Here is a 57,426-nt window from a genome sequence, read left to right as displayed (position 1 = left end):
TTGATAGCTTTAGATGTTCACCCAGAAGATCATCCTCCGGCCTAATTGACGCAACTTAAATACATGATTCAATGGGATGAGGGCGAAAATACTTGCTCTGCAAAATGGCATTCAGAACATGCCATCAGACCTCATCAAAAAGTGACTCTTGGTGATGACACATTAACAGCAGATGCGGCCTATCGATTGGCGTGTGAAGGTAGGGCAATACTCTATCGGGGCGACTTTCAGAATGCCAAGCAGCTCTTACAAGCTTTAGTGAGAAGGGTGGATAAACCCTCCAAGAAATCCACTAGAGCCGATAGAGTTGTAAAAGAGAAAACTAAAAGTTCTTTAGATACGTTCAATCTTCATCGCCTTGCTCAATCGCAACGGGCTCGCATCCTTGGGATGATTCTCATACAGATTAACGCTGACCATACAATCTCCTTAAGACGTGCGCCTGATGTTTACCAAGCCTGCCTTGAGGCTTATGGAGAGCAGATAGAGCCTTATGTCATTTCATTGCGGGAGTTGCTTGGTGTTATTAGCGCTCACGAGTGGCGTAAGAAGGGAGTACCAGTTCTAGCGAGGGATGATGAAGAAATTCGTATCCATCCGCACTACGGAGTATTTTCGCCCATACGTGGTGAATATATTGAATTACTTCTGAAGGTACCTCTGCCGATTTCCCTACAGAAAAATTCTATTGCCTTTGATATTGGGACGGGCACGGGTGTGTTGTCAGTTGTATTGGCGATGCGAGAGATCAAAAAAATTGTGGCAACAGATATTGACGATCGTGCTATTGCCTGCGCTCAAGAAAATATTGCACGCCTAGGTTTATCCTCCCAGATCGAAATTCTGAAAATAAACCTATTTCCAGAAGAAAAAGCAGCGCTGATTGTTTGTAATCCACCATGGCTGCCAGCAAGACCTAGCTCTTCACTTGAACAGGCTATATATGACCCTGAGAGTCAAATGTTAAAAGGATTTCTGGAAAATCTGAAAGATCACCTGTTGATTGGTGGTGAGGGATGGCTCATTCTTTCAGATTTAGCTGAGCACTTGGGTTTACGAACTCGAGAGGAGTTACTTGCTTGGATTGAGGATGCAGGGTTGAAGGTTCTTGGACGCCTAGATACTAAACCTACACATCAAAAGGTGTTTGATAAGGAAAATGCCCTGTACAAAGCCCGTTCCGCAGAACTGACCTCCTTATGGCGTTTGGCAGTAGCCTAAATAGCTATAAAATTAATCCAAAATAAACTTAAGTCTTCAAATGCTCCAAAAAGTCTTCGACGCTTTGCAGTCAAATAAATTAGGCGAGGCTGAACTTCTGCTAAAAGGGATTGTTCAGTTAGAGCCTCATAATCCAGAAGCTTTGCATTTGATGGGAATCGTTTATGGAATGCAAGGTCGTCCAGATGATGCCTTAATTTTTCTGAATCAGTGTTTGGAATTTACTCCAGACAACCCCCTGCTTCATTTCAATATTGCAAAAGCTTTTTCATCTCTACAAAGGGAGTCAGATGCTATTCAGCATCATCTCAAGGCAGTTGAATTAGACCCCGTAAATCAAGATGCTTGGCTTAACTATGGGAGAAGTCTTGACAACTTAAGACAACGTGAGGACGCTCTTGATTGCTATGAAAGAGCTATAGCACTCAAGCCGGATTTAATGGAGGCTTGGTTCAATAAGGGCAAGATTTTCGGTGAATTAAAGCGTTATGAAGAAGCTTTGCATGCCTACATCACAGCGTATCAGATGAGGCCATCCGAACCTTTTTTACTGGGAATTATTCTGCATTATAAAATGCTCATCTGTGATTGGCAGGATTTAGAAGGATTGTGTTTAAAAGTGCAGCAAGACTTACGCAATCATGAAAAGGTTGTTGAGCCATTTGGTTTCCAGGGGATATCTAGGTCAGAAAGTGATCTTTTATTGGCCGCAAAACTTTTTGTAGAGACGAGATTTCCTGCAGCTAAAACGACCTCTGTTAGAGCTATCGAATCAGGTGAGCGAAAAATTCGAATTGCTTATTTGTGTGGAGAGTTTAGGGATCAAGCCACATCTGTTTTGATGGCTGGTGTCTATGAGTCTCACGATCATCAGCGTTTCGATGTCTACGCCTTGGATAATGGCTGGAATGATGGCGGTAAGCTTCGCCCTAGAATGGAAAAGGCCTTTAAGGAAATCATCAATATCAGTCATATGACAGACCAATTAGTTATCCAGTTAATTCAGGATTTGAAAATTGATATTTTGGTTAACTTAAATGGATACTTTGGAGAAGCTCGGCAAAATATTTTTGCGCATCACGTTGCACCTATTCAGGTGAATTACCTTGGCTTTCCGGGGACGCTGGGAGCTGAGTATATGGATTACATCATTGCAGATTCATTTGTCATCCCTCCAGCGAGCCGCCAGTTTTATGTTGAAAAAGTGGCCTATCTTCCGAATACCTATCAAGCGAATGATTCAAAGCGAGTCATTGCAGATCAGAAACTCACAAGGAAGGAATTGGGTTTACCCGAATCAGGATTTATTTTTTGCTGCTTTAATAACAGTTACAAAATTACACCAGAAACTTTTGATGGTTGGATGAGAATTCTCAAAGCGGTGGATGCTAGTATCCTTTGGTTAATTGAAGATAATGCTCCCGCAGTCAGAAATCTCAAATCGGAGGCTTTGAAACGGGGTATTTCACCAGACAGAATTATTTTTGCCACTAGGTTGCCTCTTCCTGAACATCTTGCTAGACACCAAGTTGCAAATCTTTTCTTAGATACACTTCCTTACAATGCCCATACAACTGCAAGCGATGCTTTGTGGGCAGAGTTACCAGTAGTCACTTGTGTGGGTGATACTTTCCCAGGAAGAGTCGCCGCTAGCTTATTAAATGCGATTGGGCTTAATGAATTAATTACATACTCCCAAGAGCAGTATGAGAGCTTAGCTATTGAGTTGGCTACTCATCCCCAAAAATTGCAGCTGATAAAAAATCGCTTACATGCTAACCGCCTAACCAAGCCGCTCTTCAATACAGCGCTTTTTACTAAACATCTAGAGGCTGCCTACACCCAAATGTATCAGCGCTATCGGGAGCACTTGGTGCCGGACCACATTGCAATAGAGGCTGATTAGGTTAGGGTATCAACAAAAAACCTCTAAATCCAATTGGATGAAGAGGTTAGTTGCAGCCATTAAAAGAGATGGCTAGTGAATGGTGGAGTCGGCGGGAATCGAACCCGCGTCCGCAAATCCTCCACAACAAGTTCTACATACTTAGTCATATCGTTTGATTTAATCAGTTAGGCACGGATTGACACGTTCCTTATTGACGATTCACTAAATTTTCGAATCATTCCCCGTGACATGAAGTGATCTTATCTCTTGTAAATGACCCTGATGTAGCTTGCGCTACCTGACCCAAGAGAGAATCAGTTCAGGGGCAACCGCATTTAAGCGGCTAGTGCGAAACGTTCGTCGTTTGCAGTTATTACATTCCCATTGATTTACGAGATAACGGGTCCTCGGTATGCCCTTGATGCTTTGTAATCCACGTCGAAACCATGTCGACCCCAGAGTTCATGCATAAGAAACCTTATTTTAAAGCGTCCAGCCTGAAATTGCCCAATATCTTTTGGCTTATCCCTTATTGGGAAAGATGATTTGCAGCAAATCAAGGGGTTTATTAATGAGGAAATCAGCCCCCCAGGCCTCAGGATGCTCTTTGCAGCCACAGTAACCATAACTAGCTGCAACGGTTAGCATGCCTGCAGCTTTCCCTGCAACAATGTCTCTAAGGTCGTCACCTACGTAGATAGACTTCGTGGGATCGATATTGGCCACTCTGGCAGCATGCAAAAGGGGTTCTGGATGTGGCTTTGAGTGCGGTGTCGTGTCACCGGATACTGTAGAAATAGCCCTCTGACGCAGTCCCATGAGATCCGTCAGGGGGTTTGTAAAGCGCTCACTCTTATTGGTAATAATTCCCCAAGGGAGTTTGGCTTCATCCATTTGATTTAGTAGATGATCCATGCCATCAAATAGTTTGCTATTTACAAACAATGCTTTTTCATAATTACTGTAGAACTCATCCCGCAAAGGAATGAAATCCGGGTGATCGGTGCCGATACCAAACGCGCCTTCGAGTAAGCCACGCGCTCCTGCGGACGCATAAGGCCGCAGAAATTCATATGGCTTTGGAGATAAATTACGCGCTACAAGCAATTGATTGATTGCCGCTACTAAATCCGGTGCGGTATCGACTAATGTGCCATCTAAATCAAAAAAGATCCCGTGATAGGGGCTTGTTAAATTACTCATGCTTTGATTTGCGCTTTCACTTACTTGCGAACTGCAATCATGTAATTCACATCTACATCGGCGCTGAGGCTATAAACCTGAGTGAGGGGGTTATAACTTAAACCTTTCATACCCAACATCTCCAGTCCTGCATGGCGAGTAAAGGCAAGGAGTTCAGACGGTTTAATAAATTTAGCGTATTCGTGAGTGCCTTTTGGGAGTAGTTTAAGAATGTACTCTGCGCCAATAATGGCAAATAAGTAGGACTTAGGATTGCGATTCAAAGTGCTAAAAAAGAGTGTGCCACCAGGCTTGCAGAGTTTGGCGCAGGCCCTAACCACCGAAGCTGGATCAGGAACGTGCTCCAGCATCTCCATACAAGTCACTACGTCGTATTGTTCTGGCTGTTCATCGGCTAGCGCTTCAGCAGAGATCGCGCGGTAAGTGAGGCTAGCACCTACTTCTAAGGCATGTAACTCAGCAACTTTGAGTGCTTTCTCGGATAAATCAATGCCAGTGGTATCAGCGCCGGATTGCGCAATTGATTCAGCCAGAATGCCGCCACCACAGCCAATATCAAGCACTTTCTTGCCTTCTAGATTAACGAAGGTTTTGATCCAGTTCAGACGCAAGGGATTGATTGCATGTAGTGGTTTGAATTCACTATTGGGATCCCACCAGCGATGGGCTAGGGCGCTAAATTTGTCGATTTCAGATTGGTCTACGTTCATGGTCGCAAGGTTTTCAGGAGAGCTGATAAAGGAATCTACGAATATAGCGGAAATAAAAAAGCCCGCACGAGGCGGGCTTTTTTACAAGTAAGGTGAATTACTTAGCTGCTGTACCAACAACTTCGATGTCGGTACGGCGGTTCTTAGCGCGGCCTTCAGCAGTTGCATTGCTTGCAACTGGATTGCTCTTGCCTTTTGATTCTGTGTAGATACGGCTACCGTCAACACCTTTGCTTACTAAGTAAGCTTTAACGGACTGTGCACGACGCTGACCGAGGGCCATGTTGTATGCATCAGTACCAATGCTATCCGTGTTTCCAACAGCAATAATGACTTCTAACTTGATCTTGCTCAAATCTCTAGCGATCTTGTCCAAAGTAGCCATTCCTTCTGGCTTCAATGTAGCTTTGTCAAAGTCATAAAGTGTGTCAGCTTGCAAAGTGATCTTGCTTTGGCTAACGCCAGCAGCAGGAGCAGCAGCAGGAACTAAAGCACCATCACAACCCTTAGCGGCTGTTGCAGGTGTCCAGTTGTTATCACGCCAGCACAATGTGCCGTCGCCGTTTTTCCAGTTTAGGGCGCCGTCGCCGTTTTGCCAGTTATCAGAAGCCATCGCTGCAGAAGCAGAAACGGTAATAACAGAAGCGAGCAACACTTTCAGGGTTTTGTTCATTTTTCGTCCTCAAAAATCTCTTTTTTAATTAAAGTCAAACTTAAATGTAGTTCGCCCTACCTTGATGCAAAAAACTGCAAAGCGACACATCTCAATTTCGTACAAACTGACAGAATCTTAGCATAGGGGCCACCCGTCATCAAAATGATATTATTTCTAGATGGAACAAGCCGCTAAAGAAACACTACCAATATCCCTCGAAGACGAAATGCGGCGGTCCTATTTGGACTACGCAATGAGCGTCATCGTCGGCAGAGCCCTGCCAGACGTGCGTGACGGCCTCAAACCGGTTCACCGCCGGGTCTTATTCGCTATGTATGAATTAAACAACGATTGGAACCGAGCTTACAAAAAATCTGCCCGTATAGTTGGCGATGTAATCGGTAAATACCATCCGCACGGTGATTCTGCGGTGTATGACACGATCGTTCGTATGGCTCAGGATTTCTCCCTGCGCTATATGCTGGTTGACGGGCAGGGCAATTTTGGCTCTGTAGACGGCGATAACGCAGCTGCTATGCGCTATACCGAGATCCGCCTGCGCAAGATCGCCCATGAGCTTTTGGCTGATTTGGACAAGGAAACCGTTGATTTTGGGCCAAATTACGATGGTAGTGAGAAAGAACCCCTGATTCTTCCCGCAAAAGTGCCTAATTTGCTAATTAACGGTAGCTCAGGCATTGCGGTAGGCATGGCGACCAATATTCCCCCGCATAACCTGGATGAGGTGATTACGGCCTGTCTACATGTGCTCCACAACCCAGAATGTACGATTGACGAGCTGATTGAGATCATCCCAGCCCCGGATTTTCCTACCGCCGGCATTATTTACGGTGTTCAAGGGGTTCGTGAGGGCTATCGCACAGGTCGTGGCCGTGTGGTAATGAGAGCGAAGACTCACTTCGAAGATATCGATAAAGGCGCTCGTCAGGCCATCATCGTTGATGAATTGCCGTATCAAGTGAATAAAAAGAACTTGCTCGAGCGCATTGCCGAACTGGTGAATGAGAAAAAAGTCGAAGGTATTTCTGATTTACGGGATGAGTCGGATAAATCCGGTATGCGGGTTGTGATTGAGCTCAAACGTGGCGAAGTGCCTGAAGTGGTTCTCAATAATTTATATAAGAGTACTCAGCTACAAGATAACTTCGGCATGAATATGGTGGCATTGGTAGACAACCAGCCACGCTTGTTGAACTTGAAACAAATGCTGGAGTACTTCTTGCAGCATCGTCGCGAAGTAGTAACGCGTCGAACGATTTTTGAATTGCGCAAAGCGCGTGATCGTGGTCACGTATTAGAAGGCTTAGCAGTGGCATTAGCGAATATCGATGAATTCATTGCCACTATTAAAGCAGCAGCGAATCCAGTCATTGCAAAGCAAGAGTTGATGAGTAAAGCGTGGGACTCTTCAATGGTGCGCGAGATGTTGGCGCGCGCAGAGACCGATACGCCTGGCGGTCGTAATGCCTACCGTCCAGAAGGTTTGTTACCTGAATACGGTATGCAAACTTCCGGTTTGTATCGCCTATCAGATAGTCAAGCGCAAGAAATTTTGCAGATGCGTTTACAGCGCTTGACTGGTCTTGAGCAAGACAAGATTGTGAGTGAGTACAAAGAAGTGATGTCCGAAATTTCTGACTTGCTGGACTTATTAGCTAAGCCAGAGCGTGTGACCTCTGTGATTGAATCTGAGTTAAAAGAAGTTCAAGCTGAGTTTGGCGTTGCTGGTGGCGATTCTGGTCGACGTTCATTCATTGAGATGAATGCAACTGAACTCTTTACGGAAGACTTGATTACGCCACAAGATATGGTGGTGACTCTTTCCAATACGGGTTATATGAAGAGCCAGCCATTAAGTGAATATCGTGCGCAAAAGCGCGGTGGACGTGGCAAACAGGCAGCCGCAACGAAGAATGAAGATTGGTTTGACACACTCTTTGTAGCAAATACGCATGACATTATTTTGTGTTTCTCCGATCGTGGTCGCATGTATTGGCTCAAAGTATGGGAAGTTCCGCAAGGAAGTCGTACCTCACGCGGCAAGCCAATAGTCAATATGTTCCCGTTGATCGAAGGCGAAAAAATTACGGTCATTCTCCCAATTAAGGGCTATCAAGATGATCATTACGTCTTTATGGCAACTAGCCTTGGAACAGTGAAGAAAACGCGTTTATCAGACTTCTCTAACCCACGTAAGGCCGGCATTATTGCGGTGGACTTAAATGAGAGCGATTTCTTGGTAGGTGCAGCGATTACTGACGGCCAACATGATGTGATGTTGTTCTCCGACGCTGGTAAAGCAGTGCGCTTTGATGAGAATGATGTTCGCCCAATGGGTCGTACGGCACGTGGTGTACGTGGTATGAACTTGGGTGTAGGTCATCAAGTCATTGCGATGTTGGTAGCTCCAGCTGAGGCTGCAGAAGGTGCTGAAGCAGCAGTCGTCGATGAGAATGGTATGGCTGTTCCAAGCAGCGTTCTCACTGCGACTGAAAATGGTTTTGGTAAACGCACTCCAATCGCTGAATACACCCGTCATGGGCGTGGCACTAAGGGCATGATTGCCATTCAGACTACAGAACGCAACGGTAAAGTAGTCGCTGCTTCATTGGTCTCTCCTGAAGATCAAATTATGTTGATCACCACAGGTGGCATCTTGGTGCGCACGCGCGTTTCTGAAATTCGGGAGATGGGCCGCGCTACTCAAGGCGTGACTTTGATCAACGTAGATGAAGGTACTCGATTGTCAGGTCTACAGCGTATTGCTGAAAGTGATTCTGATGATGAGGGCACTGATGATGCTGAAGAGGGTGATGAATCTGCAGATCCAGCAACCGATTCTAATTCTGATGCGGCGGGTGACGCTTAAGGCGTCATCACTCGATTAGTTAACACGATGAGCTTCGACCGCCGCATCTTTAATTTCGCTGCGGGGCCTGCAACCTTACCTGAAGCTGTGTTGCAGCAGGCCGCCGATGAAATGCTGAACTGGCGCGGGCTTGGAACTAGCGTGATGGAAATCAGTCATCGCAGTAAAGACTTCATGGAAGTATATGAAGAGGTGATACAGGATTTACGCACCTTGATGAGCATCCCTGACACTTATGAAATTCTGCTCTTACAAGGTGGTGGCTTAGGGCAGAACGCAGCGATTCCAATGAATCTCATGCCACTGGCTAAGAATGGTCCTAAGGCGGATTACATCGTTACTGGAGTCTGGTCAGAAAAATCCTATAAAGAAGCGCAGAAATATGGCGCAGTCAACTTAGTAGCCTCGTCTGCTGCTGAAAAGTTTAATACCATTCCCGCGCGATCATCTTGGCAGTTATCAAATGATGCTGCCTATGTGCTCTACTGCGCGAATGAAACTATCGGTGGTGTTGAGTTTCCAGATATCCCCGATGTTGGTGATGTACCCTTGGTAGCAGATATTTCTAGCAATATTCTCTCTAAGGAGATGGATATCAATCAGTGTGGCGTTTGGTTCGGTGGCGCTCAGAAAAATCTCGGTCCATCGGGCGTGACGATTGTGATTGTGCGCAAGGATTTAATTGGCCACAGCATGGGCATTACGCCAACGATTTGGGACTGGTCTATACAGGCTGGAACCCAGTCCATGATCAATACACCCCCCACTTTCTCGATTTACATGGCCGGCTTAGGATTTAAGTGGTTACTCAAGCAAGGCGGCGTGAAGGTGATGGAACAGCGTAATCAAGAAAAGGCTGATTTACTCTATAACTTCTTAGATCAAAGTAGTTTGTATGAAAATCGCGTCACAAAAGCTTGCCGCTCACGCATGAACGTGACTTTCTTCCTAAAAGATGAGAACCTGAATGCAGAGTTTTTGACTCAATCGTCTGCGGCTGGCTTGGTTGCGCTACGGGGTCATAAAGCCGCGGGCGGCATGCGTGCAAGTATTTATAACGCGATGCCATTGGAAGGCGTTAAAGCCTTAGTTGAGTTTATGCGTGATTTTGAAAGGCGGGCTTAATGGGTACTGAAGAACAGCGCTTAGCCCCCCTGCGAGAAAAAATTGATGCATTGGACGCAGCAATGTTAGATTTGCTGACGCAGCGCGCTAAAGCGGCGCAAGAAGTAGGGCATGTCAAAGGCGGTTTCTCTTCCCCAGTCTTTCGTCCTGAGCGTGAGCGTCAGGTTGTTGCTCGCTTACAAGAAATCAATGAGGGTCCTTTATTGCCCGATGGTATTGCTGCTATCTGGCGCGAGGTGATGTCTGCCTGTAGAGCTTTAGAAGCTCGTCAAACAATTGCTTATCTCGGCCCAGCAGGCACTTTTTCTGAGCAAGCAGCACAAACTTTTTTTGGACATTCAATCTCCGGCTTAGCCTGCACCAGTATTGATGAAGTCTTTAAATCGGTAGAGAAGGGTGCTGCGCAATTTGGTGTGGTGCCGGTTGAGAATTCTAGCGAGGGCGCAATTTCTCGAACCTTAGATTTGTTATTGGATTCACCAATGCACATTAGTGGTGAAGTGGTGTTGCCGATACATCACCACCTCCTTACTAAGAGCGGTAGTCTAGAAGGCGTAACAACGGTTTGCGCGCATGCCCAAGCTTTAGCGCAGTGCCAGCAATGGTTAAGTGAGCACACACCACAGTTGCAGCGTCAAGCGGTTAGCAGTAATGCTGAAGCTGCTCGCTTAGCTGCAAGTGATCCTACCTTAGCTGCAATTGCTGGAGAGCCTGCACAAGAAACCTATGGCTTGCAAGCCGTAGCAGTACAGATTCATGATGACCCTCATAACCGTACGCGTTTTGTGATCGTTGGCAACTATGAATGTCAGTCAACTGGTAAAGATCAAACCTCCTTAGTCTTGTCGGTTGACAATCAGCCTGGTGCGGTACATCGCTTGCTTGCACCTTTAGCAAAACATGGTGTATCCATGAATCGTTTCGAATCTCGTCCTGCACGTAAGGGCACTTGGGAGTATCACTTCTATATTGATATTGCTGGTCATGCAGATGATCCTAAGGTAGTGCAGGCTTTAGAAGAGCTTAAAGAAACTGCAGCTTTCTATAAGAACCTGGGTTCTTATCCTCATTCAGCCTAGTAAGACTCGGAATGACTTCTAAGATTGGTTTAAAACACATTCATGCCATTGCACCTTATGTTGGGGGTCGTCCCATTAGTGAGGTAGCGCGCGAGTATGGCTTGGATGAAAGCAAAATTGTGAAGCTGGCTTCCAATGAGAACCCCCTTGGAATGCCGAAGTCCGCACAAGAGGCCATGCTTAAAGCGGCGAGTGATCTAGGTCGCTATCCAGATTCCAATGGCTTTGAATTAAAGAATGTCTTGTCTACCTCTTTGGGTGTACCAAGCGACTGGATTACTTTGGGTAACGGCAGTAATGACATCTTAGAGTTGGCAGCCCGCGCCGTGGCACAAGCAGGCGATGAAGTGATCTTCTCTAAACATGCTTTTGCTGTCTATCCACTTGCTACTCAAGCTGTTGGTGCTAAAGCGGTAGAAGTATCTGCAACTGCTGCTTATGGCCATGACTTGCCTGCAATGTTGGTTGCAGTTAAAGCCGCTGGCGATAAAGCCAAATTGGTTTTCGTAGCCAATCCGAATAACCCAACCGGTAGTTATTTGAGTGCAAAAGAGATTGAAGATTTCTTAATAGCAATCCCACCCCATGTGGTGGTCGTGCTGGATGAAGCCTATAACGAATACCTCACCCCTGCACAGCGTTATGACGCGATTGCTTGGGTTAAGCGCTTTCCGAATATGATCCTGTCGCGCAGCTTCTCTAAAGCCTATGGCCTGGCTGGACTGCGGATTGGGTATGGCGTTGCTCAACCCCACCTAACCGATTTACTGAATCGCATTCGTCAGCCCTTCAATGTCAATAGCTTGGCTCAAGCTGCAGCTATTGCGGCGTTTCAAGACAAAGTATTTTTGCAGCAAGGTTTTGATCTCAATCGTGCTGGATACGAACAGCTGACTAAAGCATTTGAACAATTTGGGCTGCAGTATTTACCATCTGCTGGAAACTTTGTCTTAGTCAAAGTGGGCGATGATGATCAAGCGGGTGTGCGGATTAATCTCGAGTTGCTCAAGCGCGGCATTATTGTTCGTCCAGTTGGCAATTATGGGTTGCCGCAGTGGCTGCGCATTTCTATTGGTTTGCCAGAAGAAAATGCTGCGTTCATTGCTGCTTTAAAAGAAATCTTGGTTCAACAATAAAAATAAACGTCGAAATAAACAACGAAATAAATAACGAAATAAACAGCAAAATTACTTATGACCATCATTAATCCTGCAAGCAATTATGGCACTGTCACTATCGTTGGTGTTGGCCTGATTGGTGCATCTTTAGGTTTAGCGCTCAAGCAGGCGGGCGTGGTAACTAAAGTCTTAGGTGTCGGTCGCAGCAAAGAAAATCTAGAGTTAGCGCAAAAGATCGGTGCGATTGATGGCGTGGTGGATTTAGTTGAGGCTGCTAAGCAGTCTGATGTGATCGTACTGTGCACGCCTGTAGCTCAAATGCGCACTGCCTTTGAAGTGATAGAGCCATATCTTGAACCCAAAACAATGATCACCGATGCGGGTAGTACCAAAGGTGATGTCATCTTGGCTGCCAAAGAAGTCTTAGGTAAAAAGGCATGTCAGTTTGTGCCCGCGCATCCAATTGCGGGTGGTGCTCAACATGGAGCCAGTGCTGCAAAGGCAGATTTATTTCAAGGAAAACAAACGATCGTTTGTCCTTTACAAGAAAATTCTCCTGAAGATACGGCCTTGATCATAGGCTTTTGGGAGTCAGTCGGTTCAACCGTGAAAAAGATTGGTAGTGTGCAACACGATGCGATTTATGCTGCTGTATCCCATCTACCCCATCTGCTTTCTTATGCATTGATGGCAAGTGTCGTGAATTCAGAAGATGCTGATCAAAAATTAGATCATGTGGGGGCTGGCTTTAAAGACTTCACCCGTATTGCTGCATCTAGTCCAGAGATGTGGCGTGATATTTGCTTGGGAAATCACACTGCCATTCTCAAAGAGTTAGACCGGTATTTATTAATCGTTAATCACATGCGTAAATTGATTGCAGAAAACGATGGCGCCGGTTTAGAGAAATTATTCAATAAGGCATCTAAAGCGCGTCAAGATTTGGATGTGATTTGATGAGTGGTTTGCCAGATATTACGATTGGACCATTCAAGCGAGCCCAGGGCTCGATTGTTTTACCGGGATCTAAAAGTATTTCTAATCGCGCGCTGTTACTGGCAGCACTTGCTTCTGGCACTACGATACTCAAGAACTTATTAGATGCTGATGACACTCAGATCATGCGTAATGCCCTGCGTCAATTGGGCTTATCAGTCACTGATCAGGCAAACCATATTTGCACAGTCGAAGGTTGCGGCGGCCAATTTCCAGTGCGTGAAGCAGATTTGTTGATGGGTAATGCTGGCACTGCTATACGCCCTTTAACTGCAGCGCTCGCCATGCAAGGTGGCAACTATCGTTTATCAGGTGTGCCACGCATGCATGAAAGACCCATACGAGATTTAGTAGATGGCTTGCGTCAAGTAGGTGCCAAGATTGATTACGAATTGCAAGATGGTTATCCCCCCATTAAGATCTCAGCGGCGGATATTCAAATTAAAGATGTTGTTAAGGTACGTGGTGATGTATCTAGCCAATTTTTAACCGCACTACTCATGGCTTTACCTTTAGTGGCAAGCGAACCTGTTCGAATTGAAGTACTTGGTGAACTGATTTCACGTCCGTACATTGATATCACCCTAAAACTCATGGCGCGCTTTGGTATTAATGTGACTTGTCCAGATTCACAATCATTTGTGATTCCCGCAAAAACAGTAGGTGCCGTTTACAAGAGTCCTGGCCAGCTATCTGTTGAAGGAGATGCATCTTCTGCCTCTTATTTCTTGGCTTTAGGTGCTATCGGTGGCGGCCCTGTGCGCGTGCTGGGTGTTGGTAGTGACAGCATTCAAGGCGATGTAGCATTCGCTGATGCACTTGCCTTGATGGGAGCCAACATTACTGCGGGTGAGGATTGGATTGAAGTAGCTGGTGTCAAAAATGCGAGCGGAAGATTAAATGGCATTACGATCGATTGCACTGAGATACCAGATGCAGCGATGACACTTGCAGTTGCTGCATTATTTGCAGAAGGCCCTACTCGTTTGAACAATATTGCGAGCTGGCGCGTTAAAGAAACCGATCGTATTGCTGCCATGGCAAGTGAATTAAGAAAAGTTGGCGCGACCGTTGAAGAGGGTGCCGACTACATTGTGGTGAATGCGCCAGCACAAGGGGATTGGAAATCACCAAGCGATGGTATTGATACTTACGATGACCATCGCATGGCAATGTGTTTCTCTCTGGCGGCTTTTGGTCCACATGCTTTAAAAATTAACGAACCGCATTGCGTAGCCAAAACTTTTCCAACTTACTTCGCTGAATTTGCGAAAGTAGTCAGTTAACTCACAATCCACTTCATGAGTCCATTTCCCGTCATTGCCATTGATGGTCCAACTGCCTCAGGCAAAGGTACGGTTGCATCTTTAGTGGCAGAAAAATTAGGTTTTCATTACTTGGATAGTGGGGCACTCTATCGTTTAGTGGCTCTGGCTAGTGAGAAACGTGGAATTGATGTCAAAAATGGCCATGAATTGGGTCTTTTAGTTCCTAAATTACTGATTTCATTCAAAAATAGTCAGGTTTTACTGGATGGAGAGGATGTCACAGAGGCGATCCGCACTGAAAACATTGGCCTGAGGGCCTCTACCTTGGCAGTGCATCCCGAGCTTCGATCCGCTTTAGTATGCCTACAACGCAGTTTTTGCCAATCTCCGGGTCTGGTTGCTGATGGTCGAGATATGGCCAGCATCATCTTTCCAGACGCAGTTTTGAAGGTTTTTTTGACCGCAACCGCTGCTGCCAGAGCAGAACGTCGCTATAAGCAATTGATAGCTAAGGGAATTTCTGCTAAACTTTCTGACTTATTGCAAGATTTGCAGGAGCGAGATGTCAGAGACAGTAGTCGAGGTACCGCGCCCCTCTTAATTGCAGATGGTGCAAAAGTGCTTGAAACATCAGATTTATCGATAGATCAAGCAGTAAAAACAGTTTTAGATTGGTATCAATCTGAGATTCTTTAGTTTTGTAAGTAGTAAGTAGTTAGTAGTAGAAGTACTTTTGGCGTCTTAAGAAACTCCACAACGCGATCATTTCATTAGCGTGTTTCTTTAAGGCTTTTTTAACCTAACCCGTCGGGCCTTCTGGCGGCACAAAGTGAATACACATGTCTGAATCATTTGCAGAATTATTTGAAGAATCATTAACCCGCTCGAATATGAAGACCGGCCAAGTTATTTCGGCTGAAGTTCTTCGCATCGACCATAACTTCGTCGTTGTTAACGCCGGCTTAAAGTCTGAAGCGTTTATTCCTGTTGAAGAATTCCATAACGACGCTGGCGAGATTGAAGTAGCGCCTGGCGATTTCGTTTCTGTTGCTATTGATGCTCTTGAGAACGGCTATGGTGACACCATCCTCTCCCGTGATAAAGCGAAACGCTTGGCATCATGGATGAACCTGGAAAAAGCACTCGAGCAAGCTGAGATCGTTACCGGTACTGTTACTGGTAAGGTTAAAGGTGGCTTGACTGTGATGGTGAACGGGATCCGCGCATTCTTGCCTGGATCACTCGTTGATACCCGTCCTATTAAAGACACTAGTCCTTACGAAGGTAAGACTATGGAGTTCAAGGTTATCAAGCTTGACCGTAAGCGTAACAACGTCGTGTTGTCACGTCGTGCGGTAGTTGAAGCTAGCCAAGGTGAAGAGCGTGCGAAGTTGATGTCTAACCTCAAAGAAGGTGCAGTTGTTACTGGCCTGGTTAAGAACATCACTGATTACGGCGCGTTCGTTGACCTCGGTGGTATCGATGGTCTCTTGCACATTACCGATTTGGCGTGGCGTCGTGTACGTCACCCAAGCGAGATGTTGACTGTTGGCCAAGAAGTTACCGCGAAGATTTTGAAGTTTGATCAAGAGAAGAACCGTGTTTCACTTGGCGTGAAACAGCTTGGTGATGATCCATGGGTTGGTATCGCACGTCGTTACCCACCAAACACCCGTTTATTCGGTAAGGTAACCAACTTGACTGACTACGGCGCTTTCGTTGAAATTGAGTCGGGTATCGAAGGTTTGGTTCACGTTTCCGAAATGGATTGGACTAACAAGAACGTTGCTCCAAGTAAAGCGACTGCATTGGGAACTGAAGTTGAAGTCATGGTTCTGGATATTGATGAAGACAAGCGCCGTATTAGCTTGGGCATCAAGCAGTGCAAAGCAAATCCATGGGAAGAATTTTCACGTTCACAACAAAAAGGCGACACACTTTCTGGCGCAATCAAGTCGATTACCGACTTTGGTGTGTTCATTGGTTTGCCTGGTGGCATCGACGGCTTAGTTCATCTCTCTGATATCTCTTGGAATGAACCAGGTGAAGAAGCTGTTAAGAAATACAAAAAAGGTGATGAGGTTGAAGCTACCGTTTTGGCAATTGACGTTGAGAAAGAGCGTATCTCTCTTGGTATCAAGCAATTGTCTGGTGACCCATTCAATAATTACACATCCGTAAGCGACAAGGGTAGCCTTGTAACCGGTACTGTGAAGAGTGTTGATGCTAAAGGTGCAACGATTCACTTGGCTGATGAAGTTGAAGCTTACTTGCGCGCTTCTGAAATCTCAACTGATCGGGTTGAAGATGCACGTAATGTATTAAAAGAAGGCGATAGCGTTACTGCAATGATCATTAATATCGATCGTAAGTCACGTGCCATCAATCTTTCAATTAAAGCAAAGGATAGTTCTGATCAACAAGATGCAATGAGCAAGCTCCAAGGTGATGCGCAGTCTGGCACTACCAATTTAGGCGCTTTGTTAAAAGCAAAAATGGACAATCAAGGCTAAATCAATATCGCCGCTTTCCATCTGGAGAGCGGCGGTTTTTATTGATAGATCATGACAGATCAAGAGCAACAAGCAATCACCCGCTCCGAACTAGTGGAGAGCCTCGCGGAACAGTTTCCGCAGCTTTTACCAAGGGACGTGGAGTTGGCGGTAAAAACTTTGCTGGACACCATGACTCAGGCATTAGCCGAGGGTAAGCGTATCGAGTTGCGTGGCGTAGGAAGTTTTGTACTTCATCATCGTCCTGCGCGTACCGGACGTAATCCAAAGTCAGGTGATAAGGTTTTGATTCCAGAAAAACGGGTGCCACACTTTAAACCCGGTAAAGAATTGCGTGAGCGCGTAGATTACAAGCCATTGAAGCAGGTGGGACCCAAAGAGGGTTCTGGTGCCTAGTATTCAGGCTCATCCTCAGTGGTCCATTCGGGCCATTTTTTTATTTAGACTCTGTAAGCGATGATTCAGATATCGACATCTTGGCTTTTGCTGATCCCCGTTATGTTTGGCATTGGGTGGTTGGCATCCCGTTGGGATTTGCGCCTTGAAAACCGGATGGATGAACGTGAGCGCATGCAGCAACAGCGGTCAACATTCAAAGGTTTAAGCCTCTTATTAAACGAGCAGCCAGATCAAGCCATTGAGACACTAGTCAAAATTGCGCAACTAGATCCAGAAACGATCGAACTTCATTTTTCATTAGGTAACTTATTCCGTCGGCGCGGTGAAACCGAGCGGGCTATTCGGGTGCATCAGCATTTAGCGAATCGTGATGATTTAAAGCCACGCGATCGTGATCACGCCGCTTATGAACTGGGCCGCGACTTTTTGCGTGCGGGATTATTGGATCGTGCCGAAGCTTCTTTGAATCGCGTAGGTGAAGGTAAGTATGCAGTTCCTGCCAAAGAAAGTCTGTTGGAGATGTATCAAGTCGAGCGTGACTGGAAAAAAGCCATTATTGCCGCCCGTGAGCTCGAGAGCTTACAAGGCAAGCCCCACCATACTGAGATTGCCCAATTTCATTGTGAGCTTGCTCAAGAGGCTTTGCGTCGCAAGGATTTAATTGAAGCAGAGCAATCGATTCAACGCGCCTTACAAGCAGTTCCCAATCACGCCCGCGCTTTAATTTTGCAGGGTGACTATTTGATGGCAATGGATCGCCCAGCTCAAGCAATTGAAGCCTGGTCTTTGATTGCCGTATCTCATCCAGCGTATATGCATCTTTTGGCCGATCGCTGGATGCTAGCTCATGCCGCAGTGAATAAATCAGATGAGGGATTAGATCGCCTGTACGCTTTATTGACAACCCAGGCATCTGGCGAATTACTCGACATCGTTCATAAACAGGTCATGAAAATTCGGGGCCCACAGGCCGCTAATATCATGTTGGCTGATGTGATGCAACACTCCCCTAGCTTAAGTGCTTTATCTAAATTGGCAGAAACACGACTGGCTTTGGAAGAGGGTAGCGCTAACCCAGAAAGACTTTCGGAGTTGCAATCTATTTTGCTGCTCTTGCGCCAACGAACTACCAGTTTAGCTCGATATACTTGTGGCAATTGTGGCTTCCGTGCTCGTCGGTTTTATTGGCAGTGTCCTGGATGTAATAATTGGGAGGCATACTCTCCCAGAAGAAGTGAGGGAGTGGCACCTAGCGGTCCCTCAATGTAAATTAATTAAATCGTCATCAAGCTATCGTGTAATGATGGTTTAGACAGAAATATAGTTTGGAGATAAATTGAAAGTCACTATTATTGGTAGCGGTTATGTAGGTTTAGTTACTGGGGCATGTCTTGCAGAGCAGGGTAATCATGTTTTTTGTTTAGACCTGGATCCTAAAAAAATTGAGATCCTCAATTCTGGTGGCGTTCCTATTTACGAACCAGGCTTAAAAGAAATGATCGAGCGCAATCGTGCCGCTGGTCGTTTGCAATTCTCTACTGATATTGCTGCTTCTGTAGCGCATGGCGATATTCAATTTATTGCGGTTGGTACTCCACCAGATGAAGATGGTTCAGCTGATTTGCAATATGTCGTTGCTGCTGCTCGCAATATTGGCCGCCATGCATCTACCCCTAAAGTCATTGTCGATAAATCTACGGTACCGGTAGGAACTGCAGATAGGGTATCTGCCGCCATTACTGAAGAGCTCCAAAAAAGAAATCTACCAACTGACTTATGTTCCGTGGTCTCTAATCCTGAGTTCTTAAAGGAGGGTGCAGCAGTTGAAGACTTTATGCGTCCAGATCGCATTGTGATTGGCACTGAAAGTACGCCAGCGGGTCTGCGTGCTAAAGAGCAAATGCGCAAACTCTATGCCCCATTTAATCGTCATCATGAGCGTACTTATTACATGGATGTCAAAAGTGCGGAGCTCACAAAATATGCGGCTAATGCAATGCTCGCGACCCGTATCTCCTTTATGAACGAACTAGCAAATCTTGCTGATTTGGTAGGTGCAGATATTGAAGCTGTTCGTCAAGGTATTGGTTCAGATTCTCGTATTGGTTTTGGCTTTTTATATCCAGGTACTGGCTATGGTGGCTCTTGCTTTCCGAAGGATGTTTCGGCTTTATCTAAAACTGCAATGGAGCACGGCAGAGATCTCAAGATCTTGAATGCTGTGGAAGCGGTAAATGAGCTACAAAAGTACATTCTGGTAGAAAAGATTGAAAAGCGCTTTGGTGCAGACTTATCGAATAAGAAATTTGCGCTGTGGGGTTTGGCATTTAAACCCAATACCGACGATATGCGGGAAGCCCCGAGCCGAGTCATTATTCAGGAACTAGTTAAGCGCGGTGCTAGTATCGTTGCCCATGATCCTGTAGCGATGACCGAAGCAAAGCATTGCCTTGAGCAGGACTTTTTAGCCAATCCAGAAGGCTTGAAAAAGGTATCCATGGTCGATGACCCTATGGCGGCCCTCAATGGATGTGATGCCTTGGTGATAGTGACCGAGTGGAAAGCGTTCCGTAGCCCAGACTTTGATCAAGTAATGCAAAAATTGACCCATCCAATCATTTTTGATGGCCGTAACCTCTATGAGCCAGGATCTATGAAAGAATTGGGAATTGAGTACTACGGTATTGGGCGACATAATTAAATCAATATAAAAATAGTCCTATGGAAAAAGCGAGCCGAGACCAGTTTTCTAAAACACGCCTACTAGTGGTTGGCGATGTCATGCTTGATCGCTATTGGTTTGGTGATACCCATCGGATTTCTCCAGAGGCACCAGTGCCGGTGGTTCAGGTGGGAAAGATTGATGAGCGTCTGGGCGGAGCAGCTAACGTTGCACGTAACGTTGCTGCATTAGGGGCTAATACAACTATTTTGGGTATTGTTGGCGACGATGAACCTGGGAAGCGGGTTATTGATCTCCTTAAATCTAGCGGCGTAGATAGTCAATTAGAAATTGATAGTGATGCGCCAACGATTGTGAAATTACGCGTCATTGCACGCCAACAGCAATTAATCCGTTTAGATTTCGAAGAGGCTCCCAGTGAAAAAGCCTTAGCCCATAAGTTAGAGCGTTTTGAGAAATTAGTTGGCAATGCTGACGTAGTCGTTCTGTCTGATTACGGCAAAGGCGCCTTAGGGCAAGTAGCTCATATGATTGAGCAAGCAAGAGCGCAGAATAAAGTGATCCTCGTTGACCCTAAAGGTGAAGATTATGAAAAGTATCGTGGTGCCACTGTCTTAACCCCCAACCGTAGCGAATTACGCCAAGTAGTCGGAAGTTGGACTAGTGAAGAAGACCTTACTAAGAGGGCCCAAGACCTTCGAAAATTATTAAATCTAGAAGCCCTCCTACTGACCCGCTCAGAAGAGGGGATGAGTCTTTATACCGAAGCGGGTGTAAGCCATGTTAAGGCCCAAGCTCGTGAAGTGTTTGATGTATCAGGTGCTGGTGATACGGTTATTGCGACATTGGCTGTAGCTTTGGCTGCGAAGTGGCCATTAGAAAAAGCCATGGCACTGGCCAACCGCGCAGGCGGCATTGTGGTTGGTAAACTGGGTACTGCAACTGTTACTTCAGAGGAGCTACAGTGACTATTATCGTAACTGGTGCTGCGGGTTTTATTGGTGCAAACATTGTGCAGGCACTCAATGCCCGTGGTGAGAAAAATATTATCGCTGTAGATGATTTACGTCCTGCAGATAAGTATCGCAATCTTGCCGACCTAGACATCATTGACTACCTCGATAAAGAAGAATTTCTGGAAGCCTTTAGAAGTGGCAAATTCGGTAAAGTAAAAGCAGTGTTCCATGAAGGTGCATGCTCAGACACAATGGAGACCGATGGTATTTTCATGATGGCGAACAACTATCGCTACACCATGGATTTGCTTGATATCTGTACAGCACAAAAAGTACAACTTCTCTATGCATCTTCTGCTGCTACCTATGGTGGTTCAGATGTATTTGTAGAGAGTCGTGAGCATGAGAAGCCGCTCAACATTTACGGCTACTCTAAGTTTCTATTTGATCAAGTGATGCGTCAGCGCTTTGCTGAAAAAGCCAATACTGCACAAGTTGTTGGTTTCCGTTACTTTAATGTGTATGGTCCACGCGAATCGCATAAAGGGCGTATGGCATCGGTTGCCTTTCACCAATATCACCAGTACAAGGCTAACGGCCATGTCAAATTATTTGGTGAATATGGTGGCTATGCTGCTGGCGAACAATGCCGTGACTTTGTCTCGATAGAGGATGTTGTCAAAGTAAATCTCTTTTTCTTAGACCATCCAGAAATCAGCGGCATCTTTAATTTAGGTAGTGGCCGTGCTCAGCCATTTAATGATGTGGCACATGCAGTTGCTAATGCAATGCGCAAACTTGATAAAGCGCAACCAGCCACCCTACAAGAATTGGTTAAAGAAAAAGCCATTGAGTACATTCCATTTCCAGAAGCGCTCAAAGGGAAGTATCAGTGCTTCACTCAAGCAGATCTCACCAAACTGCGTGCTGCAGGCTACACAGAACCCTTCCTGAATATTGAGCAGGGCGTAGGTCGTTATATTGAGTGGTTAGAGGCTAATTCTGGTTTCTTGGCCAATCCCTTTTAGGCTATCAATCAGCATCCTTTTCATGGGAGCTAATTTTTAAGACTTGGTAGCGTCTTTACCAATGATTGCCATAATCTTTATAGGCTACTATATTGCTTATAAAAACTAGGGGATTTCTATGCGCAAGCTTTCGTTAATTCCATTATTTATGCTGTGTTGCAGCATAACCTTGTTTACAAATTCATCATTCGCAGTGTCAGGTAAAGATGAGGTGGATTTTGAAAATGTTAAGGCGCCACCAAGAGATGTAAAGGATATTCTTAGGTTGGTTGAGCAAACGAAACCTGATCAAGCAGTTGTCGATCGAGCAAAAAAAATAGTATCTACCTCTGTGCCGCCATCACAGGATAATGAAGTCTTAAATCATTTTTATACCAGACGTTCGATAGCGTATGAGGATCTTGGAAATACTAGCGAGGCTCTTAAAAATCTAGAGATAGCAGTCAGTCAATACCCATCCACGAATCCACGACTGTATATTAATGACTTAATCAATCTAAGTGTATTAGAAAATTCTGTTGGGCAAGTATCAAAGGCGATCACTCTCATTCAGAAGGCTCAAGCTTATCAATTGTCAGCATTGCCTAATTTGGATGGAATTCAAATGACCATGGGCAGATTGCTAACTGGATATTATGTTAACTCAGGTAACTTTGAATCTGCCAAAAAATCCTTAGACATAATGGAGGACAAGTTAAGCTCCTTAAAAAGGTCTCGAGGTTATATGGAGTACGGCCCCATTTGGGAGGCTTCATATGAAAGTGCGCGAGGTATTTATTTTTCAGGTCAGGGGCTGTGGTTAGAGAGTGAGCGCTCCCTTAGAAAAACACTTTATTTGCTGGAAGCTCAATATCAAAAAGTTAAAAATAGCTCAGCTAAAATAGATGTTGCCGGGGATGAAGCTAGAACGGCTACGGATGCCACTAATAACCCTCGAGTTTATGTCACTCAGATTTCAAATAGAGAATTAAATTTAGCCAATGTTTTATTGCAGCAGCGAAAATTAACTGATGCAGAGTTTTATGCCCGGAAGTCTATTACGCTCTCGTTATCTAGTTTTGGCTCTAACTCTATTGAGGTTGCTCGTGGTCTCCGAAGCCTCGCTATTATTGTTAATGAGCAGGGACGGTATCCAGAAGCTGTTCTTCTCTCTAAGGCGGCACTAGCTACAGTAAAGGCGGCTGGTGCAACTGGAGCTAACAATACTTTAGCTTTAGTCCAAAAGTCGCTAGGTTCTGCCCTTGTAGCCGACGGAAAGTATGTTGAGGCAAATCAAGTTTTTGAGGAGATGGCTACCGCAATTAAAACTGATCCTGAGATGGCTAAAAGTTACCGGTTTGGAGATCTAGATTGGGTATTAGCTATGCTTAAGACTGGGAAAGCTAATCAGGCATTTGCAATGTCCAGCGAAATGCTTAATAGGCTTAATTTATCTGCTGATAAAAATTCTCCACGCATTGCAATGGTGCGGGCATTTGAGGCTGCCAGCTTACAGGCTGAGGGTAAATGGTCGGAGGCAGAGGTTGCATATAAAGCTTCTATACCTATTTTGATCGATCAAGCTCGAAATGATTCGGAGAATGACACCACTAGTATCAAACAACAGCAACGTATGACTTTTTTACTGGAAAGTTACCTTGCTTCCTTGGCACATTCGGCTAAGACCGATCCATCTCAAGCGGAATTAGCCGCAGCACAAGCCTTTCAGATTGCTGATATTGCAAGGGGGAGCGGTGTTCAAAGAGCGCTTACTGCGAGTGCAGCCCGTGCAAGTATTAAAGATCCCCAATTGGCAAGCCTTGCAAGGCAGGAGCAAGATTTGCAGCAACGAATTAATACGCTATCAGAGCTTTTAACAGGTTTATTATCTGCCCCGCCAGCGCAACAACTCCCTGCGGCTCAAGCTAAGATACGTACTGATATTGCTGCCTTTAAATCTCAACGTGAGGATCTTAAAAAAGAGATTGAGCGTAAGTATCCTGACTATGCGGAATTAGTCGAACCTAAACCTGCTTCTGTAGAGCGCACCCAAAAAGCGCTGAAGCCGGATGAGGTTCTCATCTCCTGGTATTTTGGAGATAATGTGGGTTATGTCTGGGCTATTACCAAAGATAAGCCTGTGCAATTTGCTCAATTATCTATTGGCCGTACTCAGGTTGCTAAAGAAGTGACGCAGTTACGAAAAGCTTTAGATCCAGGTGTGGCAACTATTGATGAGATTCCACCCTTTGATGTAGCGCTAGCAAATCAACTATATCAACAGGTACTTGCACCTGTGCAAAGTGCATTTGTAGGTAAAAAAGTGATGCTCACTGTTCCTCACGCTGAGCTTGGTCAGCTGCCTTTATCGCTGCTAGTAACTAAACCAACTGCTCAACCTGCAAAAGGTGGTGGCACCCCATTTAGTGGCTATAAAACAGTTCCATGGTTAACTAGAGATATTGCCGTTGCTCAATTACCATCCGTAATTTCATTAACGGCCTTGCGCTCTTTGCCAGCAGGTAATGCCAATCGTAAAAACTTTATTGGCTTTGGTGACCCATACTTTAGTAGTGAGCAAGAAAAATCTGCACAAAAGCAAGTAAAGACGACTCAACTTGCCACTAGAGGCATTCCATTATCTTTGCGGAACGCACCTAAGACTTCTGGGGTGAGTTCTGCGGAGCTAGCCTTACTTCCGCGCTTGCCTGATACCAGTCTTGAGCTAGAGGAAATTGGTAAAGCGATCGGTGCCGGTGATAGCGATATCTTCTTGCATAAACAAGCTTCGGTGAAGCAGGTAATGACTACTGATTTATCAAATCGCAAGGTAGTGATGTTTGCTACCCATGGTCTAGTGCCTGGAGAGCTCAATGGTTTGACTCAACCAGCGCTAGCACTATCTTCACCTGACGTGACTGGAGATAAGGATGATGGCCTTCTCACAATGGATAAAGTACTGACCTTAAAGTTAGATGCTGACTGGGTAGTTCTCTCTGCTTGTAATACGGCAGCCGGGGAGGGTGCTGGGTCTGAAGCAGTCTCTGGCTTGGGTAGGGCCTTCTTCTTTGCTGGTGCTAAGGCGCTCTTGGTATCCAACTGGCCAGTGGACTCAGTAGCCTCTAGAACGATGATGACGGATCTATTCAAGAATCAACAAAAGGCCCAAGGTACTAGTAAGGCAGAGCTTTTGAGACAGGCCATGCTAAATCAAATTGATCAAGGCGGTATGAAAGAGGGTGCCAATATGAAATACGCTTATGCACACCCCCTGTTCTGGGCTCCCTTTGTGGTTGTTGGAGATTGATTTAAGATCTATCTATGAAGCATTCTGAATTTTAATTATTTGAGGTTTTTATGAAATTAACCCATGTATTGTTTGCTGCATCATTAGTCGCTTCTACCCAACTGAGTTTAGCTGCCTCCCTGATCAGTGCAAAAGAAGCGGCCTTACCGCCAGCGGCCGGTACGCTCGCTACTCGTGGTATTTCCCGTGGGCCAGCGATTAAGTTGACTTCGCCTGAGGCTGATACGCCGGTGATGACCCCATTTGATTTTAAGGTGACTTTTGAGCCACGGGGCGATGCCAAGATTGATCCCGGTTCAGTCAAGGTGGTTTATATGAAATCACCTTTTGTAGATTTAACCCCGCGCCTCAAGAGTGCTATATCAGCTAACGGAATAGATTTTGCTAAAGCAGATGTTCCGCCTGGAACACATACCATTCGTGTGACCGTGAAAGATACTGAAGGTCGTGAAACAAACTCGGTATTAAATTTAGTAGTTAATAAATAATGAATTGTCCCTATTGTCTCTCGGAGGTGTCTGTAGATGCTTACGTCTGCAATATTTGTAGTCGTGATATTTATTTATTCAAGCCGATGATGCTTAAGGTAGCTGATTTAGAGGATAAATTGGCTGCCATTCCAAGTGCTGAAGTATATGAGCTCAGAATTGCAGAGCTTGAGAATTTGCTTGAAGAGCAAAACCATCAACTTGAAAAAAGATCTTTTTTTACCTGGATCTTTGACATCACTCTATATTTAATAGTACCTTTACTCTTATTGCTCTTGGCACATTGGTTGATAACCGTGGTATACGACACCAAGATGATTTACTTACGAATTATTTCTATAGTGTTGCCACTTCCTTTTGCATATTTCTTATTTAAGAGTCATGCTCATAGACTGTTACCTTGGTTTATGGGAGTTGTCTTTTTGGCTATCACTTCTGTAATTGGAATGAGTTGGATTACGAGTTTGGTTGATAAATCACCTGTATGGCCACAAAATTTATTTGAGTGGAAAGAGGTTTTAGAGTATTCGGTAAGTATTGCATTTAGTTTTTTAACGGGAATGCTACTTGGTAGAGTTGCTTATGCAAGCAAACAGAGACGTCGTCAAGCGGGCGTCATGAATGCCCTTATTCAATTAGCATCAACTCAATCTGCAGGTGGGGTGTCTATTCAAGGTGTGCATGGGCTTATGAAGAGCCTTCAAGAGTATGGTGGCACAGTTGTAGCATTAGGCACCACTGCGGTATCAATTTATACAGGCTTAAAGGGAATCGTTGGAGGCTAGATTTTTATTGGCATTGTGTTTATGTCAAGTCACCTTAGGCGTTCAAGGGCAGGTATTTGATGTTCCGCATCTACAAGATGCTCCTACACGGACACTTTTTGTTGGTGTACAAAATCCTAAAGCTCTGGTTTTATTATTCCCCGGCGGTGGTGGATTGCTCCACCTGAAGGATGATGGCTCAACCCGCAATCAACATACCTTTATTCGATCCCTTGATCAATGGGCCCAATATCAGATTGATGCCACGCTAGTTGACACCCCATATGACTTAGGTGATCTAAGAAGAGGTGATCGTAGAAATGAAGAGGATCATCTCAAGAGAGTAGGTGAAGTAGTTGATTTTTATAAAACAAAAACTGGCTTACCTATCTGGATTTTTGGCCATAGCATGGGCACATCTACGGCGACCTACTTTGTAAACCAGTTAAATGAAGATTCAAAAAAACTGTCAGGTATCGTTATTGCTGGCACTGTGAGAACCGCATCAATCAATGATGAAGTCAGTTTGCCCGTAGAGGCAATTCATCATCTGCAGGACCAATGCGGGGGTACCCCTCTTTCAGCCTCTAAAGATATTGTTGCTGGAAGACCTAAAAACTATATTTCTCAACTTGAGATAGTGGAGGGAGGCATCACTGAGGGAAATGTTTGTGATTCATTTGGGTACCATGGCTTTAATCAAACTGAGCCAGAGCTTGTTAAACGTGCTGCCCAATTCATTTTGACTCAGAAATAGAGTGCCTTATCAGAATTTACTGATTAATTTGTATCCCAAGCAAGTAAGTCAACACTATCCAATTCCATTCGTTGTAAATGATCCACGCGCACTTTGTGTTCGTGGATTTTTTATTAACTATTGGAGAATCTATGACTCGCTATTTGAATGTTGGTACCGCAAAAGAATTAATCAGAGCTGCGACTATTTCTGCTGTTTTAGCATTTGCCTCTATTGGCGGTGCGGTAGCTTCCCCCATTAATGTCAATACAGCTACTCAATCAGAATTAGAGAGTATTAAGGGTATTGGGCCTGCCAAGGCTAAAACAATCATTAATGAGCGTTTAGATGGGGGTCATTTTCAAGATGCCAATGATTTACAAAAACGGGTGCGCGGTATTGGCATGAGATCGGTAGAAAAAATGGTGGATAACGGCTTAACCATTGAAGCTCCGAGCTCTTTTCGGGAGCCGAATGGCCGGACAAAGCAGGAGGGTCGGACCTCTGGCAGACGTAATTCACGTACTCAGGCTAGTCCTCGTAATCAGTCGGAGCGTACGGGAGCAGATCGCAGAAATTAAACCCTTCCGCGTGTAGGTCTGCTTGTGGCTAAAATGGACTCATGAGCAAACCTTCTTACTTAACTATTGCACAAACCGTCGGTAATACGCCCTTGGTGCAGTTGCAACGTATCCCTGGTCTAGAAAATCAGACTCGCAATAATGTGATTTTAGGTAAGCTAGAAGGCAATAATCCAGCCGGGTCGGTGAAAGACCGACCTGCGCTGTCGATGATCATGCGCGCACAAGAGCGTGGTGAAATTAAACCTGGCGATACTCTCATTGAAGCAACGAGTGGTAATACCGGCATTGCATTGGCTATGACGGCAGCTATGCTGGGTTACAAAATGATTTTGGTAATGCCAGAAAATCAAAGTATTGAGCGACGTCAAAGTATGGCCGCCTATGGTGCCGAACTCATCTTGACAGCGGCATCTGGCGGTATGGAGTTTGCCAGAGATTATGCTTTGCAGCTCCAAAAAGAGGGGCGTGGCAGATTGCTAGATCAATTTGCGAATCCCGATAATCCACGGGCACATATTGAAACTACCGGCCCTGAGATTTGGCGTGATACCGATGGCCAGATTACCCATTTTGTTTCTTCAATGGGGACCACCGGAACTATTACGGGTGTTTCAACCTACTTAAAGTCGATGAATCCCGCCATTCAGATTATTGGCGTGCAGCCCGAAGAAGGCTCTCAAATTCCAGGAATCCGTAAATGGGCCCCAGAATATTTGCCGAAGATTTATCAAGGCGATAGGGTAGATCATATTGAATATGTAACGCAAGCAGATGCAGAAGACATGGCGCGTCGCTTGGCTGCAGAAGAAGGTATTTTTTGTGGTATCTCAGCGGGTGGCGCCCTAGTAGTGGCCTTGCGTATTGCACGTCAGGTTGAAAACGCTACTATCGTATTTATCGTCTGTGATCGTGGCGATCGCTATCTATCCACTGGTGTATTTCCGGCCTAAAGTAATTTAAGCGGGTTTACTCTTTTTCTTCGAGTGTGCTTTTTTACTGTTTACTTTTTCGCTAGTGCTCTTAGGACTGACTGATTTGGCGGGACTCTCTATTTTTTCTACTGGTACTACACTTTGATTTTTATAGCCTAGGGCTTCAGCAAACTCAGCAACGCTTTGTGCATAAAAGTAGCTACGGTTGTATTGAACAATGCTTAGAAAGTTATTTAAGCCTACAAAATATTGCACTTGATCTGAGCCGTCTTTATCGGGATAGGGTAGGTCCACAATCAATGCTTTGCTTTGGGGTTCTACCCCGCCAGCCTGGATATCACCTTGCTGCTGAGTCAAGATGCCTTTTTCAATCAGATCCTGCACGGTGTACTTGAGTTGAGGTTCGCCATCTGCCAATTCTTTTGCAGCTGGAATGGCATTTCCCTGAACGGGAAAGGAGACTGGCATCCCAGCTTGCCAGCCATGTTTTTTCATGAAGTTGCCAACGCTAGCAATCGCATCTTTGGGGCTCTGCCTCAAATCGATTCTTCCGTCTCCGTCGCCATCTACCGCATAGTTCCGTATGCTGCTGGGCATAAATTGGGGCAAGCCAATAGCACCCGCATAGGAACTGTTCTGGTTTAAGCAGCTATTAAAACGGGTGCCATTTACGCCTTGGGAACTATTTATAGCAGGCAGTTTGCCACCAGCCTCGGTCCAGCACATCAAGATTAGCTCCTTCAGTTGCTCTTTAAAAAGCTGCTCCCGAGCTGGCTTATTCGGTGTTTCTGGGTAACTAAAGGCTAAGGTGAATAAGACATCTTTCACTCGAAAATTACCAGTTTGGCGCCCATAGATGGTTTCGATACCAATAATGGCCACAATAATTTCCGCCGGAACCCCGGATTCTTGCTCAACTTGGCTTAAAAAGGCCTGATTTTCATCCCAAAATGCCTTGCCAGCCTTAAGGCGAACTGGCTCAATGAAGCGCTTGCGGTAAACCAGCCAATTTTTCTTAAAGGCACCCGATGGGGGTAATACCAATTTGCGTATTGAAGGAATCGTTTTAGCATCTACAAAGCCTGATTCTAGGACCGGCAGGGGGATTTCTTGGGATTGGGAGATTTGGGCTAACAGTGAATTCAGATTTTCAGTAAAACGGAGCTCAGTGGCTACATCGTCGGCTTGGTTTACGATGGACTGTTGTGAACTATTAGCTTGTATATTGGATTGTGGCGGGGTGCTAGAGCAAGCGCTAAGCACCAAGGCTAGTGGCAAGTAAAAGATACGAAAGTTCATGCGCAGAGCATAGGTTTTTTGAGAGATAAACACGTTTGATTGGATTATAAAAATAATAGTTTTGATATTAAGGATAAAGAGTAATGACAACAGGATACATAACTCATCCAGACTTTCTGAAACATGAGATGGGTAGCCATCATCCAGAGTGCCCTGAACGAATTCAGGCGATCAATGATCAGTTGATCCGCAGTGGCGTGGATCGTTTTCTCCATCATTTGGATGCCCCTTTAGCTTCTGAAGATCAGCTTGAGCTTGTGCATAGCTCAGATCACATCGCCTTCGTCAGAGAAAGATCGCCTGAAAGTGGCTACTTCATGCTGGACGGCGACACCATTATGAATCCCCACACTTATCGGGCGTCACTGCGTGCTGCTGGTGCTGCAATTGCTGGCGTGGATGCGGTCATGAAGGGTGAGGTCGAGAATGTATTTTGTGCGGTAAGACCACCAGGACACCATGCAGAACCAACCCGCTCAATGGGATTTTGTGTATTTGATAATGTCGCTATTGCTGCGCGCTATGCTATGGAGGCATACGGCATTCAACGTGTGGCTATTATCGATTTTGATGTGCATCATGGCAATGGTACGGAAGCCGCGTTCTTGAATGACCCAAGCGTCATGATGTGCAGTTTCTTCCAGCACCCCTTTTATCCCTATAGTGGCTTGGAGCCTTCTGACAATATGGTGAATGTGCCATTGCCTGCATCTACTCGGGGTGATGTTGTTCGTTCTATTGTGGAAGAGCGTTGGTTACCAGCTTTGCGAAACTTTGAGCCAGAGCTCATCATCATCTCTGCTGGATTTGATGCGCATCGTGAAGACGACTTGGGCCAAATGGGCTTGGTGGAAGACGATTATGTGTGGATGACAAAACGCCTTAAAGAAATCGCAAAAGATTATGCTCAAGGTCGTATCGTGAGCTGCTTAGAGGGTGGCTACAACCTCTCCGCATTAGGGCGCAGCGTTGTGGCACATGTAAAAGCTTTAGCCGACATTTAAATGATTTGGCTTAATCGAGTTGAAGTAAAACTGTTATTGAAAGTGCATGATGGCAAATATTTATGAGCAGGGTTTAGAGCGTAATGCCGCTAATTACACTCCAATTACCCCGCTGTTATTCTTGGAGCGTTCAGCTGAGACCTATCCCAATAAAACTGCTGTCATTCATGGAAAGCTGCGTCAAACTTGGCAGCAAACCTATGAGCGTTGCCGACGACTTGCAAGTGCTCTGCAAAAGCATGGCATTGGCCTAGGTGATACGGTAGCAGTGATGTTGCCAAATACTCCACCAATGGTGGAGGCCCATTTTGGTATTCCCATGGCGGGCGCAGTATTGAATGCCCTTAATACACGCTTGGATCCTGAGTCCATCGCCTTCATGCTAAATCATGGCGAAGCTAAGGTAGTGATTGTTGATCCAGAATTTTCAGGGGTGATGAAGAAAGCACTTGAAATCGCCCATAAAGAAAGTGGCCGTAACTTTTTAGTTATCGATGTGGAAGAAACAGAATTTGATGTGCCTGGTGAGAAGTTAGGCAAACTCACCTACGAAAAATTGCTCTCTGAGGGAGATCCGAATTTTGCCTGGCAAGTACCTGTAGATGAATGGCAAGCCATTTGCTTAAATTACACCTCTGGTACTACAGGCAATCCTAAAGGTGTTGTCTACCATCATCGTGGTGCCGCCATCAATGCGATTTCGAATGTGCTTGATTGGGATATGAATAAGCATCCCATCTATCTATGGACATTGCCGATGTTCCATTGCAACGGTTGGTGTTTCCCATGGACTATTGCTGCACGTGCCGGAGTCAATGTTTGTTTACGCCGCGTAGACGCACAACATATTTTTTCTGCTATTAAAGAGTATGGCGTAACCCACTATTGTGCTGCACCGATCGTTCATAACCTATTGGTAAATGCCCCTGATGAAATAAAGAAAGATGTTCCAGCTGGCGTGAAGGGTTTGATCGCTGGAGCTGCACCACCGGCCTCTATTATTGAAGGCATGGAAAAACTGGGCTTTGATTTAACCCATGTGTATGGTTTAACGGAGACTTATGGTCCTGCAGCAATTTGTGTGAAGCAAGATGAATGGGATGACCTGGATATTGGTGAGCGTGCCCGTTTGAATGCACGTCAAGGAGTACGTTACCACCTTCAACAAGCGATTACCGTTTTGAACCCAGAAACAATGGAGCCTGTTCCTGCTGATGGTGAAACCATGGGTGAGATTATGTTCAAAGGCAATATTGCAATGAAGGGCTATCTCAAGAATGAGAAAGCCACTAAGGAAGCTTTTGCAGGCGGCTGGTTTCATTCAGGTGACTTAGCAGTAATGAATCCGGATGGCTACGTGAAGATGAAGGATCGTAGCAAAGACATTATTATTTCTGGTGGAGAAAATATCTCTTCTGTGGAAGTGGAGGATGTTCTTTATCGCCACCCGGCAGTACTTGCTGCAGCAGTAGTTGCTAAGCCCGATCCTAAGTGGGGTGAGACGCCCTGTGCTTTTTTGGAAATCAAGCCTGGAGTGGAGGTAAGCCCAGCTGAGATCATTGCGCATTGCAAGCAGCATTTGGCTGGCTTTAAGGTGCCAAAAGCAATAGTTTTTGGTGAGCTTCCTAAGACCTCAACTGGCAAAATTCAGAAATTTGAGCTGCGCAAACAGGCTGGATCAGCGACTGCTATCGATGTTTAGAGTGGGTTTGCTAAGGCGGATAAAATAAGCAGTTACCTAATTTTTGTATTTAGATACAGTTTTAATCCATATTGAGAATTGCAGATGAAGATCTTAGTGGCAGTTAAGCGCGTTGTTGATTACAACGTCAAAATTCGAGTCAAGTCAGACGGTTCTGGCGTAGACCTGGCGAACGTCAAAATGAGCATGAACCCTTTTGATGAAATTGCTGTTGAAGAAGCGGTTCGCTTGAAAGAGGCAGGCATAGCTACTGAAGTGGTGGTGGTAAGTGCTGGTGCGACCCAATGTCAAGAAACGCTGCGTACTGCTTTAGCGATTGGTGCTGATCGTGCCATCCTAGTTGAAACCGATGCTGAATTACAACCCCTGGCAGTAGCGAAGATTCTGAAAGCCCTCTCTGATAAAGAGCAGGCGCAAATCATTATTTTAGGTAAGCAAGCCATTGATGATGACAGCAACCAAACCGGTCAGATGTTGGCAAGCTTACTGGATATCCCTCAGGCAACCTTTGCCTCTAAAGTGGTGATAGCTGATGGCAAAGCAACAGTGACACGCGAAGTTGATGGCGGCTTAGAAACTATTGCATTAACTCTGCCAGCAGTAATTACTACTGACTTGCGTCTCAATGAGCCACGTTATGTGACTTTGCCGAACATCATGAAGGCCAAGAAAAAGGTCATCGATATTGTGAAGCCAGAAGATCTGGGTGTGGATATCGCTCCGCGTCTGAAAACACTCAAAGTGGATGAGCCACCTAAGCGCTCAGCCGGTGTCATGGTTGCTGATGTGGCAGCTCTGGTAGAAAAACTGAAAAATGAAGCAAAGGTAATTTAAATGGCTGCTCTCGTCTCCCTGGTTATAGCTGAACACGATAATCAATCTTTAAAAGTGGCAACACTGAATGCCGTTGCAGCTGCTTTGCAGTGCGCACCAGAAGTGGATATTTTGGTGGCAGGTAGCAGTACTGATGGCGCTGCAGCAGCAGCTGCCCAAATTGCCGGTGTACGCAAAGTGATTCAAATCGATACTCCTGCTTTGGCTGATCAATTAGCCGAGCCTTTAGCGGCGCAGATTCTAAATCTGGCGAGTAGCTATAGTCACATCTTGGCTCCAGCTACTGCAAATGGCAAAAACGTTCTTCCCAGAGTGGCTGCTAAGTTAGATGTAGCTCAGTTATCTGACATTATTAAAGTAGTGTCGCCAGATACTTTTGAGCGTCCTATCTACGCTGGTAACGCGATTGCAACAGTACAAAGCATAGACCCTATCAAAGTCATTACAGTCCGCACTACAGGTTTTGATCCAGTAGCAGCAATCGGTGGTTCTGCTGCGATTGAAAAACAGACTGCTGTTGAAAGCACATCCTCCTCATCCTTTGTCGGGCGTGAGCTGACTAAGTCTGATCGCCCAGAACTGACCGCTGCCAAGATCATTGTGTCTGGTGGCCGTGGCTTAGGTTCTGGTGAGAAATATCAAGAGCTCATCGCTCCGCTTGCCGATAAGCTAGGTGCTGCATTAGGTGCTTCGCGTGCAGCAGTAGATGCAGGTTATGTACCGAATGATTATCAAGTTGGTCAAACGGGCAAGATTGTGGCTCCACAGCTCTATATCGCCGTTGGTATCTCTGGTGCGATTCAGCATTTGGCAGGCATGAAGGACTCTAAGGTGATCGTAGCGATCAATAAAGACCCGGAAGCCCCAATTTTTAGTGTGGCCGATTATGGCTTAGTAGCTGATTTAAATACAGCAGTTCCTGAGTTAATCAAGGCACTAGGCTAAAACATCTTCAGCTAAATAGAATTTATTTTGTTGCCTATAGTGGTTGAATTATCCGATTTGAATCAAGAGGAGTTGTAATGCCATACCTAGCCCCAGTGAAAGACATGCTGTTTGTGATGAATGAGTTAGCGGGGCTTGCGGATGTGGTTGCCTATCCTTCTTATACCGAGGCTGGTGCAGATGTCGATTTAGCGTCAGCGATCCTTGAAGAGTCAGCCAAGTTCAATCAGGATGTGATAGCGCCACTCAATTGGCCTGGCGATCAACATCCCAGCTCATGGAAAGACGGCGTCGTCACTACAAGCCCAGGATTTAAAGAGGCATTTCAACAGTTTGGAGCTGCTGGTTGGCAGGGTGTAGTTCATCCTGCTGAGTTTGGTGGCCAAGGATTACCCAAACTCATTGCTACAGCCTGTTTTGAAATGGCTCACTCCGCAAGTCTGTCATTTGCTTTATGCCCCATGCTGACAGACGGCGCTATTGAAGCCTTGCTGACCGCAGCAAGCCCAGAACTTCAGGAGCAATTTGTTCCAAACATGATTTCTGGGGATTGGACTGGTTCCATGTGCTTAACAGAACCCCAAGCGGGCTCTGATTTATCTATGGTGCGTGCACGAGCTGTGCCAGAGGGTGATGGTAGCTACAAGATCTTTGGTACCAAGATTTATATTACCTATGGTGAACACGATATGGCGCAGAATATTGTCCATTTAGTGTTGGCAAGAACGCCAGATGCACCTGAGGGCGTGAAAGGCATTTCATTATTTGTCGTGCCCAAGTTTTTAGTAAATGCAGATGGTTCATTGGGTGAGCGTAATGACGTTCATTGTGTATCGATAGAGCATAAGCTGGGTATTAAGGCGAGCCCAACAGCTGTCCTGCAGTTTGGCGATCATGGTGGTGCTATCGGCTACCTCGTGGGTGAAGAGAATCGCGGTCTGGAATACATGTTTGTGATGATGAATGCCGCACGCTTTGCAGTTGGCATGCAAGGGATTGCAGTTGCTGAGCGTGCGTATCAAAAGGCGGTGCACTACGCAAAAGATCGTGTGCAAAGCCGTGATCTCGCTGGTTCACCTGGCCCTGTTGCCATCATTCATCAGCCGGATGTCAAGCGCATGCTCATGACGATGCGCGCCTACACTGAAGCTTCTCGTGCTTTAGCTTATTACGCTGCTGCTGCTTATGATACGCAACATGCTGCACCAGATGAAGCAGAGCGTAAGGCCAATCAAGCGATATATGAGTTCTTAGTCCCGATTGTGAAAGGCTTCTCTACCGAGATGTCGATTGAGGTTGCTAGCCTAGGAATTCAGGTGCATGGTGGTATGGGCTTTATTGAGGAGACGGGTGCTGCGCAGCATTATCGTGATGCCCGCATCTTGACGATTTACGAAGGTACAACCGCTATCCAGGCGAATGACTTGGTTGGCAGAAAAACAGTACGGGATGGTGGTGCGATAGCAAAAGTGCTTTCAGCAAAAATAGTTGAAACAGAAAAAGCTTTAGCAGCAAGTGCTTCAGCTGATGCAAAGGCAGTACTGAAGCAATTAATTATTGGGCGTGCTGCGTTTGAAGAGTCAGTGGCTTATATCTTGGCCAATGCCAAAACGGATGTAAAGTCAGTTTATGCAGGTAGCTTCGCTTATCTACGTTTATCGGGTTTGGTGCTGGGTGCTTGGCAAATGGCTCGTGGGCTTTTGGCTGCTGAACGATTACTCGATGGTGATCCTGGTTTTTATAGCGCCAAAATTACTACAGCGCGTTTCTTTGCTGAGAACTTGTTGCCACAGGCGCAAGCCTTAGCAACATCCATTATCGAAAGTGGTCAATCCACTAATGCTCTAGAAGTAGAGCAGTTCTAAGGTAAGTACTTTAAAGTGCTGAAGAAAAGCTATCCGCACTTACTGGGATAGCTTTCTTGCTTCATGGATCTGAGAAATAAAGAACTGCTCAAAAGATACAGCTAAAAAAGTCATCATTACAGCAGCCCCAAGTACGAGCGAGAAAATCACCGTCAGTACTACTGGCCAGCCTGAGCGAGTACGCTGATCTTCTGCAATATTAGGATTAAATTGCGCATCCCACTTTTCATCAAGGCGAAGTCCAAAGGCAATCGTTGTTAACCAAGAGGCCTCTACGGCAATGAAACCAAAGGTAATGAGTACCCAGCCTGGAGCAGATTGAAAGTGGGCATTTTTGAGCATGGTCCAACCCGCAATGCCGCCGATTAAGGCAAATAATTGCACCCAAGCCCAAAAGGATTTCCAGCCCTGTAAGTAGAAGCAGTTCAAACCGCTTCCTGGAAAAAATAATCCGAGTGCGCAAAAAATGAGTTTTGAGTTTTTCATGAATCTTTCGGTAACTGTGTTTCTGATTTGATTACTTATTTAATAGGGCGCTGAGTGAAGCTAAGTACTTCACGATCCGTACCCACCATGAGCAATTGATCGCCATTGCGCACAATGCTGCGATAGTCATTTAATTCATAGAGAAAATCATTTTCTAGTTCCATGCGTTGTGGTGGGCATGCCATTTTGGTGCTGGCAATTTTGCTTAGGGTAAAACCGCGACTATCTTCTTCCAATTTCGCGGTGAAGCGATTGCAACCTGTCGATCCGCTTACCCGTTCACCGCTGGCATCAAATACGATTTGAATGGGGTTACTGGATTCACCTTGGGGAATTTGACGGGCCCGAACCTCACCATAAGCATTAGGGGGTAAATTCCAGCGGGTCAGTTCCCATTTGGTGTTGCGTAGCTCGCTACTGGGTGGACTAGTTTTTGCTCCGCAAGGGGGGATTACATTCGCACAGCCACATAAAAAAACAATCCCTAGGCATGAAAACATCAGAAATAGCCTGCTTGAACCGCTTCTGTTTTGTTGTTCTACGGGGGTGAAAATCGCTATTTTGAGGGGCATAATTATCTAAGTTATTGTTTTATATATATTTTTTATAAAACGCTGGATTCTATTCTAACGGCTTAGACGCTTAAATAGGTGGAAGAAGTAGGGGTTTTCGTCTAGAATATGAGGTTTTCCGCTTTACCGAACTTTTAGTTGGTGGACTGGAGTCCAAGATTTTTTGTAGAAATTTCATTGGCTTGTAATCAACCTGTTTTCATTTTAGATTTTAAGGAATAAGTATGGTCGTCATTCGACTGGCACGCGGCGGCTCTAAGAAGCGCCCTTTTTACAGCATCGTTGCTACTGATAAGCGCAACCGTCGCGACTCGAACTTTATCGAGCGTATTGGTTATTTTAATCCACAGGCAGCTGGATCTGAGCAAGCGATGCGCATTGCTCAAGATCGTTTGACTTACTGGACTGGTGTTGGAGCGCAAGTATCTCCAACTGTTGTTCGTTTGATCAAAAGCAATCCTGCTGTCTAAGATTTGTTTATCTAAAAACTTCATCTCGTCGATGGGGTTTTTAGTAGCAGGATTTTCAGTAGTGCTATTTTGGGAAAACAAGGTGTACTTCAGATGAGCGCGCCTTCCCTAAATGATTTAATTGAGCTTGGCGCCATCTCTGAGGCGCAAGGCTTGCAGGGTCAAGTGAAGGTTAGACCTCACGCATCCGAACCAGTAGCTCTCCTTTCTTCCAAAGCAGTTTGGTTATCGCTGATCCCTCGCAGGGATGCGGGTGTCTCTGCGTCGCATGAACAGGCCTCTCTCACGCAATACAAGGTGAAGAGCGCCAAGATCCATAGCGGTAATGTGGTGCTTTCTCTCGAAGGGGTATCTGATCGCGATCAAGCACTCGCCTTAAAAGGAGCGCGTATCTTGGTGGCACGCGATGCCTTTCCCAAAGCGGAAAGCGATTCCTATTACTGGATAGATTTGATTGGCTGCCAGGCGATTAATCTGCAAGGCGAAGCGCTTGGTGAAATCATTGATGTCACTGAGCATGGTGCGCATGGCGTCATCGTCATTGGTGATGCTGAAACTAAAACGACTAAACAGTTGGTGCCATTTGTAAAAGAAGTGGTGCAAAACGTAGACTTGCTAAATAAAACCATTACCCTCGATTGGCAGAGTGACTGGTAAAGGAAGTAGTTGAGAGATTTCAATATGCGCTTCGATGTAGTGACCTTATTCCCAGAAATGTTCTCTGCTTTAACGCAGTGGGGTGTTACTGGGCGCGCATGTGAGCAATCTCTAGCCAGTGTTCATTTGTGGAACCCAAGAGATTTTTGCTCTGATGCTCGTAAGACAGTCGACGATCGTGCTTATGGCGGCGGCCCAGGAATGGTGATGATGGCCAAACCTTTGGAAGATACCGTTGCTGGTATTCATGTTGCCCATCAAGCTGCTGGTATTAAAAGTGGTCCAGTGTGTTTATTAGCCCCTCAGGGCGAGCAGTTTTCTCAGAAAATGGCCGCAGATCTTCTTAATGTGGGAAATTTAAGCTTTGTTTGTGGCAGATATGAGGCAATTGATCAACGTTTTGTAGATCGAAATGTCGATTTACAGCTTTCGATTGGGGATTTTGTGCTTTCTGGGGGCGAAATACCCGCTATGGCAATGATGGACGCAATGATGAGGCTCATTCCAGGGGCGCTTGGGGATGGCGAATCTGCCGCTCAGGATAGCTTTATGAACGGGCTTTTGGACTTTCCGCACTATACCCGCCCCGAAATATATGAAAATTTATCAGTGCCGGACGTGCTTTTAGGCGGACATCACGCTAAAATAGCGGATTGGCGTCGGCAAAAGTCTTTAGAGCTGACGCTCAGGTTAAGGCCGGATTTAATTGAAACGGCTAGAGCCACTGGGTTGCTAACTCAAGAAGATGAACAATTTCTTCGCTCGCTGTAAATACTTTTAGTAATGCGCAGCTGTGAATAAGTGGTTTGGTTTTTGGTTTAGTGAAATTGTTTTAACTGCATCCTCTATTAGGTCCGTTGATTTAGATCTCGGGATTAAACGCTAATACGATGTTTAAGGATTAAAAAATGAATTTGATCGAAAAAATTGAGCAAGAAGAAATTGCTCGCTTAACTGTTAACAAAACTTTGCCAAGCTTCGCGCCTGGTGACACAGTAGTTGTTAGCGTTAACGTAGTTGAGGGTACACGTAAGCGTGCCCAGGCCTTTGAAGGCGTTGTGATTGCTAAGCGTAATCGTGGACTCAATTCCAGCTTTATCGTGCGTAAGATTTCCTCTGGTGAAGGCGTTGAGCGTACTTTCCAAACATACTCACCATTAATTGCTAGCATTGAAGTGAAGCGTCGCGGTGATGTTCGTCGTGCCAAGTTGTACTACTTGCGCGATCGTTCTGGTAAGTCAGCACGTATTAAAGAAAAGCTCCAAGCACGCGTTAAGCCAGTGGCTGCTCCAGCTGCTGCCAAAGCTGCTGATTAATTGCTGCTTAGATGGAATTAAAAAGGCGGCCTAGGTCGCCTTTTTTGTTGCCTTAGAATAGGGCTATGCTCAAGACTCCAAAACCTGAAGAAGATGCAATCCATGTTGCAGCACCCCTAGGATTTGATGCGCAAGCAATTCCTATTCACGAAGTATGTGGCGATCAGCCTAAGGTGGCAAAAGACCTCCAATCCCCTGAAGCTTTAAAGGCACGCTTTCGGTCACCCCCCAACTGGCAGCCAGAAATTACGGATGAGAATCGCCATGTGATTGCTGCGGACATTATTGCTAAGCGTCAGGCTGTAGGTAAGGTTACTAAGGCGGCAGTATTGATTCCTTTATTACTAAAAGAGGACGGCTTATGGGTTTTATTAACCCAAAGAACGAATCATTTAAGGGATCATGCGGGTCAAATCAGTTTCCCTGGGGGTCGTATGGACCCTGAAGACCAGAGTACAAATGACACTGCTCTGCGTGAGAGCGAAGAGGAGATTGGCTTAGATCGCAATCGAGTCGAAATTATTGGTCATTTACCTGAGTATTTAACTGTTTCTGGCTATAGCGTCACTCCAGTAGTAGGATTAGTACAAGCTCAGGCAGAATATGTCTTAGATGAATTTGAAGTGGCAGACGTTTTTGAAGTTCCCTTGAGCTTTTTGCTAGACCCAGCAAACCATCAGGTGAGGTTGTGGCAAAGCGAACAGGGCGGACGTCGTTTCTATTCAATGCCTTATGAGAACCGCTTTATTTGGGGTGCTACTGCGGGAATGTTGCGCAACCTTTATCATTTATTAAAAGTATGACTTTCTTTTCTATTCTCTTTGCCCTCATTGCTGAGCAATATCGCCCAGTAACTTCTAGCCATTGGATTGTGCGTATGTGCAACCGTTGGTTAAATTGGGTTGCCGGTGAATTCGGCGGTAAGACCGAAGACGGTGCAAGTCCAATTGGTGCTAGGCTGGCCTGCTTGGTGGCATTTATTCTGCCAACCTTCTTGGTATTCTTGGTTTATGTTTCTTGCATGGTGACTTACCCTATCTTGGGTTTCATCTGGAACATCGTGATTGCCTATTTGTTTTTTGGCTTCCGTCAGTTCAGTCACTCCTTTACTTTAGTTCATGACGCAATTGAAGCACATGACTTACCAGCCGCACGCCTTGCATTGGGTGAATGGTATGGCCCTGAGTTAGATACTGCGGATCTCTCAGAGACAGACGTCATTTCATTAGCACTTGAGCGCGCCATTATTGGTTCACATCGCCATGTATTTGGTGTGTTGTTCTGGTTCATGATGCCAATGGGTCCTGCTGGCGTTGTACTTTACCGTTTGGCTGATATTGCTGCGCAGCGTTGGTCTGAGCGCGGTGATTTCAACCTCAGTGAATCTGCCCGCCACTTTTTCTATGTACTCGATTGGATTCCATCACGGATTACCGCGATGGGCTTTGCGATTGTGGGTAATTTTGAGGGCGCGGTATATGCCTGGCGTTACCTCACACCAAAGTGGCCCGATTCACTGTCGGCAGTAATTCTCGCTGCAGGTAGTGGTGCACTTGGTGTGCGCTTAGGTGAACCCTTAAGTGAGCCAGATAGCGATGAAGCATTGCGTATGGCAGAAGCTGGCGAGCCAGCAGTGTATGAGGTAGGTCTTGAACCAACTGAACGTACGATGCGTTCTGCAGTTGGCTTAGTGTGGCGCTTAGTTATCGCTTGGATGGCTTTGTTGCTAATGCTGACCATCGCTCTTTGGCTTGGCTAATTCCCTGAATTTGCGTATCTGCTGTTTTTGAATCAGAGCGCAGTTGTCTAAATAGCGCTAGTCTTTCTGGCGCTATTTCATTTCTATCTACAGCATCACGCACTGCGCAATCTGGTTCCGATTGATGTGCGCAATTATGAAAGCGACACTTTCCTAGCAGGTCTTTAAATTCTCTAAAGGCATGTTGTAGTTCGCTTACCGACATGTGGGCTAAACCAAACTCCTGAAAGCCTGGTGAATCGATTAAAGCGCCTAGCTTGCCATTTTCTCCTCTGCCCCAAGCTTCGGGTAATTCAAAGTAGCGACAGGCAGTAGTAGTGTGCTTACCAGTATCTAGGCGAACAGAATATTCTTGGGTGAGTGCGGCTGCATTCGGTACCCAGGCATTGAGTAGACTAGATTTACCCATGCCAGATTGACCCACAAAGACGGAGACCTTTCCTTGTAGTGCAGGGCGCAGTGCCTCGATTGAAGCAGGGTCAAACTTGGCAGACACCTCGCTCACGGGGTAGCCCATCCGCGCATAGGGCTCAATAATTTGCCTGGCATGTTCTAGCTTGTCTTTGAGGTCGCACTTATTGAGCAAGATATGAAGGCCAATTTGATTTGCCTCAGCAGCAACTACAGCCCTACCCAACAGATCCGGTGAGAATGCGGGTTGGGTTGCTAGCACTACCAGAATTTGATCGACGTTGGAGGCGATAATCTTGCTTTTAAATGCATCCGAACGAAAGAGAATATTTTCTCGGGGCTCAATCTGAATAATGCGCGCTTGATCACTTGAAGTCATCTCTAGCAGCATGCGATCACCAACCGCGCCAATATGCTGTTTGGCTGGCGTACTTACTTGTAGCAATGGACCTTCAGGGGATTCATTGCCTTGTGTATCTTTTATTAATCTCTGCGCTAAATAGTGCCTTCCATAAGAAGCAGTCAGTAGCGCATGAAATTGTTCCATCAAACTGAGTGAGGGCTTAACTAAAACGCTGTAGGTTGGCGATCCGTAGTGGTGCAGGTGGATGCGAGCTGTAGAAAGCGGTATAGATTGGATCGGGCGTAAGCGTCGAGGCATTGTCTTGATAGAGCTTTACTAAGGCTGAAATTAAATCACTAGCTGAAGATTTTTGTGCAGCAAATCCATCAGCCTCATATTCATATTTGCGGGATGCTAGGCTTGCTAGTGGTGTAAAGAAAAAGCTAAACACAGGGGAGACCAGCATAAAGAGTGCGAGAGCCAGACCGCCGTTATAGCCGTTGAGATTCGGCATGACACCGAGGTCGGTATAGAACCAGACTTTAGTGCTAATCCAGCCTAGGAGTGCAAACATGCCAAAGCTCAAAGCAAAAGAGACTAGGAGGCGTTTGCGAATATGCTTACATTTGAAGTGACCTAATTCATGAGCGAGGACTGCCTCAACTTCACCGGGGCTGAGTTTCTCAATCAAGGTATCAAAGAACACGATCCGTTTTGCTTTACCCATACCAGCAAAGAATGCATTGCCATGGGCACTCCGTTTGCTGCCATCCATTACGAAAAGACCTTGACTGGCAAAGTCACAGCGCTTTAACAGAGCTTCGATTTGGATTTTTAATGGACCATCCTCTAAGGCTTGGAACTTATTAAATAAGGGTGCAATAAAGGTAGGGAAGATCCACTGCATTAACAGGCTAAACACAGTTAGTACACCCCATGCCCACAGCCACCATAAGTCACCTGCCTTAGACATGAGAGTCAGAATCACCCAAAGCAATGGAATACCAATCGCCCCACCAACACCTAAACCTTTCATCATGTCGGAAAAAAATAATTTCTTACTCATACGGTTAAAGCCAAAGCGCTCTTCAAGATGAAACTGTTTATACCAAGAGAAAGGGATATCGATGATTCCGGAGATGATGACAATCAAGGCTAGTAAGGCGATTTGTTGGGCAATCCCTTCGCCCAATAATTGCAGGAGGACCATATTCAGAATTTGTAAGCCACCCAATAAAGTGAAGCTAATTAAAATAATGGCGCTGACACCATTTTCTAAAATACCCAGACGTAATTTAGCGATAGTGTAGTCAGCGGCTTTCTGGTGTTCTGCTAAGGTCACTTTTTCAGCAAAATCCGCTGGGACTTGAGCGCGGTGCTGGGCAACATAGCGAATTTGACGTTGGGACAGCCAGTGGCGTAGGCCAAAACTGGCAATGAAAGCGATTAGGAAAACAATTGTGAATGTCATGAGATCATTATAGATATGAGTGAACAAACGAACACGGCAGCAGATAAAGCAGCACCCCCAAACGAACACCTCATCTGGGTGGATATGGAAATGTCTGGTTTAGACCCCGAAACCGAGCGGATTTTGGAAATTGCCATTATTGTGACCGATGCCCACCTTAATACGATTGCCACTGCCCCAGTATGGGTGGTTCATCAAGAGGATGCGGTTTTGGACGCCATGGATGCTTGGAATAAAGGCACTCATGGGCGCTCTGGCCTGATTGATAAGGTCAAAGCTTCCACCATGGACGAGGCTACTGTCGAAGCGGAATGCATTGCTTTTCTAAAGAACTACATTAAGGGCGGAATATCGCCGATGTGTGGCAATACGATTGGGCAAGATCGGCGTTTTATGGCAAAGTACATGCCTCAGTTAGAGGCTTATTTTCATTATCGGAACATTGACGTCTCGACCTTAAAAGAATTATGCAAGCGCTGGCATCCTGAGTTGGTAAAGGGCTTCGCAAAGAATCAGGCACATACTGCCTTAGCGGATATTGAAGAGTCTATCGAAGAGCTGAAGTATTACCGCGAGAAATTTATTGTTCCTTTGCCGCAATAAAAAAGGTCCGCATGGCGGACCTTTCTGTTTCTCAATCCAAAGCTACTCTGACTTTTTGAGGGCGCTCTTTGGCCTGAATACTTTAATAATGGATTCATCGGTTTCAATATAGGGACCGCCAATCAAATCAATACAGTAGGGCACTGCTGCAAAGATGCCGGCAACAACAGATTTGCCTTCATCATCTTTTAGGCCTTCGAGGGTTTCGGCAATTGCCTTAGGTTGTCCGGGTAAATTGATGACTAACGCTGCATGATCCTCAATTTCTCGTAAAACAGCAGTTTGTCTCGACAAAATAGCGGTGGGAACGAAGCTGAGGCTAATTTGGCGCATTTGCTCACCAAAACCCGGCATTTCACGGGTTCCGGCTTCGCGAGTGGCCTCTGGGGTGACATCTCTGCGAGAAGGGCCTGTGCCGCCTGTCGTGAGGACTAGGTCGCAAGCCAATTCATCAACCAGCTCTACAATAGCCTCAGTGATGGCTTCAGCCTCATCGGCAATCAGGCGTTCATGGAAAACGCAAGGATTGGTAATGGCTTTCATCAGCCAGGTCTGCAGGGTGGGAATACCTTCATCTTGATATACGCCCTTGCTGGCTCGATCAGATATTGAGATGAGACCAATTTTGACTTCATTTGGAGCGCTACGCTTCCAGGCTTCGGTATGCTTCATGTTTCTATTCTAGCTATTATTAGGGCATGTTTACATATACATCTACCCAGTTTCAAGAAATCGTTGATTTCATGCTCAAAGAGGCCAAAAGACGGGGCGCCTCTGATGCCATTGCAGAAATTTCTGAGGGGCAAGGGCTATCCGTGACTGTTCGCAAGGGCGAGGTGGAGACAATTGAACAATCTCTCGATAAGCAGGTGGGGGTCACGGTATTTTTAGGGCAGCATCGCGGTAATGCCAGCACCAGTGATTTTTCTAAAGAATCTTTAAAGGCCACGGTAGATGCGGCTTATCACATTGCACAACATACAGCAGAAGATCCTTGTGCAGGCCCTGCTGAGCGTGAACTCTTAGAAAAAAATCCGCTAGATCTGGATTTATTTCATCCGTGGAATATTGATGCGGCCCATGCAGTAGACATTGCACGGATTGCAGAGGGTGCTGCGTTTTCAGTCAGTAAGCAAATTCAGAATAGTGATGGTGCTTCGGTGTCTGCGCATCATGCACATTTCATGATGGGAACGAGTCATGGCTTTATGGGCGGCTATCCATTTTCGCGACACTATATTTCCTGTGCACCAATTGCTAGCGAAGGCGGCAAACATTCCAATATGCAGCGCGACGATTGGTATTCCAGTTCACGCATTCCTGAAGAGTTGGCTGATCCTGCAGCAATTGGTTTATACGCTGCACAACGCGCACTCTCTCGCCTGAAAGCAAGATCTTTAACCACCCGTCGTTGCCCCGTGATTTTTGAGGCGCCTCTTGCTACTGGCTTACTAGGCGGTCTTGTACAGGCTGTCTCGGGAGGGGCTTTATATCGTCGCTCCAGTTTCTTATTGGATAGCCTAGGTAAACAAGTGCTACCAAAACATATCAGCCTATTTGAAAATCCCCACCTTAAATCGATGACCGGTAGCGCCCCATTCGATGAAGAAGGCGTAAGGACTTCTGCGCGCACTGTGGTGGATAAAGGAATTCTAGAAGGATATTTTTTATCCACGTATTCTGCGCGTAAGTTGGGTATGAAAACGACTGGTAATGCCGGGGGTTCACATCACCTCACTTTGAAGAGTAAGAAGTCACCCAAGGGTGGTTTGCCTGCATTATTAAAAGAGATGGGTACTGGTTTATTGGTTACTGAATTAATGGGCCAGGGAGTGAACTACGTGACAGGTGATTACTCACGCGGCGCCTTTGGCTATTGGGTCGAAAATGGTGAAATTCAATATCCTGTAGAAGAAGTCACGATCGCTGGTAATTTGCGCGATATGTTGCTGGATATCGAGCTGATTGGAACCGATTCCTTGATACGAGGCACCAAAGAAACTGGCTCTATTTTGATTGGCATGATGACTGTTGGTGGAAAATAAATCCAAGCAGCATAACTATGGAAGTGGAGTAGTCTGCTCTTCTGGCAAAAGAGGCTATAAAGCCCTTTTTTCATTTTTAGTAAACCCTCTTTTGAATCGTTAGTATTACCTGATGCTCGAAACCTTATTCACCCCTGTTTTGGAATCTTTCCATGCACATTCCTTAGCATTCTTTGTTTGTGCAATTGCGGGCGTGATTATCGTAGGCATCTCCAAGAGTGGTTTTGGTGCAGGCCTAGGAGTGCTTTCTCTCCCATTACTAGCAAGTCAATCTAGCATCAATGAGGCTTTGGCTATTTTATTGCCGCTCTTAATCGCAATTGATCTGGTTGGGATACGTCGCTTCATGAGGAATGCCGATTGGCGAATTTTGAAGTTAATTATTCCGCCAGCATTTATCGGGATGTTATTAGGGATGATCTTCTTTACTATCATTTCGCCTCAAGTTTTAACGCTTTCTGTAGGCATCTTTATTTTGCTATTCTTAATTCAGAGTTTCATCACCTCTCATTTTGCTTTGAAGGCGGCTAAGCCTTATCCCTGGTTTGGGCGGATGATGGCCCTAACGTCAGGCTTCACTTCTTTCGTTGCGCATAACGGTGGCCCACCTATTACGGTATTCATGCTCAGGGAAAAGCTGCTACCCATGGTCTATACCTCAACTTTGGGTATTTTCTTTACCTGCATTAACTTTGGAAAGCTAGTTCCATACGCCTATTTAGATTTACTAAATTTTAAGCAGTTTGCAACCTCAGTGATTTTGCTGCCATGTGTGCCTGTTGGCGTTTATCTTGGATTCTATTTAGCAAAAAGAATTCCAATGAAGTGGTATTACCGAATTGTCCAATTCTTCTTGCTAGTGGCCAGCATCAAGCTCATTGCTGACGGCCTTATGTAGCAGAAGGCAGTACTTCTTGCAAGAAGCGAGAAATATCTGCTAGCTCTTCGCGATTGACCGAGTGCTCCATAGGATATTCATTCCAATCCACTGTGTAACCCATTTTTTCCAATAGAGCATGGGAAGCTTGAGCGCGCTCAGGAGCAACTACCGTGTCATATTCTCCATGCCCCATGAAAATGGGTATGCCACAATTTGCAGCGTGTTTTTCAGTAGGAAGTGTCATGGCTAGAGGGAGGTAACCCGATAAGGCAATGATCCCAGCTAAGGGATGCGGAAAGCGTAAGCCGATATACAAAGCCATCGCACAGCCTTGCGAGAATCCCGCGATCACTATATTTTTATAAGCAATGCCACGACTAGCTTCACGCTCTATTAGCTGAATGATTGAAGTTGCTGAATTTTGAATTCCAGAGGCATCTTCTTGATCCATCAGATTGCGCCCAATGATGTCGTACCAAGCCGGCATAACGTAGCCGCCATTGACGGTAACGGGCATGCTTGGAGCACTGGGAAAAATAAAACGAATTCCCTGACATCCAGACAAATTTAACTCTGGAATGATGGAGACAAAATCGTTGCCATCAGCCCCAAGACCATGTAACCAAATAACGGCTGCGCTTGGATTTGGAGTGGTTTCCAATTCGATACAGGGTAGTAGTTTCATAGGGTATCCCTTTGTTATCTAGTGATCTATACCCAGCATTATCCACTGACAAGGCTCTCTCTTAGGGGGAATTGTGGGTGAGCTAGTGTCATTAAATGAGGAGTAAGATGTTTTTGTGAATCTTGAATGCCAATGGAGTTTCTAAATGAAGCCGTTCTATATTGACTATCCACAGGAAAAAATAGAAGAGCATCAACATGCTTATCGATGCCAATACTGCAAGATTCCGACTACCATTATTTTTGGACTTTTAGAAAATCATGCGGAAGATTGTCAGTACAGAATGCAGCAAAGTAAATGGACTCAGCTAGAAGCAAAGCTCAGGCCACATAAAGAACATTTTGATGAACCACATGCTGACGAGGTGGATTAAATGAAAACCTATCCAATAGCGATTGAATTAACAGTTTGGTTTGATCTGGGTCTGAACCAATATGAGCTGGTGATTGATGAAGAGCCAAAGATTTCAATTAAGAGAACAGACGACGTTTTACATTCAAGGTCGCTTTCGGCTTCTGAGGTAGATATGCTGATTGAGGCGATTGGCATCATTAAGGTCCCTGTGACTGAGGAGTCTAAGGGCGACCCTAGTAATAAGGCTTCTTCTAGCTATGAGTTAATCATTGAGTCAGCACACTTCTCCTTAGAGTTCAATTGGGAGAATCTCGATGTAGAGGCAAGTCATTCAGATGCCTTTGGGTCTGTGGTGAAACTGGCTAGCTTAGTTCAGAGTCTCGACTTAGACCACTAAGATTGCTTAGCGCTCTACCACCACAAACTCACATAGTGAGTCCGTGAGCCAGATTAAAAAATAGCCTAAGCTGTGTAAAAATAGCTTGCAGAGGGTTTTGTTAAAAAAGCCTTACCCAGAATGATTTATTTAATTATCGAGAACAGAGTATGAGTAATTTACCTTTTCAGTTTGAGAAAGCCTACATCAATGGTCAATGGGTCGAGGCTGATAACAGGGCAACGATTTCTGTGACCAATCCAGCGACCGGAGAGGTAATTGGAACCGTTCCTAAAATGGGGGCCACTGAAACACGTAGGGCGATCCTTTTTGCAAGCGAGGCATTACCGGCTTGGAGAGCGAAAACTGCTAAAGCAAGAGCAAGAATTTTACGAAATTGGTTTGATCTCATTATAAAAAATCAAGAGGCCTTAGCGCAGTTGATGACAGCAGAGCAAGGCAAGCCTTTAATAGAGAGTAGGGGCGAGATTATCTATGGAGCCTCTTTCATTGAATGGTTTGGTGAGGAAGCAAAGCGCGTTTATGGTGAAACTATTCCTGGTCATGTCGCAGACAAAAGGCTGATCGTGATTAAACAGCCCATCGGAGTTTGCGCTGCTATTACCCCTTGGAACTTTCCATCGGCCATGATTACTCGGAAGGTTGGACCGGCTTTAGCTGCAGGCTGCACCATGGTACTTAAGCCTGCCAGTCAAACACCATTTAGCGCTCTGGCCCTTTGCCAGTTGGCTGAAGAGGCTGGGGTACCTCCTGGTGTATTTTCTTGTGTGACTGGTTCTGCAACGGAGATTGGGGGCGAACTATCTTCTAACCCGATTGTCAAAAAACTGAGTTTTACTGGATCAACAGAAATTGGCAAACTGCTTTTAGCTCAATGCGCTACTACCGTGAAGAAGACTTCAATGGAGTTGGGGGGTAATGCTCCATTTATTGTGTTTGATGATGCGGATATCGATGAGGCTGTAAAAGGCGCTATGATTTCTAAATACAGAAACGCAGGACAAACTTGTGTATGCGCCAATCGGATCCTGGTACAAGATTCTGTTTACGACGTCTTCGTAGAAAAGTTCTCTAAAGCAGTCAGCTCTCTAAAAGTAGGGAATGGCGCTGATGATGGCACCATAATTGGACCATTGATTGACGATAGGGCATTAGCCAAAGTAGAAGAGCAGGTAAGTGATGCTGTGAAGAAGGGCGGCAAAGTCATTATTGGGGGTAAGCGCCATTCTTTGGGGGGCTCTTTCTTCGAGCCTACCGTAATTTCAGGTGCCACAAAAGACATGCTTGCATTTAAAGAGGAAACATTTGGCCCATTAGCGCCGATCTTTAAATTTACAACAGAGGCTGAAGCAATTGCGCTAGCGAACGATACGCAGTTTGGTTTAGCAGCCTATTTTTATGGCCAAAATATTAGCCGTGTATGGCGCGTTGCCGAAGCGCTAGAGTATGGCATCGTTGGCATTAATGAAGGCCTCATTTCAACAGAAGTAGCCCCTTTTGGCGGCGTTAAAGAGAGTGGTCTCGGTCGTGAAGGATCTAGTCATGGAATTGATGACTATTTAGAGATGAAGTATCTTTGCATAGGCGGAATTAGAGCGGCCTAATTCATTCAGATACCACTCTAAAAGCCGAATGATGAAATCGTTAACTCCAGCTGGATAACTTAAGCAAATATTACAAAAGTATCACTAAGATTTTAGGTTAACTAAATCTACATCTTAGGTTTGATAGACATCCTCAGTTAATATGTTTAAGTAAACTGATTGAATTACCCCTTAGCGGAGAACGTATGAGTCATCCAATTGCTTCTTATGTGGATTCTAATAATTTAGGTGCTTGGGGTATTTATTTAGAACAGATTGATCGCGTGACACCCTATCTGGGCTCCCTTTCGCGTTGGGTTGAAACATTAAAGCGCCCTAAAAGATCTTTAATCGTGGACGTTCCTATTGAATTAGATAATGGCACGATTGCCCACTATGAAGGGTATCGGGTGCATCACAATTTATCCCGCGGTCCAGGTAAAGGTGGTATTCGTTATCACCCAGATGTGACGCTTTCAGAGGTGATGGCTTTATCAGCGTGGATGTCTATTAAAACGGCTGTCGTGAATGTCCCATTCGGCGGAGCTAAAGGCGGTATTCGGGTTGATCCAAAGAAGCTATCGCAAAGCGAATTAGAGCGAATGACTCGACGCTTTACGAGTGAAATCAATATGATGATTGGCCCTCAGAAAGATATCCCAGCCCCTGATGTGAACACCAATGAGCAAATCATGGCTTGGATGATGGATACCTATTGCGTTAATCAGGGCTACACCACTTCTGGAGTAGTAACAGGTAAGCCGATTTCTCTTGGAGGTAGTTTAGGTAGAAGAGATGCTACGGGGCGCGGTGTATTTGTTGTTGCTCGAGAGGCATATAGGCAGATAGGTCTTGATTTACCAGGAGCAAGAGTTGCAGTTCAGGGGCTTGGCAATGTAGGAGGAGAGGCGGCACGTTTATTTTGTGAAGCAGGTGCAAAGCTAGTGGCAGTCCAAGACCACTCAGCTACTCTTTATGAACCCAATGGTATTGATATTAATGCGCTACTGAAGCACGTCGCGATAGTCCATGAGATAAAAGGTTTTGCTGGCGAGGTAATACCCAATGAACAGTTTTGGACAGCACCTTGTGATATTTTGATTCCAGCAGCCCTAGAGTCACAGATCAATAGTAGTAATGCTGGAGGTATCAAGGCTAAATTGCTTGTTGAAGGTGCCAATGGACCCACAACTCCAGAAGCGGATGACATTTTGAAGGACATGGGAGTAGTTGTAGTCCCAGACGTGATAGCAAATGCGGGTGGTGTGACGGTTAGCTACTTCGAGTGGGTACAAGATTTTTCAAGTTTCTTCTGGACCGAAGAGGAAATTAATCAACGTCTTGATAAGTTAATGATTGAAGCCTTTCAAGGTATAGGTGAAGTAGCGCAAAGACATCAAGTCACCTTACGTACTGCAACCTTTATTGTGGGTTGTGAGCGTATTTTGAAAGCTAGGCAAATGAGGGGAATTTACCCTTAAATTAACTAGAAATAGTGGTTGCTGAGCTAAGAACGCTGCGAGGAAGCGTTTAATTGAGTATTTAACATATATAAACAAATATGCGAACTCATTAAGAGTAGTATTAATTGATGACAAAGCCTAATGTGTATTTACGGTTTCTCAATCTGGTTGAAGCGTTTAATCCAAAGAGTAATATCCGCGGCTTAGATTCAACTGAAAATCAGCTGTTAAACAGCATCATGCTCGATGACAACGAAGGGCGCTCAGTGTTCGTGGGTGACTTAATAGGTCAACATTTTTTGGGTTCACAGGCAACCCTTCATGGGCGTATTAAAAATTTATGTCGCCTAGGTTATATTGAATTAATCATCCAAAGTGATGCTCGACGTAAGAGAGTTATGCCAACAAGACTTGCCTATAAACGTTTTGATATGTTATCACTATGCCTATGGCGGGCTGCGAAAGAAATTCCAAGAGTAGCTAACTCTTAAGCATTCCTCGGTGCACCTTCTTGCTTTAAAGGATGCGCATTTGCAAAAGCAGGCAGCAGCATACAGTTCTTAAAAACCTCAGCAAATACCGGTGTCTTGTTCATATCCACTTTAAATAAGCCTGCGCCGATTGCATGGGATGCTAATGCAATATCAGCAAGGCTTACTTCATTACCAAATGAATATGTCTGAGCTCTTCCTGCTTTAACTAAGATTCTTTCAATGGCCTCATTGCCAACGGTAAACCAATGTTGTGCCCACTGAGTTTGCGCGCTTTCATCTAGATTCCATTCTTTATGGAGAAAGTTTCGAACTCTGGGCACAATCAAAGGATGCGTATCGGCAATAGTTACCAGTGCAAGCGCTCTAACTTGGGCTTTTTCATATGCGGTAACTGGGAGTAATTGAGGCATTGACCAGGTATCTTCGATGTATTCAAGGATGGCCATAGACTGGGTAATATCGCGACCATCATGATTAAGTATTGGTAATACATGTTGTGGATTTAGAGCTGCATACGCTTCACCAAACTGCTCGCCTGCAGCTAAATTGATGGAGATCTCCTCATAATCAATGCCTTTAAGGTTCAATGCCACCCTGACGCGGTAAGCCGCTAATGAACGCCAATACCCGTAGAGAGTAACGCTCATTATTTGCCGTCGATGAAGTCGCGAATAGCATTCATAAAGACTGCTGGCGCTTGTAATTGGGGAACGTGAGCAAGTCCAGGCAAGATATTGAGTTTTGCATTGGAAAGGCCTGCATGTAACTCAACAGACATTGGAGGCGGGGTGGCTTCATCCATTTCACCGACCATCACTAACACTGGCTGAGTAACCTTAGATAGTTGATCGCGGATATCAAGGCTCGCTAGAGCGGCGCACGCCCCATGAAAAGTCTCGGGATCCAGAGTTAAGAAACGCTGTTTGCGATCAGCAATCAATTCGGGATTCTTTTCTTGAAACTCAGGAGCGAATAAACGACGCATTGCTACATCCGCAATTGCCCCTAATCCCTTTTCTTTAGCTGCTAGCGACATTCCTTTGAACGCCGCGCGACCTGGTTCAGAGAACATAGCTCCACAATCAGCTAATACCAAGCGTGAAGCTAATGCTGGATGGCGAATGCTGGTGATTAAGGCGATAAAACCGCCATAACCATTGCCTAAGAAAATTGGCTTTTCTGATAATTTCAGCGATTCAATGCCATGTGCAATATGGTCTGCAATGATGTTGAGATCTCCGCCAACAAAATCAGAGCCATCAAAACCAGGCAAGTTCAAAGAAATGACTTCATGGGTTTTGATAAGCTCAGTTGCGAGGGGGGTGAAAGAGCTACTATCCGCCAACAGGGAGTGGAATAAAACAATGGGTTTTCCTGAGCCAGAAATATCGAGACTCAATTTTTTATTACCAATGTTTACTATTTTGCTTGCCATATCTATTTAGTCCTTGCGTTCTTTCGTTTCGGAATGAGTTTTGTATTAGTTCAAACGAGGTTGGCTAGCAGTGTCTTTGTACCAGTCAAAAGGTGCATCGTCTAAACGCACCATCACACTTTTGGTTTCAAAGTGTTGATCAAAAGATTCTGTGCCGCACTCACGACCAATGCCCGAATCTTTAATACCACCCCAAGGAGATGCTGGGTCTAAACGGTGATGGTCATTTACCCACACGATTCCACATTTCAGCTTTGCTGCCACACGGTGCGCTCTAGTGACATCGTTGGTACGAATAGCGCCTGCAAGTCCGAATGGGGAATCATTTGCTAACTCCAAACCCTCCTCTTCGGTTGTAAATTTAGTCACCGATACGAATGGTCCAAATACTTCTTCTTGGAAGATGCGCATCTTTCTAGTGACATCAGCAAATACGGTAGGTTCAACGAAGAAACCATCTTTCAAGGATGGGTCTGTAGGCACTTTACCGCCAGCTACTAAACGTGCTTTATCTTCATTGAGTCCAATATCAATGTATTTCAGAACACGTTGTTGTTGGCGAGCAGAGACGACTGGTCCTAGTTGAACTGTTGGATCGATCGGGTTACCAATGCGGATAGATTTAGCTTTGGCTGCCAACTTTTCAACGAACTCATCATAGATACTTGCCTGAACAATTTGACGGCTGCCGCAAATACAGGTTTGACCTGCACCAATAAAGGCGCCAAATGCAGCGTAATTCACCGCTTGATCTACATTAAAGTCATCAAATACAAGAACCGGTGTTTTGCCGCCGAGTTCTAATGTTTGGTGAGCAAAGTTACTACCAGCAAGAGCGCCAGTAATCCTTCCAGCTTCAGTACCGCCGGTGAGAACCCACTTAGCTAATCCAGGATGTTCTGCAAGCGCTTTACCAGTTGAAGGCCCAAGACCGGTAATGACGTTAAACACTCCAGGAGGTAAGCCAGCATCAACAAATAGTTGAGCTAGACGTAAAGTAGTCAGTGGGGTGTATTCAGATGGCTTAACTACCGTTGTGCAACCAGATGCCAAGGTAGGAGCCAAGCTCTTCACCATAATCATGAGTGGGTGATTAAATGGCGTTGAGTTACCTACTACGCCAATTGGAGTGCGAATAGTGTAGTTAAGATAGTTGCCGTCCACAGGAATTACTGAATCACGCCGAGCGATAGCTAAGCCGGCGTTGTAACGGAAAAAATCGGGCAAACGAGAAACTTGGGCGCGCGTCTCATTTAATGAGCGGCCATTATTTGCGGTTTCTAAGGTATAAATTTCTTCTAGATTAGCTTCAAATACATCCGCAAGTTTATTGATAAGCTTAGCCCTTGTCCGGTTAGACATAGCGCTCCATTCAGGACTAGCAAAGGCTGTAGCAGAGCTCTTTACAGCCTTATCTACGTCAGCATCGCTTGCATGGGAGATCTGCGCAAGAAGTTCGCCAGTAGCGGGATTTAAGACATCAAGCAAATCGGATTGTGATGCTGGAACTTCTTTTCCATCAATGAACAAACCGCGAATAGGTACTTGCTTGCTAGATGTAGACATTGTGATCCTTGTTTTTAAAATAAATTGAATTAGTTGACGATCATGCTGCGAGATACTGCGTTACTTACCCTCTTGCCAGCGGCAAGAACATGTTGCTCAGCTAAACGCTGGGCAGTTTTAATAGATCTAGATTGAATGACATCGATGATTTCACGATGCTCTGCGACCAGGGCTTCTGGTTTGCCATGGTTCATATTGCTAACACTTATTTGGACCGCGCGCTCCATAAGATCAATCAGATCAATCAGTTGATCGCGCATACGAGGATTGCCACCGAGTTCTGCTAAGCGGCGATGAAAACTTTTGTTGTAGCTCACAAAGCCATCTGGCCATTGTGAGGCGCTAAAGTGCTTGAACTGATCCAGCGCCTCCAGTTGCTCATCACTTGCGTGGCGAATGATGCGCTCCATATTGGCTCGCTCGAGAGCAGCTCGTAGATGAAACATATCCAACATATCAGAGATAGATACCGGCGCTACCCTGTAGCCTTGTCTTGGAGTAGTAATTACTAAACCTTCTCGCTCTAAGCTGATCAGCGCATCACGAACAGGCGACTTGCTGACTTCAAAGCGGGCTGCCAACTCAGCTTCCCGTATCTCAGCTCCGGGCATTAATTCGCAAGTCAGGATATCGTGGCGTAACTCCTCATAGACTCTCTCGCGGAGCAATCGACCGTCTGTTTCTAAGGGTTCAGTGATGGTAGAGGCCATAGTTTCAAAGATATTAGATTGGCTACAAATATTGTTCGTAATATATCACAAGAGATTTCTATGGAGGTAGGTAATTTTATAAGTATATGATTTATAACAATATATAATTATTTAATAAAAATATTGCTTTAATTTAATTTTATTGTAGTATATCAACTAAGCCTTAAAAGACTATTAAAAATACTGGAGGAGACAATCATGCTGAAGAATATTCATCTGAAGACTATGGCACTAGTGATGGCGGGGGCGCTTTTGACCTCAACTAGTTATGCCGCAGATACCACGCCTATTCGGGTAGGTTTTCTAACCATTAAGTCGGGCGCACTCGCTGCTGGTGGAAAGCAGATGGAAGAAGCCATCAATCTGTTTATGAAAGAGCGCAACAATACGATTGCTGGCAGAAAAGTAGAGCTCTTTGTGGCGGACACTTCAGGGCAACCAGCGATTACTAAAACGAAAACTCAAGAGCTGGTTGAAAAAGATAAGGTCCAAGTCATTATTGGACCACTCGCTGCATTTGAAGCAATTGCAGTTGATGACTATATTAAAAAAGTAGGTGTCCCTGTTATTTCTCCATCGGCTGGTGCAGAAGATTTAACCCAACGTAAGCCCAATCCTTGGTTTGTTCGAGGTGTTGGTAGTTCTGCCCAACCAAGTCATGCACTTGGTGAGTATGCTGCCAAGGATTTGAAGTACAAGCGCATTGCTATTATTGCTGATGACTTTGCGTTTGGTCATGAAATTGCCGCTGGCTTCCAAAGAACTTTTGAAGAGAACGGTGGTAAGGTGGTTCAGAAACTCTGGACGCCTTTGAATGTGGCCGATTACGGCACCTACATTGGTCAAATCAAGCCTAACGTGGATGCCGTGTTTGCTGCATTTGCTGGCGGTAATGGTGTGAAGTTTGTAAAGCAATATAGTGAATACGGCCTTAAAGGAAAAATTCCTTTGCTTGGCGCTATGACAACAGTTGATGAAGGTATCTTGCCGTTTATGGGTGATGATGCTCTTGGAGTGATTTCAACCGGTTGGTATTCAGCCAATTTGAATAATGCAGCTAATGCAAAATTTGTAAAAGACTTTAATGCTGCATATAAGAAGGATCCTGGCTATTACTCCATGGGTGCTTACGGTGCAGCTCTGATGCTTGAGCAAGCGCTTAAAGACGTTAAGGGCAATATTGAAGATAAGGCTGCATTTATGGCTGCTTTACGTGCCGTACAGTTACCTAATGATCCAAGAGGCAAAGTGACCTTAGACGCGCTAGGAAACCCGATTATGGATATCTATATCCGTAAGGTTGAGAAAAAAGATGGCAAGATGAGTAACGTGGTGATTAAAACTTATCCGGCCGTTAGTCAATTTTGGACATATAAAACCAAAGATTTCTTATCTAACCCTGTTTACTCTAGAGACTACCCTCCGGCGAATAATCTAGAAAACTAAGTCAGGGAAGCATGTCTTTTTGGTTAATACAGAGTCTGAATAGCCTTGCCCTAGGGGGAGTACTTTTCACCTTAGCCGCAGGCTTTTCTCTTATCTTCGGATTAATGCG

General features: G+C 45.3%; 56 protein-coding genes, 1 other RNA gene and 1 pseudogene (2 of these 58 cut by a window edge). 43 read left to right on the top strand and 15 right to left on the bottom strand.

Features of this window, described 5'->3' with window-relative positions; translation table 11 throughout:
- The 3 genes in view from ICN45_RS03725 to ICN45_RS03715 are tightly spaced (at most 40 nt apart) and all read left to right on the top strand, a layout consistent with a single transcriptional unit that may run on beyond the window.
- Positions 1–45 carry the 3' portion of a carboxymuconolactone decarboxylase family protein gene (locus tag ICN45_RS03725; protein ID WP_216173313.1) on the top strand. Its footprint begins 507 nt before the window's first position, so the window shows 45 of its 552 coding nt (coding positions 508–552); its start codon lies beyond the left edge, outside the window; it ends in the stop codon at positions 43–45.
- 18 nt (positions 46–63) lie between these two features.
- Positions 64–1,221 (top strand): 50S ribosomal protein L11 methyltransferase, encoded by a 1,158-nt coding sequence (locus tag ICN45_RS03720; protein ID WP_216175617.1) that lies wholly within the window; start codon positions 64–66, stop codon positions 1,219–1,221.
- A 40-nt stretch (positions 1,222–1,261) separates the two neighbouring features.
- Positions 1,262–3,127 carry an O-linked N-acetylglucosamine transferase, SPINDLY family protein gene (locus ICN45_RS03715; RefSeq protein WP_216173310.1) on the top strand — a complete coding sequence of 622 codons (1,866 nt, stop codon included), beginning with the start codon at positions 1,262–1,264 and terminating at the stop codon, positions 3,125–3,127.
- Between the two features lie 80 nt (positions 3,128–3,207).
- On the opposite strand, the gene ssrA is transcribed toward ICN45_RS03715, so the two are convergent.
- The 4 genes from ssrA to ompA form a co-directional block, all read right to left on the bottom strand.
- Positions 3,208–3,566, bottom strand: a transfer-messenger RNA (tmRNA) gene (gene ssrA, locus ICN45_RS03710).
- 65 nt (positions 3,567–3,631) lie between these two features.
- Positions 3,632–4,312 (bottom strand): HAD family hydrolase, encoded by a 681-nt coding sequence (locus tag ICN45_RS03705; protein WP_216173307.1) that lies wholly within the window; start codon positions 4,310–4,312, stop codon positions 3,632–3,634.
- Positions 4,313–4,332: 20 nt separating this feature from the next.
- On the bottom strand, positions 4,333–5,022 hold the full coding sequence (ubiG, locus tag ICN45_RS03700) for a bifunctional 2-polyprenyl-6-hydroxyphenol methylase/3-demethylubiquinol 3-O-methyltransferase UbiG (RefSeq protein ID WP_216173304.1): 690 nt from the start codon (positions 5,020–5,022) through the stop codon (positions 4,333–4,335).
- A gap of 97 nt (positions 5,023–5,119) precedes the next feature.
- Complete coding sequence (gene ompA / locus ICN45_RS03695; protein ID WP_216173301.1) at positions 5,120–5,695, bottom strand: outer membrane protein OmpA; 576 nt, start codon at positions 5,693–5,695, stop codon at positions 5,120–5,122.
- Positions 5,696–5,855: 160 nt separating this feature from the next.
- On the opposite strand from ompA, the gene gyrA reads away from it, so the two are divergent.
- From gyrA to cysM, 19 genes and pseudogenes are all read left to right on the top strand, one after another.
- Entirely contained in the window at positions 5,856–8,567 is a 2,712-nt protein-coding gene (gyrA, locus tag ICN45_RS03690) for a DNA gyrase subunit A (RefSeq protein WP_216173298.1), read from the top strand.
- A 27-nt stretch (positions 8,568–8,594) separates the two neighbouring features.
- Positions 8,595–9,692, top strand: coding sequence for a 3-phosphoserine/phosphohydroxythreonine transaminase (gene serC, locus ICN45_RS03685; RefSeq protein ID WP_216173295.1), 1,098 nt, complete (start codon positions 8,595–8,597; stop codon positions 9,690–9,692).
- Entirely contained in the window at positions 9,692–10,771 is a 1,080-nt protein-coding gene (gene pheA / locus ICN45_RS03680) for a prephenate dehydratase (RefSeq protein WP_216173291.1), read from the top strand. Before serC ends, pheA begins: the two co-directional genes overlap by 1 nt.
- 11 nt (positions 10,772–10,782) lie before the next feature.
- Positions 10,783–11,907 (top strand): histidinol-phosphate transaminase, encoded by a 1,125-nt coding sequence (gene hisC / locus ICN45_RS03675; protein WP_216173288.1) that lies wholly within the window; start codon positions 10,783–10,785, stop codon positions 11,905–11,907.
- A 57-nt stretch (positions 11,908–11,964) separates the two neighbouring features.
- Positions 11,965–12,846, top strand: coding sequence for a prephenate dehydrogenase (locus tag ICN45_RS03670; RefSeq protein ID WP_216173285.1), 882 nt, complete (start codon positions 11,965–11,967; stop codon positions 12,844–12,846).
- A gap of 8 nt (positions 12,847–12,854) precedes the next feature.
- A complete protein-coding gene (gene aroA, locus ICN45_RS03665; protein WP_216175616.1) occupies positions 12,855–14,171 on the top strand; it encodes a 3-phosphoshikimate 1-carboxyvinyltransferase in 1,317 nt (438 codons plus the stop codon).
- A gap of 15 nt (positions 14,172–14,186) precedes the next feature.
- A complete protein-coding gene (gene cmk, locus ICN45_RS03660) occupies positions 14,187–14,849 on the top strand; it encodes a (d)CMP kinase (RefSeq protein ID WP_216173282.1) in 663 nt (220 codons plus the stop codon).
- Between the two features lie 143 nt (positions 14,850–14,992).
- Positions 14,993–16,666, top strand: a complete 1,674-nt coding sequence (gene rpsA / locus ICN45_RS03655; RefSeq protein WP_216173279.1) for a 30S ribosomal protein S1 — start codon at positions 14,993–14,995, stop codon at positions 16,664–16,666.
- A gap of 51 nt (positions 16,667–16,717) precedes the next feature.
- Positions 16,718–17,056, top strand: a pseudogene (locus ICN45_RS03650) (integration host factor subunit beta); the annotation flags it as partial.
- A gap of 66 nt (positions 17,057–17,122) precedes the next feature.
- Positions 17,123–18,334, top strand: coding sequence for a lipopolysaccharide assembly protein LapB (gene lapB, locus ICN45_RS03645; RefSeq protein ID WP_216173274.1), 1,212 nt, complete (start codon positions 17,123–17,125; stop codon positions 18,332–18,334).
- 67 nt (positions 18,335–18,401) lie between these two features.
- The gene (locus ICN45_RS03640; protein ID WP_216173271.1) at positions 18,402–19,766 is read left to right on the top strand and encodes a UDP-glucose dehydrogenase family protein; all 1,365 of its coding nucleotides are present in this window, start codon (positions 18,402–18,404) and stop codon (positions 19,764–19,766) included.
- Between the two features lie 20 nt (positions 19,767–19,786).
- Positions 19,787–20,716, top strand: coding sequence for a D-glycero-beta-D-manno-heptose-7-phosphate kinase (gene rfaE1, locus ICN45_RS03635; RefSeq protein WP_216173269.1), 930 nt, complete (start codon positions 19,787–19,789; stop codon positions 20,714–20,716).
- Positions 20,713–21,732, top strand: coding sequence for an ADP-glyceromanno-heptose 6-epimerase (rfaD, locus tag ICN45_RS03630; RefSeq protein WP_216173267.1), 1,020 nt, complete (start codon positions 20,713–20,715; stop codon positions 21,730–21,732). The genes rfaE1 and rfaD overlap by 4 nt, the downstream gene beginning before the upstream one ends.
- A 118-nt stretch (positions 21,733–21,850) precedes the next feature.
- Positions 21,851–25,018, top strand: a complete 3,168-nt coding sequence (locus ICN45_RS03625; protein ID WP_216173265.1) for a CHAT domain-containing protein — start codon at positions 21,851–21,853, stop codon at positions 25,016–25,018.
- A 50-nt stretch (positions 25,019–25,068) separates the two neighbouring features.
- On the top strand, positions 25,069–25,506 hold the full coding sequence (locus ICN45_RS03620) for a hypothetical protein (RefSeq protein WP_216173264.1): 438 nt from the start codon (positions 25,069–25,071) through the stop codon (positions 25,504–25,506).
- Complete coding sequence (locus ICN45_RS03615) at positions 25,506–26,291, top strand: hypothetical protein (protein WP_216173261.1); 786 nt, start codon at positions 25,506–25,508, stop codon at positions 26,289–26,291. Before ICN45_RS03620 ends, ICN45_RS03615 begins: the two co-directional genes overlap by 1 nt.
- A gap of 7 nt (positions 26,292–26,298) precedes the next feature.
- Entirely contained in the window at positions 26,299–27,027 is a 729-nt protein-coding gene (locus ICN45_RS03610; protein WP_216173259.1) for a lipase/acyltransferase domain-containing protein, read from the top strand.
- Positions 27,028–27,158: 131 nt separating this feature from the next.
- A complete protein-coding gene (locus ICN45_RS03605) occupies positions 27,159–27,587 on the top strand; it encodes a ComEA family DNA-binding protein (protein WP_216173256.1) in 429 nt (142 codons plus the stop codon).
- A 41-nt stretch (positions 27,588–27,628) separates the two neighbouring features.
- Positions 27,629–28,540, top strand: coding sequence for a cysteine synthase CysM (gene cysM, locus ICN45_RS03600; protein WP_216173253.1), 912 nt, complete (start codon positions 27,629–27,631; stop codon positions 28,538–28,540).
- 6 nt (positions 28,541–28,546) lie between these two features.
- Here the strand turns inward: cysM and ICN45_RS03595 are convergent, their stop codons facing one another.
- Positions 28,547–29,821, bottom strand: coding sequence for a lytic murein transglycosylase (locus tag ICN45_RS03595; RefSeq protein WP_216173250.1), 1,275 nt, complete (start codon positions 29,819–29,821; stop codon positions 28,547–28,549).
- Positions 29,822–29,904: 83 nt separating this feature from the next.
- On the opposite strand from ICN45_RS03595, the gene ICN45_RS03590 reads away from it, so the two are divergent.
- From ICN45_RS03590 to ICN45_RS03570, 5 genes are all read left to right on the top strand, one after another.
- On the top strand, positions 29,905–30,825 hold the full coding sequence (locus tag ICN45_RS03590) for a histone deacetylase family protein (protein WP_216173247.1): 921 nt from the start codon (positions 29,905–29,907) through the stop codon (positions 30,823–30,825).
- A 49-nt stretch (positions 30,826–30,874) separates the two neighbouring features.
- Positions 30,875–32,527 (top strand): acyl-CoA synthetase, encoded by a 1,653-nt coding sequence (locus tag ICN45_RS03585; RefSeq protein WP_216175615.1) that lies wholly within the window; start codon positions 30,875–30,877, stop codon positions 32,525–32,527.
- Between the two features lie 84 nt (positions 32,528–32,611).
- Positions 32,612–33,361, top strand: coding sequence for an electron transfer flavoprotein subunit beta/FixA family protein (locus ICN45_RS03580; RefSeq protein WP_216173244.1), 750 nt, complete (start codon positions 32,612–32,614; stop codon positions 33,359–33,361).
- A complete protein-coding gene (locus tag ICN45_RS03575) occupies positions 33,362–34,306 on the top strand; it encodes an electron transfer flavoprotein subunit alpha/FixB family protein (protein WP_216173241.1) in 945 nt (314 codons plus the stop codon). It begins immediately after the preceding gene.
- Positions 34,307–34,383: 77 nt separating this feature from the next.
- Entirely contained in the window at positions 34,384–36,171 is a 1,788-nt protein-coding gene (locus ICN45_RS03570; RefSeq protein ID WP_216173238.1) for an acyl-CoA dehydrogenase, read from the top strand.
- Between the two features lie 39 nt (positions 36,172–36,210).
- Here the strand turns inward: ICN45_RS03570 and ICN45_RS03565 are convergent, their stop codons facing one another.
- On the bottom strand, positions 36,211–36,657 hold the full coding sequence (locus ICN45_RS03565; RefSeq protein ID WP_216173236.1) for a hypothetical protein: 447 nt from the start codon (positions 36,655–36,657) through the stop codon (positions 36,211–36,213).
- Between the two features lie 35 nt (positions 36,658–36,692).
- Positions 36,693–37,157: an META domain-containing protein gene (locus tag ICN45_RS03560; RefSeq protein WP_216173234.1), complete on the bottom strand. Its 465-nt coding sequence runs from the start codon at positions 37,155–37,157 to the stop codon at positions 36,693–36,695.
- Positions 37,158–37,453: 296 nt separating this feature from the next.
- Between ICN45_RS03560 and rpsP the strand changes: the two genes are divergently transcribed.
- The 6 genes from rpsP (at position 37,454) to ICN45_RS03530 (ending at position 41,431) form a co-directional block, all read left to right on the top strand.
- The gene (rpsP, locus tag ICN45_RS03555) at positions 37,454–37,699 is read left to right on the top strand and encodes a 30S ribosomal protein S16 (protein WP_216173231.1); all 246 of its coding nucleotides are present in this window, start codon (positions 37,454–37,456) and stop codon (positions 37,697–37,699) included.
- 93 nt (positions 37,700–37,792) lie between these two features.
- Positions 37,793–38,356: a ribosome maturation factor RimM gene (rimM, locus tag ICN45_RS03550; protein ID WP_216173229.1), complete on the top strand. Its 564-nt coding sequence runs from the start codon at positions 37,793–37,795 to the stop codon at positions 38,354–38,356.
- Between the two features lie 24 nt (positions 38,357–38,380).
- A complete protein-coding gene (gene trmD, locus ICN45_RS03545) occupies positions 38,381–39,127 on the top strand; it encodes a tRNA (guanosine(37)-N1)-methyltransferase TrmD (protein ID WP_216175614.1) in 747 nt (248 codons plus the stop codon).
- Between the two features lie 137 nt (positions 39,128–39,264).
- A complete protein-coding gene (gene rplS / locus ICN45_RS03540; RefSeq protein WP_216173226.1) occupies positions 39,265–39,672 on the top strand; it encodes a 50S ribosomal protein L19 in 408 nt (135 codons plus the stop codon).
- A gap of 65 nt (positions 39,673–39,737) precedes the next feature.
- Positions 39,738–40,475 carry a CoA pyrophosphatase gene (locus ICN45_RS03535; RefSeq protein WP_216173223.1) on the top strand — a complete coding sequence of 246 codons (738 nt, stop codon included), beginning with the start codon at positions 39,738–39,740 and terminating at the stop codon, positions 40,473–40,475.
- On the top strand, positions 40,472–41,431 hold the full coding sequence (locus ICN45_RS03530) for a CobD/CbiB family protein (protein ID WP_216173220.1): 960 nt from the start codon (positions 40,472–40,474) through the stop codon (positions 41,429–41,431). The genes ICN45_RS03535 and ICN45_RS03530 overlap by 4 nt, the downstream gene beginning before the upstream one ends.
- Here ICN45_RS03530 and rsgA read toward each other — a convergent pair.
- Together rsgA and ICN45_RS03520 are read right to left on the bottom strand one after the other, a co-directional pair.
- Positions 41,376–42,389: a ribosome small subunit-dependent GTPase A gene (gene rsgA / locus ICN45_RS03525; protein WP_216173217.1), complete on the bottom strand. Its 1,014-nt coding sequence runs from the start codon at positions 42,387–42,389 to the stop codon at positions 41,376–41,378. The genes ICN45_RS03530 and rsgA overlap by 56 nt on opposite strands.
- Before the next feature lie 16 nt (positions 42,390–42,405).
- On the bottom strand, positions 42,406–43,656 hold the full coding sequence (locus tag ICN45_RS03520) for a M48 family metallopeptidase (RefSeq protein WP_216173214.1): 1,251 nt from the start codon (positions 43,654–43,656) through the stop codon (positions 42,406–42,408).
- A gap of 15 nt (positions 43,657–43,671) precedes the next feature.
- Between ICN45_RS03520 and orn the strand changes: the two genes are divergently transcribed.
- Positions 43,672–44,259 carry an oligoribonuclease gene (gene orn / locus ICN45_RS03515; RefSeq protein ID WP_216173211.1) on the top strand — a complete coding sequence of 196 codons (588 nt, stop codon included), beginning with the start codon at positions 43,672–43,674 and terminating at the stop codon, positions 44,257–44,259.
- Between the two features lie 42 nt (positions 44,260–44,301).
- On the opposite strand, the gene mog is transcribed toward orn, so the two are convergent.
- Positions 44,302–44,931: a molybdopterin adenylyltransferase gene (gene mog, locus ICN45_RS03510; protein ID WP_216173209.1), complete on the bottom strand. Its 630-nt coding sequence runs from the start codon at positions 44,929–44,931 to the stop codon at positions 44,302–44,304.
- Positions 44,932–44,957: 26 nt separating this feature from the next.
- Here mog and pmbA point away from each other — a divergent pair, with 26 nt between their 5' ends.
- A complete protein-coding gene (gene pmbA / locus ICN45_RS03505; RefSeq protein ID WP_216173206.1) occupies positions 44,958–46,304 on the top strand; it encodes a metalloprotease PmbA in 1,347 nt (448 codons plus the stop codon).
- A gap of 112 nt (positions 46,305–46,416) precedes the next feature.
- Positions 46,417–47,202, top strand: coding sequence for a sulfite exporter TauE/SafE family protein (locus ICN45_RS03500; protein ID WP_216173203.1), 786 nt, complete (start codon positions 46,417–46,419; stop codon positions 47,200–47,202).
- Here ICN45_RS03500 and ICN45_RS03495 read toward each other — a convergent pair.
- Positions 47,195–47,869, bottom strand: coding sequence for an alpha/beta hydrolase (locus ICN45_RS03495; RefSeq protein WP_216173200.1), 675 nt, complete (start codon positions 47,867–47,869; stop codon positions 47,195–47,197). The two genes, ICN45_RS03500 and ICN45_RS03495, sit on opposite strands and share 8 nt — an antisense overlap.
- 145 nt (positions 47,870–48,014) lie before the next feature.
- Between ICN45_RS03495 and ICN45_RS03490 the strand changes: the two genes are divergently transcribed.
- From ICN45_RS03490 to ICN45_RS03470, 5 genes are all read left to right on the top strand, one after another.
- Entirely contained in the window at positions 48,015–48,242 is a 228-nt protein-coding gene (locus tag ICN45_RS03490) for a hypothetical protein (protein ID WP_216173198.1), read from the top strand.
- The gene (locus ICN45_RS03485; protein ID WP_216173195.1) at positions 48,243–48,620 is read left to right on the top strand and encodes a hypothetical protein; all 378 of its coding nucleotides are present in this window, start codon (positions 48,243–48,245) and stop codon (positions 48,618–48,620) included. It abuts the gene before it with no gap.
- Positions 48,621–48,769: 149 nt separating this feature from the next.
- Positions 48,770–50,224, top strand: a complete 1,455-nt coding sequence (gene gabD / locus ICN45_RS03480; protein ID WP_216173192.1) for an NADP-dependent succinate-semialdehyde dehydrogenase — start codon at positions 48,770–48,772, stop codon at positions 50,222–50,224.
- Positions 50,225–50,409: 185 nt separating this feature from the next.
- Positions 50,410–51,684: a Glu/Leu/Phe/Val family dehydrogenase gene (locus tag ICN45_RS03475; RefSeq protein ID WP_216173189.1), complete on the top strand. Its 1,275-nt coding sequence runs from the start codon at positions 50,410–50,412 to the stop codon at positions 51,682–51,684.
- 110 nt (positions 51,685–51,794) lie between these two features.
- A complete protein-coding gene (locus ICN45_RS03470; RefSeq protein ID WP_216173186.1) occupies positions 51,795–52,157 on the top strand; it encodes a hypothetical protein in 363 nt (120 codons plus the stop codon).
- On the opposite strand, the gene maiA is transcribed toward ICN45_RS03470, so the two are convergent.
- From maiA to ICN45_RS03450, 4 genes are read right to left on the bottom strand one after another with little or no spacing between them, the layout of a single operon-like run.
- Positions 52,154–52,807: a maleylacetoacetate isomerase gene (maiA, locus tag ICN45_RS03465; RefSeq protein WP_216173182.1), complete on the bottom strand. Its 654-nt coding sequence runs from the start codon at positions 52,805–52,807 to the stop codon at positions 52,154–52,156. The two genes, ICN45_RS03470 and maiA, sit on opposite strands and share 4 nt — an antisense overlap.
- Complete coding sequence (locus ICN45_RS03460; RefSeq protein WP_216173179.1) at positions 52,807–53,595, bottom strand: alpha/beta fold hydrolase; 789 nt, start codon at positions 53,593–53,595, stop codon at positions 52,807–52,809. The genes maiA and ICN45_RS03460 overlap by 1 nt, the downstream gene beginning before the upstream one ends.
- 45 nt (positions 53,596–53,640) lie before the next feature.
- The gene (locus ICN45_RS03455) at positions 53,641–55,161 is read right to left on the bottom strand and encodes an aldehyde dehydrogenase (protein ID WP_216173176.1); all 1,521 of its coding nucleotides are present in this window, start codon (positions 55,159–55,161) and stop codon (positions 53,641–53,643) included.
- 29 nt (positions 55,162–55,190) lie between these two features.
- The gene (locus tag ICN45_RS03450; RefSeq protein ID WP_216173173.1) at positions 55,191–55,871 is read right to left on the bottom strand and encodes a GntR family transcriptional regulator; all 681 of its coding nucleotides are present in this window, start codon (positions 55,869–55,871) and stop codon (positions 55,191–55,193) included.
- A gap of 198 nt (positions 55,872–56,069) precedes the next feature.
- Here ICN45_RS03450 and ICN45_RS03445 point away from each other — a divergent pair, with 198 nt between their 5' ends.
- Together ICN45_RS03445 and ICN45_RS03440 are read left to right on the top strand one after the other, a co-directional pair.
- Positions 56,070–57,317: an ABC transporter substrate-binding protein gene (locus ICN45_RS03445; protein ID WP_216173170.1), complete on the top strand. Its 1,248-nt coding sequence runs from the start codon at positions 56,070–56,072 to the stop codon at positions 57,315–57,317.
- An 11-nt stretch (positions 57,318–57,328) separates the two neighbouring features.
- A protein-coding gene (locus tag ICN45_RS03440; RefSeq protein ID WP_216173168.1) for a branched-chain amino acid ABC transporter permease crosses the window boundary here: on the top strand, positions 57,329–57,426 show its beginning. Its footprint extends 763 nt past the window's final position; the window shows 98 of its 861 coding nt (coding positions 1–98); it begins with the start codon at positions 57,329–57,331; its stop codon lies off the right edge, out of view.

Origin of the sequence: Polynucleobacter alcilacus, assembly GCF_018881545.1 — a bacterium.
GTDB classification, from domain to species: Bacteria; Pseudomonadota; Gammaproteobacteria; order Burkholderiales; family Burkholderiaceae; genus Polynucleobacter; species Polynucleobacter alcilacus.
This window is presented reverse-complemented; position numbering and strand designations above follow the sequence as displayed.

What these genes read in the sequence shown, in the direction of transcription:
- ICN45_RS03715 (WP_216173310.1), top strand. Translation starts at nt 1,262, where the DNA reads ATGCTCCAAAAAGTCTTCGACGCTTTGCAGTCAAATAAATTAGGCGAG.
- ICN45_RS03495 (WP_216173200.1), bottom strand. Translation starts at nt 47,869, where the DNA reads ATGAAACTACTACCCTGTATCGAATTGGAAACCACTCCAAATCCAAGC.
- rpsP (WP_216173231.1), top strand. Translation starts at nt 37,454, where the DNA reads ATGGTCGTCATTCGACTGGCACGCGGCGGCTCTAAGAAGCGCCCTTTT.
- ubiG (WP_216173304.1), bottom strand. Translation starts at nt 5,022, where the DNA reads ATGAACGTAGACCAATCTGAAATCGACAAATTTAGCGCCCTAGCCCAT.
- hisC (WP_216173288.1), top strand. Translation starts at nt 10,783, where the DNA reads ATGACTTCTAAGATTGGTTTAAAACACATTCATGCCATTGCACCTTAT.
- ICN45_RS03620 (WP_216173264.1), top strand. Translation starts at nt 25,069, where the DNA reads ATGAAATTAACCCATGTATTGTTTGCTGCATCATTAGTCGCTTCTACC.
- ICN45_RS03615 (WP_216173261.1), top strand. Translation starts at nt 25,506, where the DNA reads ATGAATTGTCCCTATTGTCTCTCGGAGGTGTCTGTAGATGCTTACGTC.
- ICN45_RS03595 (WP_216173250.1), bottom strand. Translation starts at nt 29,821, where the DNA reads ATGAACTTTCGTATCTTTTACTTGCCACTAGCCTTGGTGCTTAGCGCT.
- ICN45_RS03580 (WP_216173244.1), top strand. Translation starts at nt 32,612, where the DNA reads ATGAAGATCTTAGTGGCAGTTAAGCGCGTTGTTGATTACAACGTCAAA.
- ICN45_RS03560 (WP_216173234.1), bottom strand. Translation starts at nt 37,157, where the DNA reads ATGTTTTCATGCCTAGGGATTGTTTTTTTATGTGGCTGTGCGAATGTA.
- ICN45_RS03570 (WP_216173238.1), top strand. Translation starts at nt 34,384, where the DNA reads ATGCCATACCTAGCCCCAGTGAAAGACATGCTGTTTGTGATGAATGAG.
- ICN45_RS03485 (WP_216173195.1), top strand. Translation starts at nt 48,243, where the DNA reads ATGAAAACCTATCCAATAGCGATTGAATTAACAGTTTGGTTTGATCTG.
- ICN45_RS03670 (WP_216173285.1), top strand. Translation starts at nt 11,965, where the DNA reads ATGACCATCATTAATCCTGCAAGCAATTATGGCACTGTCACTATCGTT.
- cmk (WP_216173282.1), top strand. Translation starts at nt 14,187, where the DNA reads ATGAGTCCATTTCCCGTCATTGCCATTGATGGTCCAACTGCCTCAGGC.
- ICN45_RS03605 (WP_216173256.1), top strand. Translation starts at nt 27,159, where the DNA reads ATGACTCGCTATTTGAATGTTGGTACCGCAAAAGAATTAATCAGAGCT.
- ICN45_RS03470 (WP_216173186.1), top strand. Translation starts at nt 51,795, where the DNA reads ATGACAAAGCCTAATGTGTATTTACGGTTTCTCAATCTGGTTGAAGCG.
- mog (WP_216173209.1), bottom strand. Translation starts at nt 44,931, where the DNA reads ATGAAGCATACCGAAGCCTGGAAGCGTAGCGCTCCAAATGAAGTCAAA.
- pheA (WP_216173291.1), top strand. Translation starts at nt 9,692, where the DNA reads ATGGGTACTGAAGAACAGCGCTTAGCCCCCCTGCGAGAAAAAATTGAT.
- ICN45_RS03445 (WP_216173170.1), top strand. Translation starts at nt 56,070, where the DNA reads ATGCTGAAGAATATTCATCTGAAGACTATGGCACTAGTGATGGCGGGG.
- rfaE1 (WP_216173269.1), top strand. Translation starts at nt 19,787, where the DNA reads ATGGAAAAAGCGAGCCGAGACCAGTTTTCTAAAACACGCCTACTAGTG.
- rplS (WP_216173226.1), top strand. Translation starts at nt 39,265, where the DNA reads ATGAATTTGATCGAAAAAATTGAGCAAGAAGAAATTGCTCGCTTAACT.
- ICN45_RS03460 (WP_216173179.1), bottom strand. Translation starts at nt 53,595, where the DNA reads ATGGCAAGCAAAATAGTAAACATTGGTAATAAAAAATTGAGTCTCGAT.
- ICN45_RS03575 (WP_216173241.1), top strand. Translation starts at nt 33,362, where the DNA reads ATGGCTGCTCTCGTCTCCCTGGTTATAGCTGAACACGATAATCAATCT.
- ICN45_RS03590 (WP_216173247.1), top strand. Translation starts at nt 29,905, where the DNA reads ATGACAACAGGATACATAACTCATCCAGACTTTCTGAAACATGAGATG.
- rpsA (WP_216173279.1), top strand. Translation starts at nt 14,993, where the DNA reads ATGTCTGAATCATTTGCAGAATTATTTGAAGAATCATTAACCCGCTCG.
- ICN45_RS03450 (WP_216173173.1), bottom strand. Translation starts at nt 55,871, where the DNA reads ATGGCCTCTACCATCACTGAACCCTTAGAAACAGACGGTCGATTGCTC.
- gyrA (WP_216173298.1), top strand. Translation starts at nt 5,856, where the DNA reads ATGGAACAAGCCGCTAAAGAAACACTACCAATATCCCTCGAAGACGAA.
- ICN45_RS03520 (WP_216173214.1), bottom strand. Translation starts at nt 43,656, where the DNA reads ATGACATTCACAATTGTTTTCCTAATCGCTTTCATTGCCAGTTTTGGC.
- ICN45_RS03500 (WP_216173203.1), top strand. Translation starts at nt 46,417, where the DNA reads ATGCTCGAAACCTTATTCACCCCTGTTTTGGAATCTTTCCATGCACAT.
- rimM (WP_216173229.1), top strand. Translation starts at nt 37,793, where the DNA reads ATGAGCGCGCCTTCCCTAAATGATTTAATTGAGCTTGGCGCCATCTCT.
- maiA (WP_216173182.1), bottom strand. Translation starts at nt 52,807, where the DNA reads ATGAGCGTTACTCTCTACGGGTATTGGCGTTCATTAGCGGCTTACCGC.
- lapB (WP_216173274.1), top strand. Translation starts at nt 17,123, where the DNA reads ATGATTCAGATATCGACATCTTGGCTTTTGCTGATCCCCGTTATGTTT.
- ICN45_RS03565 (WP_216173236.1), bottom strand. Translation starts at nt 36,657, where the DNA reads ATGAAAAACTCAAAACTCATTTTTTGCGCACTCGGATTATTTTTTCCA.
- ompA (WP_216173301.1), bottom strand. Translation starts at nt 5,695, where the DNA reads ATGAACAAAACCCTGAAAGTGTTGCTCGCTTCTGTTATTACCGTTTCT.
- ICN45_RS03535 (WP_216173223.1), top strand. Translation starts at nt 39,738, where the DNA reads ATGCTCAAGACTCCAAAACCTGAAGAAGATGCAATCCATGTTGCAGCA.
- ICN45_RS03720 (WP_216175617.1), top strand. Translation starts at nt 64, where the DNA reads ATGATTCAATGGGATGAGGGCGAAAATACTTGCTCTGCAAAATGGCAT.
- cysM (WP_216173253.1), top strand. Translation starts at nt 27,629, where the DNA reads ATGAGCAAACCTTCTTACTTAACTATTGCACAAACCGTCGGTAATACG.
- trmD (WP_216175614.1), top strand. Translation starts at nt 38,381, where the DNA reads ATGCGCTTCGATGTAGTGACCTTATTCCCAGAAATGTTCTCTGCTTTA.
- orn (WP_216173211.1), top strand. Translation starts at nt 43,672, where the DNA reads ATGAGTGAACAAACGAACACGGCAGCAGATAAAGCAGCACCCCCAAAC.
- ICN45_RS03455 (WP_216173176.1), bottom strand. Translation starts at nt 55,161, where the DNA reads ATGTCTACATCTAGCAAGCAAGTACCTATTCGCGGTTTGTTCATTGAT.
- ICN45_RS03530 (WP_216173220.1), top strand. Translation starts at nt 40,472, where the DNA reads ATGACTTTCTTTTCTATTCTCTTTGCCCTCATTGCTGAGCAATATCGC.
- pmbA (WP_216173206.1), top strand. Translation starts at nt 44,958, where the DNA reads ATGTTTACATATACATCTACCCAGTTTCAAGAAATCGTTGATTTCATG.
- ICN45_RS03490 (WP_216173198.1), top strand. Translation starts at nt 48,015, where the DNA reads ATGAAGCCGTTCTATATTGACTATCCACAGGAAAAAATAGAAGAGCAT.
- ICN45_RS03625 (WP_216173265.1), top strand. Translation starts at nt 21,851, where the DNA reads ATGCGCAAGCTTTCGTTAATTCCATTATTTATGCTGTGTTGCAGCATA.
- ICN45_RS03585 (WP_216175615.1), top strand. Translation starts at nt 30,875, where the DNA reads ATGGCAAATATTTATGAGCAGGGTTTAGAGCGTAATGCCGCTAATTAC.
- ICN45_RS03475 (WP_216173189.1), top strand. Translation starts at nt 50,410, where the DNA reads ATGAGTCATCCAATTGCTTCTTATGTGGATTCTAATAATTTAGGTGCT.
- gabD (WP_216173192.1), top strand. Translation starts at nt 48,770, where the DNA reads ATGAGTAATTTACCTTTTCAGTTTGAGAAAGCCTACATCAATGGTCAA.
- rsgA (WP_216173217.1), bottom strand. Translation starts at nt 42,389, where the DNA reads ATGGAACAATTTCATGCGCTACTGACTGCTTCTTATGGAAGGCACTAT.
- serC (WP_216173295.1), top strand. Translation starts at nt 8,595, where the DNA reads ATGAGCTTCGACCGCCGCATCTTTAATTTCGCTGCGGGGCCTGCAACC.
- ICN45_RS03705 (WP_216173307.1), bottom strand. Translation starts at nt 4,312, where the DNA reads ATGAGTAATTTAACAAGCCCCTATCACGGGATCTTTTTTGATTTAGAT.